The organism is Aeromonas sp. ASNIH8, assembly GCF_002919855.1.
GTDB classification, from domain to species: domain Bacteria; phylum Pseudomonadota; class Gammaproteobacteria; order Enterobacterales; family Aeromonadaceae; genus Aeromonas; species Aeromonas caviae.
Map to the genome: position 1 here is coordinate 1 of NZ_PQLN01000027.1, position 52,060 is coordinate 52,060.

General features: G+C 61.5%; 50 protein-coding genes, 1 tRNA gene and 1 pseudogene. 42 read left to right on the forward strand and 10 right to left on the reverse strand.

Annotation, left to right across the window (positions count from 1 at the left end; genetic code table 11):
* The 8 genes and pseudogenes from C3418_RS09200 to C3418_RS09235 form a co-directional block, all read left to right on the forward strand.
* Nucleotides 1-320, forward strand: a pseudogene (locus C3418_RS09200) (IS4 family transposase); the annotation flags it as partial.
* Nucleotides 321-465: 145 nt separating this feature from the next.
* Complete coding sequence (gene nudC, locus C3418_RS09205; RefSeq protein WP_103858318.1) at nt 466-1,245, forward strand: NAD(+) diphosphatase; 780 nt, start codon at nt 466-468, stop codon at nt 1,243-1,245.
* 139 nt (nt 1,246-1,384) lie between these two features.
* Nucleotides 1,385-2,452, forward strand: a complete 1,068-nt coding sequence (hemE, locus tag C3418_RS09210; RefSeq protein WP_103858319.1) for a uroporphyrinogen decarboxylase — start codon at nt 1,385-1,387, stop codon at nt 2,450-2,452.
* Nucleotides 2,453-2,603: 151 nt separating this feature from the next.
* Nucleotides 2,604-3,533 (forward strand): ROK family protein, encoded by a 930-nt coding sequence (locus C3418_RS09215; RefSeq protein WP_103858320.1) that lies wholly within the window; start codon nt 2,604-2,606, stop codon nt 3,531-3,533.
* A 50-nt stretch (nt 3,534-3,583) separates the two neighbouring features.
* Nucleotides 3,584-4,594 carry an erythrose-4-phosphate dehydrogenase gene (epd, locus tag C3418_RS09220; RefSeq protein ID WP_103858321.1) on the forward strand — a complete coding sequence of 337 codons (1,011 nt, stop codon included), beginning with the start codon at nt 3,584-3,586 and terminating at the stop codon, nt 4,592-4,594.
* A 66-nt stretch (nt 4,595-4,660) separates the two neighbouring features.
* Complete coding sequence (locus C3418_RS09225) at nt 4,661-5,824, forward strand: phosphoglycerate kinase (RefSeq protein ID WP_052815671.1); 1,164 nt, start codon at nt 4,661-4,663, stop codon at nt 5,822-5,824.
* Between the two features lie 115 nt (nt 5,825-5,939).
* Nucleotides 5,940-7,019, forward strand: a complete 1,080-nt coding sequence (gene fbaA, locus C3418_RS09230; RefSeq protein ID WP_010675658.1) for a class II fructose-bisphosphate aldolase — start codon at nt 5,940-5,942, stop codon at nt 7,017-7,019.
* 153 nt (nt 7,020-7,172) lie between these two features.
* Nucleotides 7,173-8,474, forward strand: coding sequence for an FAD-binding oxidoreductase (locus tag C3418_RS09235; protein ID WP_103858322.1), 1,302 nt, complete (start codon nt 7,173-7,175; stop codon nt 8,472-8,474).
* A gap of 20 nt (nt 8,475-8,494) precedes the next feature.
* On the opposite strand, the gene C3418_RS09240 is transcribed toward C3418_RS09235, so the two are convergent.
* The 3 genes from C3418_RS09240 to cutA form a co-directional block, all read right to left on the reverse strand.
* On the reverse strand, nt 8,495-8,920 hold the full coding sequence (locus C3418_RS09240; protein WP_103858323.1) for a hypothetical protein: 426 nt from the start codon (nt 8,918-8,920) through the stop codon (nt 8,495-8,497).
* Nucleotides 8,921-9,044: 124 nt separating this feature from the next.
* Nucleotides 9,045-10,823 carry a protein-disulfide reductase DsbD gene (locus tag C3418_RS09245; RefSeq protein ID WP_103858324.1) on the reverse strand — a complete coding sequence of 593 codons (1,779 nt, stop codon included), beginning with the start codon at nt 10,821-10,823 and terminating at the stop codon, nt 9,045-9,047.
* Nucleotides 10,820-11,137 carry a divalent-cation tolerance protein CutA gene (gene cutA, locus C3418_RS09250; RefSeq protein ID WP_010675653.1) on the reverse strand — a complete coding sequence of 106 codons (318 nt, stop codon included), beginning with the start codon at nt 11,135-11,137 and terminating at the stop codon, nt 10,820-10,822. The genes C3418_RS09245 and cutA overlap by 4 nt, the downstream gene beginning before the upstream one ends.
* A gap of 183 nt (nt 11,138-11,320) precedes the next feature.
* On the opposite strand from cutA, the gene C3418_RS09255 reads away from it, so the two are divergent.
* Nucleotides 11,321-11,662 (forward strand): hypothetical protein, encoded by a 342-nt coding sequence (locus C3418_RS09255; RefSeq protein WP_010675652.1) that lies wholly within the window; start codon nt 11,321-11,323, stop codon nt 11,660-11,662.
* A 70-nt stretch (nt 11,663-11,732) separates the two neighbouring features.
* On the opposite strand, the gene C3418_RS09260 is transcribed toward C3418_RS09255, so the two are convergent.
* On the reverse strand, nt 11,733-12,170 hold the full coding sequence (locus C3418_RS09260; RefSeq protein ID WP_039040541.1) for a PACE efflux transporter: 438 nt from the start codon (nt 12,168-12,170) through the stop codon (nt 11,733-11,735).
* A gap of 124 nt (nt 12,171-12,294) precedes the next feature.
* On the opposite strand from C3418_RS09260, the gene C3418_RS09265 reads away from it, so the two are divergent.
* Nucleotides 12,295-13,176, forward strand: a complete 882-nt coding sequence (locus C3418_RS09265) for a LysR family transcriptional regulator (protein WP_103858325.1) — start codon at nt 12,295-12,297, stop codon at nt 13,174-13,176.
* A gap of 6 nt (nt 13,177-13,182) precedes the next feature.
* Here the strand turns inward: C3418_RS09265 and ygfZ are convergent, their stop codons facing one another.
* Nucleotides 13,183-14,094, reverse strand: coding sequence for a tRNA-modifying protein YgfZ (ygfZ, locus tag C3418_RS09270; protein ID WP_181023081.1), 912 nt, complete (start codon nt 14,092-14,094; stop codon nt 13,183-13,185).
* A gap of 113 nt (nt 14,095-14,207) precedes the next feature.
* Between ygfZ and C3418_RS09275 the strand changes: the two genes are divergently transcribed.
* Both C3418_RS09275 and C3418_RS09280 read left to right on the forward strand, forming a co-directional pair.
* Nucleotides 14,208-14,477 carry a succinate dehydrogenase assembly factor 2 gene (locus tag C3418_RS09275; protein ID WP_041213909.1) on the forward strand — a complete coding sequence of 90 codons (270 nt, stop codon included), beginning with the start codon at nt 14,208-14,210 and terminating at the stop codon, nt 14,475-14,477.
* A gap of 58 nt (nt 14,478-14,535) precedes the next feature.
* Nucleotides 14,536-14,907, forward strand: a complete 372-nt coding sequence (locus C3418_RS09280; protein WP_043154867.1) for a protein YgfX — start codon at nt 14,536-14,538, stop codon at nt 14,905-14,907.
* Nucleotides 14,908-15,025: 118 nt separating this feature from the next.
* Here the strand turns inward: C3418_RS09280 and nadB are convergent, their stop codons facing one another.
* Nucleotides 15,026-16,633 (reverse strand): L-aspartate oxidase, encoded by a 1,608-nt coding sequence (gene nadB / locus C3418_RS09285; protein ID WP_048208412.1) that lies wholly within the window; start codon nt 16,631-16,633, stop codon nt 15,026-15,028.
* Nucleotides 16,634-16,814: 181 nt separating this feature from the next.
* Here nadB and rpoE point away from each other — a divergent pair, with 181 nt between their 5' ends.
* The 10 genes from rpoE to pdxJ all read left to right on the forward strand — a co-directional run bounded on the left by rpoE (nt 16,815) and on the right by pdxJ (nt 25,679).
* On the forward strand, nt 16,815-17,396 hold the full coding sequence (gene rpoE, locus C3418_RS09290; RefSeq protein WP_010675645.1) for an RNA polymerase sigma factor RpoE: 582 nt from the start codon (nt 16,815-16,817) through the stop codon (nt 17,394-17,396).
* A 22-nt stretch (nt 17,397-17,418) separates the two neighbouring features.
* Nucleotides 17,419-18,006, forward strand: coding sequence for a sigma-E factor negative regulatory protein (locus tag C3418_RS09295; protein ID WP_041211670.1), 588 nt, complete (start codon nt 17,419-17,421; stop codon nt 18,004-18,006).
* Between the two features lie 21 nt (nt 18,007-18,027).
* The gene (locus C3418_RS09300) at nt 18,028-19,008 is read left to right on the forward strand and encodes a MucB/RseB C-terminal domain-containing protein (protein WP_010675643.1); all 981 of its coding nucleotides are present in this window, start codon (nt 18,028-18,030) and stop codon (nt 19,006-19,008) included.
* A 90-nt stretch (nt 19,009-19,098) separates the two neighbouring features.
* Nucleotides 19,099-19,560: a SoxR reducing system RseC family protein gene (locus tag C3418_RS09305; RefSeq protein ID WP_039040538.1), complete on the forward strand. Its 462-nt coding sequence runs from the start codon at nt 19,099-19,101 to the stop codon at nt 19,558-19,560.
* Nucleotides 19,561-19,719: 159 nt separating this feature from the next.
* Nucleotides 19,720-21,513, forward strand: a complete 1,794-nt coding sequence (gene lepA / locus C3418_RS09310) for a translation elongation factor 4 (RefSeq protein ID WP_042016225.1) — start codon at nt 19,720-19,722, stop codon at nt 21,511-21,513.
* Nucleotides 21,514-21,516: 3 nt separating this feature from the next.
* Nucleotides 21,517-22,440, forward strand: coding sequence for a signal peptidase I (gene lepB, locus C3418_RS09315; protein WP_103858326.1), 924 nt, complete (start codon nt 21,517-21,519; stop codon nt 22,438-22,440).
* A complete protein-coding gene (gene rnc, locus C3418_RS09320) occupies nt 22,441-23,112 on the forward strand; it encodes a ribonuclease III (RefSeq protein ID WP_010675639.1) in 672 nt (223 codons plus the stop codon). It abuts the gene before it with no gap.
* Nucleotides 23,113-23,173: 61 nt separating this feature from the next.
* On the forward strand, nt 23,174-24,073 hold the full coding sequence (gene era, locus C3418_RS09325) for a GTPase Era (RefSeq protein WP_103858336.1): 900 nt from the start codon (nt 23,174-23,176) through the stop codon (nt 24,071-24,073).
* Complete coding sequence (recO, locus tag C3418_RS09330; protein ID WP_039040537.1) at nt 24,074-24,784, forward strand: DNA repair protein RecO; 711 nt, start codon at nt 24,074-24,076, stop codon at nt 24,782-24,784.
* A 157-nt stretch (nt 24,785-24,941) separates the two neighbouring features.
* A complete protein-coding gene (gene pdxJ / locus C3418_RS09335) occupies nt 24,942-25,679 on the forward strand; it encodes a pyridoxine 5'-phosphate synthase (RefSeq protein WP_103858327.1) in 738 nt (245 codons plus the stop codon).
* Nucleotides 25,680-25,820: 141 nt separating this feature from the next.
* On the opposite strand, the gene C3418_RS09340 is transcribed toward pdxJ, so the two are convergent.
* The 3 genes from C3418_RS09340 to barA form a co-directional block, all read right to left on the reverse strand.
* A complete protein-coding gene (locus C3418_RS09340) occupies nt 25,821-26,711 on the reverse strand; it encodes an N-acetylmuramoyl-L-alanine amidase (protein ID WP_103858328.1) in 891 nt (296 codons plus the stop codon).
* 32 nt (nt 26,712-26,743) lie between these two features.
* The gene (locus C3418_RS09345; RefSeq protein ID WP_010675634.1) at nt 26,744-27,229 is read right to left on the reverse strand and encodes a DUF1456 family protein; all 486 of its coding nucleotides are present in this window, start codon (nt 27,227-27,229) and stop codon (nt 26,744-26,746) included.
* Between the two features lie 64 nt (nt 27,230-27,293).
* A complete protein-coding gene (gene barA / locus C3418_RS09350; RefSeq protein WP_103858329.1) occupies nt 27,294-30,014 on the reverse strand; it encodes a two-component sensor histidine kinase BarA in 2,721 nt (906 codons plus the stop codon).
* Between the two features lie 269 nt (nt 30,015-30,283).
* On the opposite strand from barA, the gene rlmD reads away from it, so the two are divergent.
* From rlmD to rpoS, 14 genes are all read left to right on the forward strand, one after another.
* Complete coding sequence (gene rlmD, locus C3418_RS09355; protein ID WP_103858330.1) at nt 30,284-31,606, forward strand: 23S rRNA (uracil(1939)-C(5))-methyltransferase RlmD; 1,323 nt, start codon at nt 30,284-30,286, stop codon at nt 31,604-31,606.
* Nucleotides 31,607-31,955: 349 nt separating this feature from the next.
* Nucleotides 31,956-34,166, forward strand: a complete 2,211-nt coding sequence (gene relA, locus C3418_RS09360; protein WP_010675631.1) for a GTP diphosphokinase — start codon at nt 31,956-31,958, stop codon at nt 34,164-34,166.
* 170 nt (nt 34,167-34,336) lie between these two features.
* Nucleotides 34,337-35,134 (forward strand): nucleoside triphosphate pyrophosphohydrolase, encoded by a 798-nt coding sequence (mazG, locus tag C3418_RS09365; RefSeq protein ID WP_103858331.1) that lies wholly within the window; start codon nt 34,337-34,339, stop codon nt 35,132-35,134.
* Between the two features lie 141 nt (nt 35,135-35,275).
* Nucleotides 35,276-36,913 (forward strand): glutamine hydrolyzing CTP synthase, encoded by a 1,638-nt coding sequence (gene pyrG, locus C3418_RS09370; RefSeq protein WP_010675629.1) that lies wholly within the window; start codon nt 35,276-35,278, stop codon nt 36,911-36,913.
* Between the two features lie 89 nt (nt 36,914-37,002).
* On the forward strand, nt 37,003-38,304 hold the full coding sequence (gene eno / locus C3418_RS09375; RefSeq protein WP_103858332.1) for a phosphopyruvate hydratase: 1,302 nt from the start codon (nt 37,003-37,005) through the stop codon (nt 38,302-38,304).
* A 177-nt stretch (nt 38,305-38,481) separates the two neighbouring features.
* Complete coding sequence (gene ftsB / locus C3418_RS09380) at nt 38,482-38,799, forward strand: cell division protein FtsB (protein ID WP_010675628.1); 318 nt, start codon at nt 38,482-38,484, stop codon at nt 38,797-38,799.
* Entirely contained in the window at nt 38,792-39,523 is a 732-nt protein-coding gene (gene ispD / locus C3418_RS09385) for a 2-C-methyl-D-erythritol 4-phosphate cytidylyltransferase (RefSeq protein ID WP_103858333.1), read from the forward strand. The genes ftsB and ispD overlap by 8 nt, the downstream gene beginning before the upstream one ends.
* 58 nt (nt 39,524-39,581) lie before the next feature.
* A complete protein-coding gene (gene ispF / locus C3418_RS09390) occupies nt 39,582-40,058 on the forward strand; it encodes a 2-C-methyl-D-erythritol 2,4-cyclodiphosphate synthase (protein WP_010675626.1) in 477 nt (158 codons plus the stop codon).
* A complete protein-coding gene (gene truD / locus C3418_RS09395) occupies nt 40,058-41,116 on the forward strand; it encodes a tRNA pseudouridine(13) synthase TruD (RefSeq protein ID WP_103858337.1) in 1,059 nt (352 codons plus the stop codon). The genes ispF and truD overlap by 1 nt, the downstream gene beginning before the upstream one ends.
* Nucleotides 41,097-41,858 (forward strand): 5'/3'-nucleotidase SurE, encoded by a 762-nt coding sequence (surE, locus tag C3418_RS09400; RefSeq protein ID WP_041211067.1) that lies wholly within the window; start codon nt 41,097-41,099, stop codon nt 41,856-41,858. Before truD ends, surE begins: the two co-directional genes overlap by 20 nt.
* Before the next feature lie 4 nt (nt 41,859-41,862).
* On the forward strand, nt 41,863-42,480 hold the full coding sequence (locus tag C3418_RS09405; protein WP_010675623.1) for a protein-L-isoaspartate(D-aspartate) O-methyltransferase: 618 nt from the start codon (nt 41,863-41,865) through the stop codon (nt 42,478-42,480).
* Nucleotides 42,477-43,058 (forward strand): YqaA family protein, encoded by a 582-nt coding sequence (locus tag C3418_RS09410; protein WP_010675622.1) that lies wholly within the window; start codon nt 42,477-42,479, stop codon nt 43,056-43,058. The genes C3418_RS09405 and C3418_RS09410 overlap by 4 nt, the downstream gene beginning before the upstream one ends.
* A 9-nt stretch (nt 43,059-43,067) precedes the next feature.
* Entirely contained in the window at nt 43,068-44,138 is a 1,071-nt protein-coding gene (locus C3418_RS09415) for a LysM peptidoglycan-binding domain-containing protein (RefSeq protein WP_010675621.1), read from the forward strand.
* Between the two features lie 46 nt (nt 44,139-44,184).
* A complete protein-coding gene (gene rpoS / locus C3418_RS09420; protein WP_010675620.1) occupies nt 44,185-45,168 on the forward strand; it encodes an RNA polymerase sigma factor RpoS in 984 nt (327 codons plus the stop codon).
* A 73-nt stretch (nt 45,169-45,241) separates the two neighbouring features.
* Here rpoS and tsaD read toward each other — a convergent pair whose 3' ends face one another.
* Nucleotides 45,242-46,255, reverse strand: a complete 1,014-nt coding sequence (gene tsaD / locus C3418_RS09425; RefSeq protein WP_041213897.1) for a tRNA (adenosine(37)-N6)-threonylcarbamoyltransferase complex transferase subunit TsaD — start codon at nt 46,253-46,255, stop codon at nt 45,242-45,244.
* 179 nt (nt 46,256-46,434) lie between these two features.
* Between tsaD and rpsU the strand changes: the two genes are divergently transcribed.
* The 6 genes from rpsU (at nt 46,435) to C3418_RS09455 (ending at nt 51,949) form a co-directional block, all read left to right on the forward strand.
* Nucleotides 46,435-46,650 carry a 30S ribosomal protein S21 gene (gene rpsU / locus C3418_RS09430; protein ID WP_005309452.1) on the forward strand — a complete coding sequence of 72 codons (216 nt, stop codon included), beginning with the start codon at nt 46,435-46,437 and terminating at the stop codon, nt 46,648-46,650.
* A 15-nt stretch (nt 46,651-46,665) separates the two neighbouring features.
* The gene (locus tag C3418_RS09435) at nt 46,666-47,109 is read left to right on the forward strand and encodes a GatB/YqeY domain-containing protein (RefSeq protein ID WP_010675618.1); all 444 of its coding nucleotides are present in this window, start codon (nt 46,666-46,668) and stop codon (nt 47,107-47,109) included.
* 89 nt (nt 47,110-47,198) lie between these two features.
* Nucleotides 47,199-48,986, forward strand: coding sequence for a DNA primase (dnaG, locus tag C3418_RS09440; RefSeq protein ID WP_069784226.1), 1,788 nt, complete (start codon nt 47,199-47,201; stop codon nt 48,984-48,986).
* 183 nt (nt 48,987-49,169) lie between these two features.
* Nucleotides 49,170-51,065, forward strand: a complete 1,896-nt coding sequence (gene rpoD, locus C3418_RS09445) for an RNA polymerase sigma factor RpoD (RefSeq protein ID WP_263639565.1) — start codon at nt 49,170-49,172, stop codon at nt 51,063-51,065.
* A 194-nt stretch (nt 51,066-51,259) separates the two neighbouring features.
* Nucleotides 51,260-51,336 (forward strand) — tRNA-Ile (locus C3418_RS09450).
* A gap of 175 nt (nt 51,337-51,511) precedes the next feature.
* Entirely contained in the window at nt 51,512-51,949 is a 438-nt protein-coding gene (locus tag C3418_RS09455; protein WP_103858334.1) for an integrase arm-type DNA-binding domain-containing protein, read from the forward strand.
* Nucleotides 51,950-52,060 lie beyond the last annotated feature (111 nt).

Genomic DNA, 52,060 nt, shown 5'->3' on the forward strand with positions numbered 1-52,060 from the left:
TGGACTTGGTCTATCAGGAGCTGTGGGGATTGCTGCTTGGATACAATCTGGTCAGGCGGGAGGCCAGCCAGGCCGCCGTAGCCCATCAGCGAGCGCCCAATGAGGTGAGCTTTAAGTTTGCCTGTCAGTTCATCGCGAACCAGATGGCAGTGATGGCGGGCGCGTTATCGCCAGCCCATACGCCACGGAGGTTGGCGGAGTTGCGGGGCTGCATAGGCGTCATGTTCATAGAAAAACGCCCCAGGCCATCGAGACCCAGGGCGGTGAAGATATCAAAGACCCGTTTTCCGGTAAATCGCAATGCGGCTCCGCTTAAGTGAACAGCATTGCGCCAGAGGCGGCCTTTTTTCATGGTGTGTCTGGCGAGAAGAGGGCCATGTCGGGGGTCGCCATCGGCCCTTCCCGCTCGTAAGATGAGGCAAACGATCCTGTGCCGCGCGCATTCTCAACAAGAGCCTTCATCATATGTCATCAACTGAACAGGCCTTCTGGTTCGTGCTGGGGGACGATCACCTCGTCCTGCTGGATGAACAGGGGCGCATTCCACAAGGGCCCCGCGCCGTTTTGCCCACCCATCTGCACACCGCCTCCTTCGAGCGCTTCGACGAGTGGGACGGCCTGCCTTGCCATCTGCTGGATCTGGGGGCGGAGGCGGAGACCGGGGCCATGGCCCCGCTGCGCCAGCTTATGGTGGCGGGGGACGAAGAGGGCTTTCGCCTCGCAGGGCGGGCCTGGCAGCTCGCCACTTTTCGCCGTACCCATCGTTTCTGCGGTGAGTGCGGCGCCCCCATGACCCCGAGGGAAGGGGAGTGGGCCCAGGGGTGTCATCACGGCCATGTCGTCTATCCGCGCATCTCCCCCTGCATCATCGTCGCGGTGCGCAAGGGGCCGGCCATCTTGCTGGCAGCCCACCGCCGTCACTATCAGGCGGATGATCCCATGTATACCGTGCTGGCCGGCTTCGTGGAGGCAGGGGAGAATCTGGAGCAGTGCGTGGCGCGGGAGGTGTTCGAGGAGAGCGGCATCCGGGTGACCAATGTGCGTTACGTGGCGAGCCAGCCCTGGCCCTTCCCCCACAGCCTGATGATGGGCTTCACCGCCGACTACGAGAACGGCGAGATCCGGGTGCAGGATGACGAACTGGTGGCGGCAGGCTTCTTTGAGGCTGACCGGCTGCCGCGCTTGCCCCCTCATGGCACCATAGCGCGCCGGCTCATCGAACAGTGTCTCGCCGAGGCGCGTTGAGGGAAAACGGGGGCGCTTGTATGCGCCCCCTCACATCTTTGCACTCCTGCGGCGATGTGCGGCGTCAGGGTCGCCCTCAGCCTTGCACAAAGTGGTATCATGTCCGCCATTTTATGCGTGACATGACTCAGGAACTGGGATGAAAGAGCTGAAAAACGATCGATACCTGCGTGCCCTGCTGCGCCAGGAAGTGGACATGACCCCGGTATGGATGATGCGTCAGGCTGGCCGTTATCTGCCGGAATACAAGGTGACCCGCGCCGTTGCGGGGGATTTCATGTCCCTGTGTCGCAACGCCGAGCTGGCCTGTGAAGTCACCTTGCAGCCCCTGCGCCGCTATCCACTCGATGCCGCCATTCTCTTCTCCGACATCCTGACCGTGCCCGATGCCATGGGGCTGGGCCTCTACTTCGAACAGGGGGAAGGCCCGCGCTTCGAGCGCCCGATCACCTCCATGGCCGACGTGCAGGCCCTGCCCATCCCGGATCCGGAAGACGAACTCGGCTACGTGATGAATGCGGTGCGCACCATCCGCCGCGAGCTCAAGGGCGACGTGCCGCTCATCGGCTTCTCCGGCAGCCCCTGGACCCTGGCCACCTACATGGTGGAGGGGGGCAGCTCCAAGGCGTTCACCAAGATCAAGAAGATGATGTATGCAGAGCCGCAGACCCTGCATCTGCTGCTCGACAAGCTGGCGGACAGCGTGATTAGCTATCTCAACGCCCAGATCAGGGCGGGTGCCCAGGCGGTCATGGTATTCGACACCTGGGGCGGCGTGCTCACCCCGCGCGATTACCGCGACTTCTCCCTGCAGTACATGCACAAGATCGTCGATGGCCTGATCCGTGAACATGAGGGCCGCCGTGTGCCGGTCACCCTGTTCACCAAGAACGGCGGCCAGTGGCTGGAGCAGATCGCCGCCACCGGCTGCGATGCCCTGGGGCTGGACTGGACCACCGACATCGCGGACGCCAAGCGCCGGGTCGGCGACAAGGTGGCGCTGCAGGGCAACATGGACCCCTCCATGCTCTACGCCACCCCGGAGCGGATCCGCGAAGAGGTCGCCACCATTCTGGCCGGTTTCGGTCATGGCAACGGTCATGTCTTCAACCTGGGGCACGGTATCCATCAGGATGTGGACCCGGAACACGCCGGCGTGTTCGTCAACGCGGTGCATGAGCTCTCCGCCCGGTACCACGGTCGCTGAGGGCGGCAAACAGCGTGATGAACGGGGCCTGCGGGCCCCGTTTTGCTGTCCGTGACACAGGGGGCTGCATCCTGGTTGCGGCTCGGGTTACACTGCACCCCCATGTTGGCAGTCGTGGCCGGGATGGGGTCGTTGAGGGGCAGGAGGCTGGATGGAGAAGCAGGCGTGGGATTGGGGGATCGACCTTGGCGGGACCAAGTGCGAGTGCGTGGTGCTCGATGGCGACGAGGTGTTGCTGCGCCACCGCATTCCCACTGAACGGCACGGCGGCTACCAGCACATGCTGGGCCAGATCGCCAAACTGGTGGACGAGTGTGCCGCCAAACTCGGTCAGCGTCCTGCACTCATCGGCATGGGGACGCCGGGGGCCCGGGACCCCCAGACCGGGCTGCTGAAAAACAGCAACACCACCGAGTCCAACGGCAAGCCGCTCAAGGAAGATCTGGAGCGCAGGCTGGGCGTCCCCGTGCTCATCGCCAACGACGCCAACTGTTTCGTCCTGGCGGAAACCCATCTGGGGGCGGTGCGCCAGCATCATCCCGATGCAAAAGTGGTGTTCGGCATCATCATGGGCACCGGGGTCGGGGCCGGCATTGTCATCAACGGTCAGATCCTCAACGGTCACCACGGCATCGCCGGGGAGTGGGGGCACAACGTCCTGTTGCCGGAGGGGCCAGAGTGCTACTGCGGCAAGCGCGGCTGCGTCGAAACTCTCATCAGCGGCCCGGCGCTGGAGGCCTGGTACGAGGCCAGGACCAAACGCCGTCTCTCGCTCGCCCAGATTGCTGCGGCCAGTACCCATGATCATGTCGCCAGGCTCACCATGGACAGGTTGCACCTGCTGTTCGGCCAGGCCCTCGCCAACGTGATCAATATTCTCGATCCGGACGTCATCGTCATCGGTGGCGGCGTGGGCAATGTGCAGAGCCTCTATCGCGCCGGGCGCGAAACGGTATTGCCCTTCCTGTTCAACCCCCGTTTCGCCACCCCCATGATAGCGCCGGCCCTGGGGGACAGCGCCGGGGTATTCGGTGCCGCACTGCTGGCCCGCGGCGTCTTTCGCGAGGCACTGCTCTCGTGAGTCGCCCCTTCCTCCCATCCCTTTGTCGCAGCTAAGGACACAACGTTTCCATGATCAAGATTGCCATCAACGGCTATGGCCGCATCGGCCGCAACGTGCTGCGGGCCCTCTACGAGAGCGGCCGCGACAAGACCATCAAGATAGTGGCCATCAACGAGCTGGCGGCCCCCGAGGCCATGGTGCACCTGACCCGCTTCGACACCAGCCACGGCCGGTTCCGCTATCCGGTGCAACTGGCGGGCAACAGCATGCAGGTGGGGGAGGATCTCATCGCCCTGTTTGCCGAGCGGGATCCGTCGAACTTGCCGTGGCGGGCGCTGGGGGTGGACGTGGTGCTGGACTGCACTGGGGTGTTCGGCTCCCGGGCCGATGCCGAGCTGCATCTGGGGGCGGGAGCGGGCAAGGTGCTCTTCTCCCATCCGGCGGACGCGGATGTGGACGCCACCATCGTCTACGGGGTCAACCACCAGGTGCTGACCGGGCGGGAGCGGATTATCTCCAACGCCTCCTGCACCACCAACTGCGTGGTCCCCGTCATCGAAACATTGCATCGAGAATTTGAGATAAATTGTGGTACTATTACGACAATTCATTCGGCCATGCACGATCAGCAAGTCATCGATGCCTATCACGGCGACTTGCGCAGAACCCGGGCAGCCAGCCAGTCCATCATCCCGGTGGACACCAAGCTGGCAAAGGGGTTGGAACGTATCCTTCCCCACTTTGCCGGCAAGTTCGAGGCGATCGCGGTGCGGGTACCGACCATCAATGTAACCGCCATGGATCTGAGCATTACTGTTCGTAAAAAAGTGACAGTTAGTGACGTAAATCAAGCCCTGCAACGGGCATCCAGAGGTACATTACACGGTATTCTGGACTACACGGAAGAGCCACTGGTCTCCGTAGACTTTAATCATGATGCACACTCCTGCATCATTGATGGTACCCAGACCCGGGTCAGCGATGCCAACCTCGTCAAGATGTTGATGTGGTGCGATAACGAATGGGGCTTCGCCAACCGCATGCTGGATACCACCCGGGCCATGATGGCCGCAGGCTGAAAGTCTGCACCGGGCGCAAGGTTACTGTTTTTTTAACATTACCTGAAAATATATAGAGGACTGAATATGTCTGTTATCAAGATGACCGACCTGGATCTGGCGGGCAAACGCGTTCTGATCCGTGCTGACCTGAACGTGCCGGTAAAAGACGGCAAGGTCACTTCCGATGCACGTATCGTTGCGACTCTGCCGACCATCAAGCTGGCTCTGGAAAAGGGCGCCAAGCTGATGATCACCTCCCACCTGGGTCGTCCGACCGAGGGTGAATACAACGAAGAATTCTCCCTGGCTCCGGTTGTCAACTATCTGAAAGACGCACTGTCCTGCCCGGTTCGTCTGGCCAAAGACTACCTGGATGGCGTAGACGTCGCTGCCGGTGAGCTGGTTGTGCTGGAAAACTGCCGCTTCAACAAAGGCGAGAAGAAGAACACCGAAGAGCTGGCCAAAAAATACGCCGCCCTGTGTGACGTCTTTGTAATGGATGCGTTCGGTACTGCTCACCGCGCCGAAGGTTCTACCTACGGTGTGGCCCAGTTCGCGCCGGTTGCCTGTGCAGGCCCCCTGCTGGCCGGTGAACTGGAAGCCCTGGGCAAAGCCATGCTGAAGCCCGAGCGCCCCATGGTTGCCATCGTGGGCGGCTCCAAGGTCTCCACCAAGCTGACCGTACTCGAATCCCTCTCCAAGATCGCTGACCAGCTGGTGGTCGGTGGTGGCATCGCCAACACCTTCATCGCTGCTGCCGGTCACAACGTCGGCAAGTCCCTGTGCGAGCACGATCTGATCGACACCGCCAAGAAACTGGCTGCCGAAACCAACATTCCGGTGACCACCGACGTGGTTGTGGGTGCCGAGTTCTCCGAATCCACCCCGGCCACCATCAAGTCCGTGTCCGACGTGACTGACGGCGACATGATCTTCGACATCGGTCCGGATTCCGCCAAGGCCCTGGCCGACATCATCATGAACGCCAAGACCATCCTGTGGAACGGCCCGGTCGGCGTGTTCGAGTTCGACCAGTTCGCTGAAGGCACCAAGGTGATCGCCGAAGCCATCGCCGCTTCCCCGGCCTTCTCCATCGCTGGCGGTGGTGACACCCTGGCTGCCATCGACAAGTTCGGCATCGCCGACAAGGTCTCCTACATCTCCACCGGCGGCGGCGCCTTCCTGGAGTTCGTAGAAGGCAAGGTACTGCCGGCTGTCGCGATTCTCGAAGAGCGCGCCAAAGCCTAATTGACCCGGGACGGGGGGCAAAAGCCTCCCGTTTCGTTTATCATGTGGCCGCTGTGCCGGTTCATGATGAACCCCCCACTTTTTATTAACGGCATACGAGACAGGACGATTAAACATGTCTAAGAAAATTTTCGACTTCGTAAAACCCGGCGTGATCACTGGTGATGACGTTCAGAAAGTGTTCGCCATCGCCAAGGAAAACGGCTTCGCTCTGCCGGCCGTCAACTGCGTCGGTACCGACTCCGTGAACGCCGTGCTGGAAGCTGCTGCCAAGGTCAAAGCCCCGGTTATCGTACAGTTCTCCAACGGTGGTGCCGTGTTCACCGCCGGCAAGGGTCTGAAGCTGGAAGGCCAGCAAGCTGCCATCCTGGGTGCCATCTCCGGTGCCAAGCACGTGCACGCCGTTGCCGAAGCCTACGGTGTACCGGTGATCCTGCACACCGACCACGCCGCCAAGAAGCTGCTGCCGTGGATCGACGGTCTGCTGGATGCCGGTGAGAAGCACTTTGCCGAAACCGGCAAGCCGCTGTTCTCCTCCCACATGCTGGATCTGTCCGAAGAGTCTCTGGAAGAGAACATCGACATCTGCTGCGAGTACCTGACCCGCATGGCCAAGATGAACATGACTCTGGAGCTGGAACTGGGCTGCACCGGCGGTGAAGAAGACGGCGTGGACAACAGCCACCTGGACCAATCCTCCCTGTACACCCAGCCGGAAGACGTGGCCTACGCCTACGAGCGTCTGTCCAAGATCAGCCCGCGCTTCACCATCGCTGCCTCCTTCGGCAACGTACACGGTGTATACAAGCCGGGTAACGTCAAGCTGACTCCGAAGATCCTGGACAATTCCCAGAAGTACGTCTCCGAGAAGTTCGGTCTGCCTGCCAAGTCCCTGGACTTCGTGTTCCACGGTGGCTCCGGCTCTACCCTGGAAGAGATCCGCGAATCCATCTCCTACGGCGTGGTGAAGATGAACATCGACACCGACACCCAGTGGGCGACCTGGGAAGGCGTGCTGAACTTCTACAAGTCCAACGAAGCCTACCTGCAAGGCCAGCTGGGCAACCCGGAAGGTGCCGACAAGCCGAACAAGAAGTTCTACGATCCGCGCGTATGGCTGCGTGCCGGTCAGACTTCCATGATCGCGCGTCTGGAGAAGGCCTTCTCCGACCTGAACGCCATCGACGTACTGTAACTCGCAGCACCTTGATTGCATGAAAAGGCGCCCTTCGGGGCGCCTTTTGCATTTCTGTGATCCTGACGGGCTGGATTGGGGATGGGGGGCTGGGTATTATCGATGACACCCGTTTAATTTAGTAAACGAATGCAACCAGGCAGGATGCTGAGCATGCAGACAGGAAGACAGGGACATCAGGAACACACGGCCTCCTATTACGCGGCCACTCGCAACGACCATCGGCAGTGGCCCGAGCTCAGTGGTGAGCTGGATGCGGACGTCTGCGTCATCGGTGGCGGTTTCACCGGCCTCAACACCGCCATCAACCTGGCCGATGCCGGTTACAAGGTGGTGTTGCTGGAGGCCAACCGCATCGGCTGGGGAGCGTCGGGGCGCAACGGCGGCCAGCTGATCCGCGGCATCGGCCACGATACCAGCCAGTTCGCCCGCTGGATTGGCGAGGCGGGCGTGCGGGAGCTGGATCTGATGGGGATCGAAGCGGTGCAGCTGGTGCGCGAGCGGGTCGAGCGTTTCAATATCGAGTGCGATCTCACCTGGGGCTATTGCGATCTCGCCACCAAGGCGCGTCACCTGAAGGGGTTCGAGGAGGATGCCGAGCACCTGGCGAGCCTGGGTTATCGGCACGCACTGAAAATGGTGGCGCGGGAGGAGATGCACACCGTGGTCGGGTCGGATCGCTATATCGGCGGGATGATCGACATGGGCTCCGGTCACCTGCATCCTCTCAACCTTGCCCTCGGCGAAGCGCGTGCGGCAGCCAGTCTCGGGGTCTCCCTGTTCGAACACTCAAGGGTGATCCACATCGATTACGGCGAGCGGGTCGAGGTGACCACGGCCCACGGCCGTGTCAGCGCGGACTACCTGGTGATCGGCTGCAACGCTTACCTGGGCGACCTCCAGCCCGATCTCGGGGGCAAGGTGCTGCCGGCTGGCTCCTACATTCTCGCCACCCAGGTGCTGGAGAAGCGCCTGCGCCAACGCTTGCTGCCACAGAATATGGCGGTGTGTGATCAGAATGTGGCGCTCGACTACTATCGGCTGTCGGCGGACGGTCGCCTGCTGTTTGGCGGGGCCTGCAACTATTCGGGCCGTGACCCCCGCGATATCAAGGCCTTCATGCTGCCCAAGCTGCTGCGGGTTTTCCCCGAGCTCGCGGGTACCGCCATCGAGTTCCAGTGGGGGGGCATGATAGGCATAGGCGCCAACCGGCTGCCCCAGATAGGCCGCCTCGAGCAGCATCCCAACGTCTTCTATGCCCAGGCCTATTCGGGCCATGGCCTCAATGCCACCCACATGGCGGGCAAGCTGGTGGCGGAGGCGATCAAGGGGGAGAGCCGGGGCTTCGATCTCTTCAGCCGCGTCCCCCACATGACTTTCCCGGGTGGCCCGGCGTTGCGCTCTCCGCTGCTGGCGCTCGGGATGCTCTGGTATCGGCTGAAGGATCTGCTCTAGGGGGAGGGCGGGGTTCGGGCTTATCCCTGCTGCGTCGCGTCTGGCTCGGCCAGGCGCCAGCCCTGCTCCGTCTTCATCATCCAGACCTGGGTCTCCTGCGCCAGGGCCTGGCCAGCCTCGAAGTCGCCATATTTGCGCTCGAGCTCCATCAGCCCCATCTCCTGCTGGAAGGGGCCGACCCTATCATAGACGAGATCCTCGTCGTGCAGCACCTGCAACTGATCCAGTCCCTGCTTGAAGTGGAGCTGGTAGCTCACCTTGACCAGATAGACCCCCTCCATCCGCTCTTCCTTGCCGAGCACGGCGAAGTCGCGGATGTCGAGCAGGTCAGCATCTGTGCCCGCCTGCAACCTGGCGGTGACCTGGCTCTGGATGGTCTCTTCACCGGGACCTGCGTTGCAGCCATAAAGCCAGAGGGCCAGCAGGGGGATGAACCACTTTTTCATCAAAACTCCGGACGAACGAGACGGGAAAGGGCAAATTCTGCCACGGCGTCGGTCATATACAAGGGATTGCCGGAAAAATGGCGGTCAAACCGGGGGCCCACACGGTTGCACGGGCCACCCGGTATCAGCGCAGCTTGTCCAGCTGGCCGAGAAATTCGACAGGCCCCATGAAGCCGGTCACCCGCTGGCCGTTCACCTCGTTGCCATCGCGATCGAAGAAGAGGAGGGTCGGCAATCCCAGCACGTTGAGGCCGTTGAGCAGATCCACGTCGGCGTCGTCGTTGGCGGTGACGTCCGCCTGCAGCAGCACCATCTCGCTGAAGCGCGCCTGCACATCGGGGTCGCTGAAGGTCTTGTGCTCGAACTCCTTGCAGGCCACGCACCAGTCGGCGTAGAGGTCCAGCAGCACCGGCTTGCCGCGGGCGGCGGCGAGCTGCACCTTGAGATCGTCCAGGGTCTTGATTCGGATGAATCGGGGGGCCTGGGTCTGGGCGGCGGCATTGGCCCCCTCGGGTGGCAGCAGCAGATCCTTGCCCACCACCACCAGACCCATCATCGCCAGCAGCAGAACGAAGCCGCCAAGGCTCTTGCCCACCGAATGGGCGCGATGCTGGTTGTGGTGATAGAGATAACCGCACAGCACCAGCCCCCAGCCGAGCCAGAGCAGGGTGGCCACCTGATCGCTCAGGAGCCTTGAGAGCAGCAGGATGGGTACCGCCAGCAGCGCAAAACCGAAGAGTTGCTTGATCACATCCATCCAGGCGCCGGCCCTGGGCAGCAGCTTGCCGCCAGAGGTGCCGAGCAAGAGCAGCGGCAGCCCCATGCCCAAGGAGAGGGCATAGAGGGCCGCACCGCCGAGCCAGAGGTCGCCACTCTGGGCCACGTAGATAAGGGCCCCGGAGAGCGGCGCCGTGGTGCAGGGGGAGCAGACCAGTCCCGAGATCATGCCCATGATGGCAACGCCGGCCACGGATCCGCCCTGCTGGCGGTTGGAGAAGCCCGAGAGACGGGTTTGCAGGCTGCTCGGCAGTTGCAGGGTGTAGAGCCCGAACATGGAGAGGGCGAGCAGCACGAACATCACCGAGAGGCCGATGAGCACATAGGGGTGCTGCAGGGTCGCCTGGAATTGCAGGCCCGCCGAGGCGACGACGAGCCCGAGCAGGGTATAGGTGACCGCCATCCCCTGCACATAGACAAAGGAGAGCAGGAAGGCGCGACGGGTGGAGAGGCGATGTCCGGCCCCGGCGATGATCCCGGTCAGGATGGGATACATGGGGAAGACGCAGGGGGTGAAGGCGAGGCCGAGACCCAGGGCGAAGAAGGCGGCGACGCTGATCCAGAACCCCTGGCTGCCGAGGGCGGCCGCCAGCCTGTCCTGCTGGCTGCCCGGCACGTCGGTGCCCTGAAGGCTGGCCGGCGCTTCCGCCCGGGCGGGGGCGGCGAGGGGCTCGACGGCGATCCGCTTGTCGGTCGGTGGGTAGCAGAGTCCCTCGGTGCAGCCCTGGTAACTCAGAGTGAGGCTGGCCGCGTCCCCGACCCGGGTCAGCGCCACGGGGATCTGCACCTCCTGGTAATAGACCCGGCTCTTGCCGAAGAAGTCATCCTCGTGCTCGGTGCCGGGGGGCAGGACGGGCTCGTCGAAGGCGAGGTTCTCTCCCTTCACACGGATGCTGTGGCGATAGAGGTAGTAGCCGTCGGCGATGCGTATCCGGAGCAGCAGCCGATCACCCTGTTGTTCGCTCTCGAGGGCGAAGGCCTGATCCACCTTGAGGAATCTGGGCTGGGTCTCGATGCCGAGGCTGCCGAGCAGATCCTGGCTGCTGGCCCGGGCGGGGGCCGTCGTCAGGACGCAGAGCAGGCCCAGCAGCATCAGCAGGAAGGAGAGGGGGCGAGAGGCGGTCATGAGGTCTCCTGTGTCAACCAGTCGAGATAGGCAGGGTGGCCCTGGCTTGCCGGGAGCGCCAGGATCTCCGGTACCTCGTAGGGATGGTGGGCGAGAATGCACTGGCGCAGGGGCTCGAACAGAGCGGCCCGACTCTTGATGACGAGCTGGATCTCCCGGGTTCGTTCCGTCTTGCCCTGCCAGCGATAGACGGAGGTGACCCCGGGCAGCTGGTTGATGCAGGCGGCGAGGCGCTGGTCGAGCAGCTGCTCGCAGAGGCGGTCTGCACTGGTCTCGTCGGGGCAGGTGCAGAGCACCAGAATGGCGTCGGTCATAGGGATGGACGGTCTCGGCAACGGGGCGCACGGGCCCCCTGGATCAGCCGTTACTATACCGGGCCGGGGGGCAAATAGCACCCGGCCCCCCGCACCCGGAATAAGTCATGCGCCCGAGATGGACGCTGTGAAAAGGACAGGGCAGAATGAGCGGGCTTGTTCCAATTCTACGTAAGGAAATGTATGACCCAACAGAATGAGCAGCAGAGAAACCGCATGTTGAGCCTGTTGCGTGAAGGGGAGCGCCGCATGCTGGTGCAACTGGCCGGTCTGCTGCGTACCAGTGTCGACGAGATCAATGCGGAGCTGGAAAAAGAGGAGCTGTTGTCGGCGTTGGAGCAACCCATCACGGTGGAGTACCTCAACGGCGTGGTGCAGCATCATCTGTTCGAGCGCCTGCACAAGGGGGACATGGTGGCGGCCCAGCGCATGCTGAACCAGTACCAGAGCGACCTCGAAGCCATGATGCGCCAGGAAACCAGGCAGGACGATACCCCGCCGGAAGAGGTCAAGGCACAGGCCTGACCCCGCGAGGCCCTCTTCAGCACCATCATGCCATCGCATGATGGTGCCTCGCCCTTACCCCTCGAATCGCTTATCCCAGCGCCTTCTGCACCTGTCCCATGGGAATGGGGAACACCTTGTCGTAACTCCAGTTGTAGACGAAGGCATAGACCAGGTAGAAGAGCACGAAGCCCATATCCAGCACCAGCGCCTCCAGCAGGCCGATGTCGAGCCACCAGGACATCACCGGCAGGGCCACGATCAGCAGGCCCCCCTCGAACCCCAGGGTGTGCAGCACACGCTGCCACAGCGCCTTGTGGGTGTGGCCCTGATAGCGCAGCAGCAGCTTGTCCACCCCGATGTTGTAGACATAGTTCCAGACGGTGGCGACCACCGAGAAGAACAGGGCCAGGGGGCCCATGTGGTTGAGCCCGACGCCGGTCACCCAGCTGGCCAGCGGGGCGGCGATCAGCAGGCCAATCAATTCGAAGCCGATGGCGTGGCGCAGGCGGTCACGGGTCGTACGCATGGTCTGTCTCTCTCTTTGGTCAGGAAATGGCGGCAATGTATCGCCAAAACCGGATAGATTCACGTTGGTATCTATCGCTAAAATAGATAGATGTGACGACACAACAGCACGGCGGAGCAGGCTCATGACCCCTTCACTGGAACACTTCAAGGCATTGCTGGCGACGGCCGAAACCGGGTCGTTCTCGGCGGCGGCGCGCCGGCTGGGCAAGGCTCAGTCGGTGGTGAGCACCGCCATCGCCAACCTGGAGATCGATCTCGGCCTTGCGCTGTTCGATCGCAGCGGCCGCTATCCCGTGCTGACCGAGGCGGGGGCCCGCATCTGTCAGGAGGCGGGGGTGCTGCTGGCCCAGAGCGAGCGACTGCAGGCCATCGCCGGCGAGCTGGCCAACGGCGTCGAGTCGCGCCTCACCCTGGCCATCGACGATGACTCCCACCTGCCCTGGCTTGGCTCCCTGCTGGAGGAGTTCGCCAGCCGTTACCCGGCGGTGGAGCTGGAGCTGCTGTTCCCGCTGATGGAAGACGTGACCGAGCTGCTCAAGAGCGGCCGTGCCCAGCTCGGCATCAGCTATCAGAAGGCGCACCCCGAGCGGGAGCTGGTCTCCCGCTCCCTGGGGACGGTCACCATGCCCCTGGTGGTCTCTCCGGATCACCCCCTGGCCCACAAGACGCCGTTGAAGGAGAGCGACTTGCAAGGGGCTCGCCAGTTGATGGTGACCGGACGGCGGGAGGGGACGGAGCGCCATCGCTTCCGCCTCTCGGCGCAAGTGTGGTGGGTGGAGGGGGATCTCGGGATCCTGGAGCTGGTGAAACTGGGGCTGGGATGGGCGGCGGTGCCCGAGTTTCTGCTGCACCGGCCCCTGGCGCGGGGGGAGCTGGTGGTGCTCAAGCCGGACTTCATCGCCGAGGCGGAACTGGCGCTGGAGTTGCAATGGTATCGCGCCCGCCCGCTCGGGCAGGCGGGGCGCTGGTTGCAGGAGGCACTGCTGGCGCGGGTGCCTCGCTAGGGGGATTCAGTCGATCAACGCATAGGGCAGGGGCTGCAGACTGAGGCTGGAGCCCTCTTCCAGCTTGAGGCGGAAGCGGGCGTCGGCCTCGGTGTCCTTGGGCAGCACGGCGGTGAGCCACACCTGACCCTGCTGCTGCCAGGCGTTGAGCACCAGACCGCTGCGGCGCCAGTTGTCACCGAGCTGGATCTCCAGGGTGTCACCGCTGGCCACCTGCGTTGCGGCAGTGCCGCTCAGCACGAAGAGGGCGCGGTTGTTGGCGCCGCGATACTTGGCGCGCGCCACCGTCTCCTGGCCCATGTAGCAGCCCTTGTTGAAGCTGATGCCATCAAGGGCTTGCAGGTTCAGCATCTGGGGGATGTATTCCCCCTGATGGACCGCTTCCAGATGGGGGAGACCGGCTTTGATCTCCAGCCCCCACCAGAGTCCTTCGTCGCCCACCGGCAGGTTCAGGGCCAGCGGGGATGCGCTCGCCAGCAGCCAGCGGTCCGCCTCCACCCTGACTGCCATGCCGCCCTCCACCAGGCCGGTGCCGGTCAGCGCGAAGTGCTGTGCCATCCAGTCGTCCGTCCCCTGACCGGCCAGTCCGGTCAGGCTGCCCTGAAATTCGCCGATCTCGACCTTGGCAAAGATCGCAAACTTCTTGAGCTCCGGCAGCTGGCGGGCCAGCACCGACGGCTTGGTCAGCATCAGCAGGCTGTCTTCCAGGCAGAGCAGGCGAAAATCGCTCCACAGCTTGCCCTTGGGATCGCAGTGGCCGCCGAGGGTGCTCTGGCCCGGTTGCAGGGCGTTGACGTCGCAGGTGACCTGACCTTGCAGATACTTGGCGCGATCCGGGCCGCCGAGGCGGGTGATGGCCAGGTTGGTCAGGGAAAACAGGGTCGGCTCGGCAGGAAGAAGAGGGGTCGGCAGGCTCACGATGGGATTCCAGAGACAGAAAGTATGTGACCTGCATGGTAAAGACGTAAGGAATGTTTGTCAGCCGGAAAATCCTGCTGCTACCATTCCCCGGTCTTTGTAAGGAGAGTTCCATGTTGAACCCAAGTGAGAAGTCCCGCCTGAAGTGGGCCTGCCGTCGCGGCATGCTCGAGCTGGATGTGATCTTTATGCCCTTCTTTGAGCACGAGTTCGATGGCCTCGGCGAGGCCGAACAGCGCACCTTCATCCGCCTGCTGGAGTGCGAGGATCCCGAGCTGTTCCGCTGGTGCATGGGTCACGGCGTGCCCGAGGATCCCGATTTTGCCGCCATGATCCCCCTGATCCTCGAGCGCAATCAGGCCCGCCACGACAGCCTGCGCTGAGCCCGACTCGCGACCGCCACCCCTCATGGCCAGCCTCGCGTCTCCCCAGCGGGTAGTGATGCCCGTGATCGCCTCCCGCCAGCAGCGTCTGCTGCTGTGCATCCTGTTTCTGTTGCTGCTCTTGCCCGTCGCCAGCCTGATCCAGGGCTGGCAATGGGGGCTGTTCCTCCCTGTCTGGGGGCTGAGTCTGTGGCGCGCGTTGCGCCGCCATCCGGCGGCGAGCGGCGTGCTCGTCTGGGACGGGGAGTGGCTCGAGTGGCAAGGGGCGCGCCATCGGCTGGATCCCCGCAGCCGCATCCTGCCCGGGGTGCTCTGGTTGCGGCTGAAGACAGTGGAGGGCTCCGAGGGGCAGCTCTGGCTCTTCTCCGATGCCCTGGCCCCTGCACACTACCGCGCCCTGGCCCGCGCCATTCACCTCGCTGTCCGCTAGGGGCGTCTCTCTACCTGCTACATCTGCCGCTCATAGCAGATGACCCCGCCTGGGCGGGGTCATCTGGGGGAGGGCATACGCCCGAATCGAACGCAACGGCCTTATTCCAGATCCGGCGTCATTCCCGATCCGGGGTCAGCACGGTTGGCTTGGAGTCCGGCTGCATGTCCGGATAATCCAGGTTGTAGTGCAAACCGCGAGACTCCTTGCGCTCCAGGGCGCAGTTGACGATGAGCTCGGCCACCTGCAACAGGTTGCGCAGCTCCAGCAGGTTGTTGGAGACCCGGAAGTTGGCGTAGTACTCCTGCACCTCCTGCTTGAGCAGATCGATGCGACGCTTGGCCCGGGCCAGGCGCTTGTTGGTGCGCACTATGCCCACGTAGTCCCACATCATCAGCCGCAGCTCGTGCCAGTTGTGCTGGATCACCACCTGCTCGTCCGAGTCATCCACCTGGCTCTCGTCCCAGGCCGGCAGGCTGGGGGGCGCCACGCTGGTGGGCAGCTTGGCCAGGATGTCGGCTCCCGCCTGGTGGGCATAGACCACGCATTCGAGCAGGGAGTTGGAGGCCATGCGATTGGCGCCGTGCAACCCGGTATAGGTCACCTCGCCGATGGCATAGAGGCCGGGGATGTCGGTCTGGCCGTTGTTGTCGATCATCACGCCGCCACAGGTGTAGTGGGCCGCCGGGACGATGGGCATCGCCTCCTTGGTGATGTCGATACCGACCGCGAGGCAGCGCTCATAAATGGTCGGGAAGTGCTTGATGATGAAATCCGCCGGCTTGTGGCTGATGTCCAGATACATGCAATCCGCCCCGAGGCGCTTCATCTCGTGGTCGATGGCGCGGGCGACGATGTCCCGCGGGGCCAGCTCGGCCCGCTCGTCAAACTCCGGCATGAAGCGGCTGCCGTCGGGACGGCGCAGATAGGCCCCCTCGCCACGCAGCGCTTCGGTCAGCAGGAAGTTGGGGTCGTCCGGGTGGAACAGGCTGGTGGGGTGGAACTGGTTGAACTCCAGGTTCGCCACCCGGCAGCCGGCGCGCCACGCCATGGCGATGCCGTCGCCAGAGCTGACGTCCGGGTTGGAGGTGTACTGGTACACCTTGGAGGCCCCGCCGGTGGCCAGCGCCACGAAGCGGGCGCGGATCACCTCGACCTGCTCGGCGTTGCGATTCCAGACATAGGCTCCCAGTACCTTGTTGCCCGGCAGACCCAACTTGCGGGTGGTGATGAGATCGACCGCGTTGAAGCGCTCCATCAGCTGGATGTTGGGGTGGGCGCGCACCTGGTCGATCAGGGTGAGCTGCACCGCCTTGCCGGTGGCGTCGGCCGCGTGGAAGATGCGGCGATGGCTGTGGCCCCCTTCCCGGGTCAGATGATAGTGGGATTCCCCCTCGGCATCCTCTTCCTGATCGAAGGGGACCCCTTGCTGAATGAGCCACTGGATGGAGTCGCGGGCGTTGCGGGCGGTGAACTCCACCACCGCCGGGTCGCACAACCCGGCGCCGGCGTTGAGCGTGTCGCTCACGTGGGATTCGATGCTGTCGGTCTCGTCGAACACGGCAGCGATGCCTCCTTGCGCATAGAGAGTGGCCCCCTCACTGATGGGCCCCTTGCTCAGAACCAGGACTTTGGCCTGGTCTGCCAATCGCAACGCGAGGGACAGACCGGCGGCACCGCTGCCAATGATGAGTACGTCGCAAAGGTATTCAACACTTGCTTTCATAAGTATCATTGGCCTGGATTAAGAACTGGCCCCATGGTAGCCCAAGGGGGGTTGTGATGCAGCCCGCATCACATTTTTTTCAATGCAAGCGAACTTTCCCTGATTCCTCCTGTCTGAACTTGTGCGCTTAGAAGGGGCCGGAAAAGAAAAACGATAACCTGATGGGGGTTTTACGGCTCTGATGAGCGACCAGAATCTACTGGACGAACAGCTGGTTGAACGGGTCCAGCGTGGCGATAAAAATGCATTCAACCTGTTGGTACGCAAGTACCAGCACAAGGTGGTCAACCTGGTGGCCAGGTATGTCAACAATCCGGGCGATGTACCGGATGTGGCGCAGGAGGCATTCATCAAGGCCTACCGTGCGTTGCCGACATTCCGTGGCGAGAGCGCGTTTTACACCTGGTTGTACCGGATCGCCGTCAACACGGCTAAAAACTACCTGACGTCACAGGGGCGTAGACCGCCCAGCAGTGATGTCGAAGCGGACGAGGCTGAATATTATGGTGGTGGTGAAGCCCTGCAAGAGGTGGCCACCCCGGAAAACCTGGCGCTGACCGACGAGATCAAGCGCACCGTGTTTACCGCCATAGAAGCCTTGCCAGAAGATTTGAGAACGGCGATCACCCTTCGTGAAATGGAAGGGCTGAGCTACGAGGAGATTGCGGAGATCATGGATTGCCCGGTAGGTACGGTGAGATCCCGCATCTTCCGGGCGAGGGAAGCAATCGATAAAAAGCTGCAACCTCTGATCGAGCATTAACTGGGGAAAGACAGGCAAACTTATGGCAAATAAAGAGCAACTTTCAGCCCTGATGGATGGCGACCTCAGCGAAATCGAGGTACTGAACGAGCTGGGAACGGATCCCGCTCTGCAGGATACCTGGTCGCGTTACCATCTGATCGGTGATGCCATGCGGGGTGACCTGCCGGTCAATCTGCAACTGGATCTCAGCGACAGCATCATGCTGGCGCTGGAGGATGAACCCGCCATACTGGCGCCCAAGCCGGCACAGCCTGCTGCGCCCCAGGTGCAGCCCGCCGGCAAGGTGATCCCCTTCGTTCGCCGCTTTGGCCAGCAAGTGGGGCAGTATGCCATTGCCGCCTCCGTGGCTGCCGCCGTCATCTTCGGCGTGCAGCAGTACCAGGGCAAGGATGGTGTGCCGACCAGCCCGGTGCTCAATACCATACCCGTGGGTGGCAGTGCTGCGCCGGTGAGCGTGCACTATCCCCAGGATGGCAGCCGGACCGGTGTGCGTCAGCAAGGTCTGAGCGAGCAGCAGATGCAGGAGCAGCGCGAGCGCATCAATGCCTTCCTGCGCGACCATCAACTGCAACAGCGTCTGCTGCAAGACAAGCAGATTCAGGAATAACGCATTTTTAGGGATCAGATCGTGCGCCAGTCCAGCCGTATCCTGCTGGCCTCTCTCCTGTTGATTTGTGCCAAGGCCTCGGCCGACGATCTGTCGGCCGAGGCCTTGTTGCAGCAGATGCAGAGTGCCGTTTCGCAACAAAACTTCGAATTGTCCATGGTCAAGGCCCGCCAGGGGCGCCTCGAGCCTATCCGTTTCAGCCACGGGATCATCGATGGCAAGGAGGTGGCTCACCTGAGCTATCTCGACGGCAAGGCCGTGGAGTTCCTGCAACGCCAGAACGAATACACCTTCTTCGAAAACACCCATGAACCCTACACCCTTAAGGGGGCGCGTTTCCCCGGGGTCTGGTCGAGCCTGGTGAGGATGCCGCTGCCCCGGGTGATGGAGAGTTATGACCCCGTGCTGGCGGGCCGCAGCCGGGTGGCCGGCCTGGTGGCACAAGTGGTACGGCTGGTGCCCAAGGAGGCGGACAAGTACGGCTTCGTGCTCTGGATTGACGAACAGAGCCATCTGCTGCTGCGGGTGGACATGGTGGATCGGGAAGGAAATCTGGTGGAGCAGGTGCTGGGGGTGGATCTGGACAGGCAATCTGCGCCGGCCCCCTGGCTGGTCACCCTGGCACGCAGCAAGCTGCCGGATGCGCTGGCGCTGGAAGATGCCTATCCCGCTCCCCAGCAGACCCTTAACTGGCACCTGACCTGGTTGCCCGATGGCTTCAAGGTGCTCTCTCAGGATCGGCATCAGCTGGTCAGCACCAGTCTGCCGGTGGATTACATGATGCTCTCCGACGGGCTGGTGGATCTCTCCGTCTATGTTTCCCGGGTCGATCCCAAGCAGGCGGTGCGCCAGCAGTTGATTCGCCAGGGGGCCACCTCGCTGGTGAGCTTCGTCAACGAGGTCGGGGTAGAGATCACCGTGGTGGGCGAGGTGCCCGCCGAAACCGCCAAGCGCATCGCCGAGGCCGTGCAGCCGCTGGCCCGCAACGAGGCGGTGCAGTGAGTCTTTGCCGTGAGACTTGCCCTGAGGGTGCCGTCGTGCTGAGATCTGGAGCATCCACCGCCCCCTGTGAGGAGTCATCAGGTGAGTAACATGAGTGAAGAGCTGGCCACAGTAGTGGCCATCGACGGCAATCACGCCTGGGTGGAGTGCGAGCGGCGATCCGCCTGCAGCGGTTGCCACCAACAATCCAGCTGCGGGACCGGCACCGTCGCCAAGGCCTTTCCCATGAAGGCGCAGCGGCTGCGGGTCGCCCTCACCGGCGATGTAGCGGTGGGCCAGCAGATCCGCCTGGGCATCCCTCAGGCCAGCATCCTGCGCGGTGCGGCCCTGGTGTACGTGCTGCCGCTCTTCTGTCTGCTGCTGGGTGCCCTGCTCGGCCAGCTCTGGCTGGTGCCGCTCTTGTCGGCGGGAGAGGGGGTGACCATCCTCTGCTGTCTGCTGGGCGGCGCCATCGGATTTTTACTGGTTCGTTACTTTTCTGACCGGCTCGAGCAGGGGGAATACGGTCCCCGCATGCTCGGGGTGGTGCTCAATACCCGTCATCTCTCTTGAGGGGCCGGGTCTGGCGGAGGGCATCCAGGTGCCCAACGCCCGCCAGACAAGGCGCTATTTGTGGGGCCCGCCGACTAAAGATTGGCCGTCGACCGGGTTATCCAGTAAAATCCTGCCCTCATATCCGACCCTAACTTAATTTTGAGTGATTCTTGCTCGATGAAACACATTCGTAACTTTTCGATTATTGCGCACATCGACCACGGTAAGTCGACCCTGTCGGACCGTCTGATCCAGACTTGCGGCGGCCTGTCCGATCGCGAGATGCAGGCCCAGGTGCTGGACTCCATGGATCTGGAGCGCGAGCGCGGCATTACCATCAAGGCACAGAGTGTGACCCTGAACTACCAGGCACAAGACGGTAACACCTATCAGCTGAACTTTATCGACACCCCGGGCCACGTGGATTTCTCCTACGAGGTTTCTCGCTCCCTGGCTGCCTGTGAAGGGGCACTGCTGGTGGTGGATGCCGGTCAGGGGGTTGAGGCACAGACTCTGGCCAACTGCTACACCGCCATGGAAATGGAGCTGGAAGTGGTGCCGGTGCTGAACAAGATCGACCTGCCGGCCGCAGAGCCCGAGCGGGTTGCCGAGGAGATCGAGGACATCGTCGGCATCGACGCGGTGGACGCGGTGCGCTGCTCCGCCAAGACCGGCCTCGGTGTCGATCTGGTGCTGGAAGAGATCGTCGCCAAGATCCCGTCCCCGGAAGGGGATCCGGAGGCGCCGCTGCAGGCGCTGATCATCGACTCCTGGTTCGACTCCTACCTCGGGGTCGTGTCGCTCGTGCGGATCAAGAACGGTTCCCTGAAAAAGAACGACAAGATCAAGGTGATGAGCACCGGTCAGGTATGGGGTGTGGATCGCATCGGTATCTTCACGCCGAAGCAGGTGGACACCGACGGCCTGGGTTGTGGCGAGGTAGGTTGGGTCGTCTGCGGCATCAAGGACATCCACGGTGCGCCGGTGGGGGATACCCTGACCCTGGCCAAGCACGGTGCCGAGAAGGCGCTGGCCGGCTTCAAGAAGGTGAAGCCCCAGGTCTATGCGGGCCTGTTCCCCATCTCCAGCGATGACTACGAGTCCTTCCGCGATGCGCTGGAGAAGCTCTCCCTCAACGACGCCTCCCTGTTCTACGAACCGGAGAGCTCCACGGCGCTGGGCTTCGGCTTCCGCTGCGGCTTCCTCGGGATGCTGCACATGGAGATCATCCAGGAGCGTCTGGAGCGTGAATACGATCTGGATCTCATCACCACCGCACCGACCGTGGTCTACGAGATCGAGCTGAACGATGGCTCCACCATCCACATCGACAGCCCGGCCCAGATGCCCGCCATCAACAACATCAAGGAGATGCGCGAGCCCATCGCTGAGTGTCACATCCTGCTGCCGCAGGAGTACATGGGCAACGTCATCACCCTCTGCATCGAGAAGCGCGGCGTACAGACCAACATGGTCTACCACGGCAAGCAGGTGGCGCTGACCTACGAGATCCCGATGGCGGAAGTGGTGCTCGACTTCTTCGACCGTCTGAAGTCCACCAGTCGCGGCTACGCCTCCCTGGACTACGGCTTCAAGCGTTTCGAAACCTCCGACATGGTCCGTCTGGACATCATGATCAACGGCGAGCGGGTCGACGCCCTGGCCATCATCACCCACAAGGAGAACGCCCAGTATCGCGGTCGCCAGGTGGTGGAGAAGATGCGCGAGCTGATCCCGCGCCAGATGTTCGACATCGCCATCCAGGCCGCCATCGGCAACCAGATCATCGCCCGCAGCACCGTCAAGGCATTGCGTAAAGACGTCACCGCCAAGTGCTACGGTGGTGACGTGAGCCGGAAGAAGAAGCTGTTGAACAAGCAGAAAGAAGGCAAGAAGCGGATGAAGTCTCTGGGCCGTGTGGACGTGCCGCAAGAGGCCTTCCTCGCCATTCTCCACGTCGGAAAGGATTAATCGATGGCAAGCACCTTTTCCCTGATCCTCGTCGTCGTCACCCTGCTGACCGGCATTATCTGGACGCTCGACAAGCTGGTCTGGGCCAAGCAGCGGGCGGCCAAGATTGCCGCCGCCCGTGCCAATGCCGGTCCGGATGTGGACGAGAAGACACTGGCCAAGGTGGCCCCCATGCCGGTCTGGATCGAACAGACCGGCGGGGTTTTCCCGGTGATCGCGCTGGTGCTGATCCTGCGCTCCTTCATCTTCGAGCCGTTCCAGATCCCGTCCGGCTCCATGATGCCGACCCTGCTGGTGGGCGACTTCATCCTGGTGGAGAAGTTTGCCTACGGCCTCAAGGACCCGGTGACCAACACCAAGTTCCTCGAGACCGGTGAGCCGAAGCGCGGTGATGTGGTGGTCTTCAAGTATCCGCTGGATACCCGGGTGGACTACATCAAGCGGGTGGTCGGCATGCCCGGCGATCGGGTCATCTATCGCAACAAGGAGCTGATGATCCGGCCCAAGTGCGATGAGCAGGAAGGGAAAACGTGCCCCGGCTTCCAGAAGCTGGACGTCAAGTTCGAGCAGCGCGGCGAGTTCAGCCAGATGGGGATCCCGCTGGATCGCTACACCGAACAGCTGGGCGATGTCTCCCACGAGACCTTGCGCAACCCGCTGATGCCGGACCTGGTGGACCGCTACTATCGCCAGCCCGGCACCTACCCCGACGAGTGGGTAGTGCCGGAAGGCCAGTACTTCGTGATGGGTGACAACCGCGACAACAGCACCGACAGCCGTTTCTGGGGGTTCGTGCCCGAGCAGAACCTGGTGGGCAAGGCGGTCGCCATCTGGATCAGTTTCGAATTCGAGCGCGAGGAAGGGTCCAGCTTGCCGAGCTGGGTGCCGACCGGTGTGCGCTTCAACCGCATTGGCGGAATCAAGTAAATGAATATCAAGATGAACAGACTGCAGTCCCGTCTCGGGCATGTCTTTCAGGATCCTGAGCTGCTGACCCGGGCACTGACCCATCGCAGCGCAGGGTCCCGTCACAACGAGCGCCTGGAATTTCTGGGGGACTCCATCCTGAGTCTGGTGATTGCCGATGACCTCTTCCACCGCTTCCCGCAGGCGGCGGAAGGGGATCTCAGCCGGATGCGCGCCACCCTGGTGCGCGAGAAGACGCTGGCCGAGCTGGGCCGGGAATTCGACCTCGGGGATCACCTGATCCTGGGGCCGGGGGAGCTGAAAAGCGGCGGTTTTCGCCGCGAGTCCATCCTGGCCGACACCGTCGAGGCGGTGATCGGCGCCATCTATCTGGACACGGATCTGGAGCGGGTGCGCAGCCTCCTGCTCGGCTGGTATGCCAGCCGCCTTGGCGAGATCAAGCCCGGGATCGAACAGAAGGATCCCAAGACCCGTCTGCAAGAGATCCTGCAGGGCAGCCGCAAATCCCTGCCGACCTACACGGTGACCAACGTCAAGGGCGAGGCCCACAACCAGGAGTTCACCGTCCAGTGCGAAGTGGATGGGCTGGATGGCCCCCTGGTCGGGATCGGCTCCAGCCGCCGCAAGGCCGAACAGGCCGCGGCGCAGCAAGCACTGGAACGGCTGTCATGAGCACCATGACGGATCCGGCACTGTGCGCTCTTTTCACTCCATCAGCATTGGGAACGCGGTCATGACAGATACCACCTATTGCGGCTTTGTCGCCATCGTGGGCCGCCCCAACGTGGGCAAGTCCACCCTGCTCAACAAGTTGCTCGGCCAGAAGGTCAGCATCACCTCGAAGAAGCCCCAGACTACCCGTCACCGGATCCTGGGGATCGACACCGAGGAGAACCATCAGACCATCTATGTGGATACCCCGGGTCTGCACATCGAGGAGAAGCGGGCCATCAACCGCCTGATGAACCGCGCCGCCACCAGTTCCCTGGGGGACGTGGCCATGGTGGTGTTCGTGGTGGACGGCACCCACTGGACCAAGGATGACGAGATGGTGCTGGGCAAGCTGCGCCACCTCAAGTGCCCCGTGGTGCTGGCGGTCAACAAGATCGACAACGTCAAGGAAAAAGAGGATCTGCTGCCGCACCTCGAGTGGCTGGGTCAGCAGATGAACTTTGCCCACATCCTGCCCATCAGCGCCGAGAAGGGCACCAACGTGGAGAAGATCCGCGAGTGGGCCAAGGATCTGCTGCCGGAGAACGTCCACTTCTTCCCGGAAGATTACGTGACCGACCGCTCTTCCCGCTTCATGGCCTCCGAGATCATCCGAGAGAAGCTGATGCGCTTCACCGGCGAGGAGCTGCCCTATTCGGTGACGGTGGAGATCGAGCGCTTCAAGGTGGAGGATACCGGTCTCTACCACATCCACGGGCTCATCCTGGTGGAGCGCGAAGGCCAGAAAAAGATGGTCATCGGCAACAAGGGCGAGAAGATCAAGACCATCGGCACAGAGGCGCGCATCGACATGGAACGGCTGTTCCAGAACAAGGTGCATCTCGAGCTGTGGGTCAAGGTCAAGTCCGGCTGGGCCGACGACGAGCGGGCCCTGCGCAGCCTCGGGTATGGCGACGACTGATTGCTGACCCCGGCTTTCGTCATCCACAGTCGGCCCTATCGGGAGACCAGCCAGCTGGTCGAGGTCTTCACCCAGGATAGCGGTCGATTCACCCTGGTGGCTCGCGGTTCCCGCGGGCCACGCTCCTCTCTGAAGGGGCTGCTTCAGCCCTTCACCCTGCTCACCATTGCCTGGCGCGGCAAGGGGGATCTCAAGAACCTCACCCAGGTGGAGTGCCCGGATCACTCGTTGCGCCTCGGCGGGGATCGTCTCTTCTACGGCCTCTATCTCAACGAGCTGGTCTACTACCTGCTGGAAGCGCACACCCCCTTCCCCGAGGTGTTCGACGCCTATGCCCGTGCCATCATGGCCCTGGCGGACGGCGAGACCCCGGAGCTGCCCCTGCGCCGCTTCGAGTTCCTGCTGCTGCAGGCCCTGGGCTACGCGGTGGACTTCGAATATGCCGCGGACGACGACTCCCCCATCGACCCCACCCTGCTTTACGGCTTCGAGCGGGAGCTCGGCTTTGTCGCTTGCGAGCGGGCGCCGGATCCCCGTACCCTGTTCCTCGGTGCCCACCTGCTGGCCTTCGCCGAGGGGCGTTTCGACACGCCTCCCTTGCTGCAGGCGGCCAAGCGTTTCAGCCGGCTGGCGCTGCAGCCCTATCTCGGCAAGCGTCAACTGAAGAGCAGGGAGCTCTTTTTGAAGCGAAAAGGCAGTGTTTCAAGCTGATTTTTATTATCTGGTGATGTTTTGTGTTTATGACATCGCTTTTGATGAACAATAATGCTGTCGCCGTGGCCATAACCGGGCTGCGGCGGCACATGGACAGAGGGGCGGGCTCCACCCGCTCCGGCATTCACAGATGACCTGTATCAAGGAGTAAGCAATGAGCGAGATCTACCTGGGTGTGAACATCGACCATATCGCCACCCTGCGCAACGCCCGCGGCACCCAGTATCCGGATCCGGTACAGGCCGCCTTCGTGGCCGAGCAGGCCGGTGCCGATGGCATCACGGTCCACCTGCGGGAAGATCGCCGCCACATCACCGACCGGGACGTGGAGATCCTGCGCCAGACCATCCAGACCAGGATGAACCTGGAGATGGCGGTGACCGAGGAGATGATCGGCATCGCCTGCCGCATCAAGCCCCACTTCGTCTGCCTGGTGCCGGAGAAGCGCACCGAGGTGACCACCGAGGGTGGTCTGGACGTGGCGGGCCAGCTGGACAAGGTGACCGATGCGGTGACCCGCCTGGCCGCCGTGGGCGCCCAGGTGTCGCTCTTCATCGATGCGGATCCGCTGCAGATCGATGCGGCCGCCGCGAGCGGTGCTCCCTTCATCGAGATCCACACCGGCCGCTACGCCGATGCCACCACGGATGCCGAGCGCAACGCCGAGTTCAAGCGCATCGCCGCCGGTGCTTCCTACGCCGCTGGCAAGGGCTTGAAGGTCAATGCGGGCCACGGTCTGCACTACCACAACGTCAAGGCTATCGCCGCCATCCCCGAGCTCTATGAGCTCAACATCGGTCACGCCATCATCGGCCGCGCCGCCTTCGACGGTCTGGCCAAGGCGGTCAGCGACATGCGTACGCTGATGCAGGAAGCCCGTCAGGGGATCTGATGCCGCTTCGCAGGTATGAAAACGACAAGGGACGCTTCGGCGTCCCTTGTCGTTTTCAGGAATGGAAGTCGGGGTGAACCCCGTGCTCATCTGGCATGGGGCTGGGCATCCGTGTGCAGAGGGGGAAAGGGAAGGGGCGTCTCAGCCTGGTTCCGGGAAGTAGCGCTCCAGCAGGGCGGTGAGGATGGCCTGGCACTCGGCATCCGGCTCGCCGGTGACCAGGGCGGGGCGAAAGTGAAGCTGGAAGGCGCGCAGGACGGCGCGGCTCTGCTCATCCCAGGCGCCGTGCTGGGGGAGGCCGTAGCCGTAACGGGCAAGCTGCTGCTGCCATTGCAGCGCATCCCAGGGGATGAGCTGCGTCTGGCGCAGCTCGGCCACCCGGGCCTCGTCGGGCCAGGCGCCGACACCGTAGCGCAGGGCGAGCTCGCGCCAGGGGAACCGGGGGCCGGGATCCTGCTTGCGCTCGGGGGCGACGTCGCTGTGGGCCAGCACCTGGGTGGGGGGGATCTGGTAGCGTTCGAACAGATCCCGGGCGAGTGCGCCGAGGGCGGCGATCTGGGCCGGGGAATAGGGTTGCCAGTGTCTCAGATGGGCGGGCAGGGCCGCGTCTTTCTCGTCATACCCGAGATTCACTATCTCGATGCCGAGCGAACTGGCGTTGAGCCCGGCGTAGTGATGCCAGCGACTGCGTCCGGCGTGCCAAGCCCGCTGGCTGTCGGGCACCAGCTGGTAGACCGGGAACGGTTGCTCGTCGGTGTCGCGGGGGATCAGGTAGTGGGCGCTCACCTTGTGCTCCGGCTCGGTCAGCAGGCGCAGGGAGCGGGCATCCTCTTCATCCGTGTAGTGCAGGATGAGAAAGGCGATGCGCTCATTCTGGCTGGCGCTTTGATGCTCCTGATTGAGACGATAGGGCGCAGGCTGGCAGGCGCCGAGCAGCAGGATGAGGGGCAGTGACCAGAACCAGCGCGCCGCGAACCGGCACGCGCCGCCGCTCGCCGACGGGCGTGGAGCCAGCAGGCGGCGCCAGCCCATGGTCTAGCCTCGCACCTGGCCGGAGGCGGTCATCAGGGCCCGGGCCTGTATTTGGCGGTGAGGCCAATCAGGAAGTTGCGCAGGATCTGATCCCCGCAATCCTGATAGTGCTTGTGATCCCTGGCGCGGAACAGGGCGCTCAGCTCGGACTTGGAGAGGTTGAAGTTCGCGAGCTTGAGGGTGCCCAGCATCTCCTCTTCCTTGTAGTTGAGGCCGATGCGCAGCTTGCGCAGGATCAGGTTGTTGTTGATCCGGTTCGGGATCACCTGGGGCGGGGCATCTTCCCGCACACCGCGGCGCAGGGCGATGAAGCCGTCGAGGAACTGGCTCAGTGCCGAGTCCGGGCAGGCGGCGAAGCCCGCTTCCTGTGCCTCGCCCTCTTCGGCCTCTTTCATCAGCCAGCCGTGCAACTGGGCATGGGTGATGGCCAGATTGCCCTTGGCAAAGATCTCGACCATCTGGTCGTTGCTGATGCTGAGGGCATAGCGCAGGCGGCGCAGAATATCGTTGTTGGTCATGTTGACTCCTGTGGAAACGGCGCAGATGTTACCACCTGCCGCCTGTCCAGTCAGAAAAAGCGCCTCAGTCGGTCAGGGCCAGGTAGCGGGGGGCCTCTTGCCTCACCTGCTCCAGGGCATCCTGCAGCTCCAGCAATTCGGGTTCCAGATCGCTCACGGCGACCCCGTCGCGCAGCTGCTGTTCGAGCTGGGAGAGCAGGCGTTGCAGACCCGGCACCCCGGAATAGGCGCAGCCACCGTTGAGGCGGTGGAGCTGGGCCAGCACGTCTGCATCGTCGGCACTCCCTTCCAGCGCCGCCGCCAGGATGGGCTCCACCTCGTCGAAGCTGGCCAGCAACATGGTCAGCATCTCCCGGGCGAGGGCTGGCTTGCCGGCGGCCTGACGCACGGCGAGGGGCCAGTCTATCTGCTGATCCCCGTGATTCTGGTGCCGTCGGTGGGCGAAGTCGGTGATGAGCTGCGCCAGCATCCCCTCGTCGATAGGTTTGGCCAGGTAGTCGTCCATGCCCTGGCGAATGAGGCGCTCCCGCTCACCGGGAATGGCATGGGCGGTGACCGCGACGATGGGGGTCTCGGTGTTGAGGGAGTGGTGGCGGATCGCCTGGGTGGCGCTGATGCCGTCCATGACGGGCATCTGGATATCCATGAAGATGATGTCGAACGGCTGGCTCTGGGCCAGGTTGACCGCCTCCTTGCCGTTCTTGCACACCACCACCTCGGTCACCATCTCTTTGAGCATGGCGGCGATGAGCTTGAGGTTAGCGGCGTTGTCATCCACCGCCAGCACCTTGACCGCCTGCACGCTGCGCGGCATCGGCGCGGGCAGGGGGGCACGGCGTACCGCCTCGGGGGAGAGCAGAGCGTGCAGCAATTTGCGATGGTTGATGGGCTTGGAGAGGCAGTGGACGGCGCCGTGGGACAGCATGGCGTCGTAGAGGGCCGGCTCGTGGCTGCTGAGCAGCACTATGGTGTTCTGCTGGCCGTCCAGTCCGTCGAGACGGGCAATCACCTGCTGCGGGCTGTGCAGGGTGCTGCTGCCGATGAGCACCATGTCCTGGCTGCTCATCGGGGGCCACTCCTCGTCCACCGTCAGGGAATGCACATCCAGGTGCCACTCTCCCAGCAGGGCGAGCAGGGAGGCGTGAGTAAAGGGATCCGGCTCCAGCAGCCAGACCCGCTTGCCCTGGATGCGATCCAGCGGAAGCCGCTCGCTCTGGGGCAGGGGCGAGACATCCAGATCCAGGTGGAACGAGAAGACCGACCCCTTGCCGAGTTCGGATTCGAAGCGGATCTGGCCCCCCATCTGCTGCACCAGCTTCTGGGTGATGACGAGCCCGAGCCCGGTGCCCCCATAGCGGCGGGAGATGGAGGAGTCTGCCTGGTTGAAGGCCTGGAACAACTGGCGCTGCTGCTCTTCCGAGATGCCGATGCCGGTATCGCGAATCAGCACCCGCAGGCGCACCTTGTTGCCGCTGGATTCCCCGGTCTGCTCGACACGCACGTCCACGTTGCCGCGCTCGGTGAACTTGATGGCGTTGCCGGTGAGGTTGGTGAGCACCTGCTGCAGGCGCATGGGGTCGCCGGTGAGGTCGTCCGGCACGGCGGCATCCACCTGGAGGGAGAGTTCGAGCTGCTTGTCGTGGGCGCTCGGCCCCAGCAGGTGCATGGTCTCGTTGAGGGTGTCCCGCAGGCTGAAGGGGATGTGCTCGAGCTGCAGCTTGCCCGCCTCCAACTTGGAGAAGTCGAGGATGTCGTTGATGATCCCAAGGAGGTTGCGCGCCGACTTCTCGATGGTCTGCATGTAGTCGGTCTGGCTCGGGGTCAGGCTGGTCTTGAGCAGTTGGCGGGTGAAGCCGATGACCCCGTTGAGCGGGGTGCGTAGCTCGTGGGACATGTTGGCGAGGAATTCGGACTTGACCCTGGCGGCCTCCTGAGCGCGCTTCTTCGCCATGTCGAGCTCGACGTTCTGGATCTCGATCTGCTCGAGGGTCTCCCGCAGATCCGACGTCGCCTGATCGATATTCTGCTGCATCTCCTCGTGATATTCGGAGAGCGCCTTGGCCATGGCGTTGATGCCGTTCTTAAGCATGTCCAGCTCGCCGGTGAGCTGGCCGCTGACCCGGGTATCGAGTCGCCCCTCCCTGATCCGGTGCACCGCCTGCACCATGTCGGTGATGGGCTGGGTCACGCTCTTGACCAGACGGAAGCCGAACAGGGCGCTGATGGCCAGCCCGATGAGCACGATGATGACCGCGAAGAAGGCGTCGCGGTACTGCAGGACGATGGCCCTGTCCGTGGCGAGTTGCATGGAGATGTAGCCGATGACCGGCGGCTCCAGATCGCTTGGCAGCGGGAAGCCGTCCAGGCTGGTCTCTGCCTGGATGGGGGTGCGCAGTATGATGTCATCGCCGTTGACGGAGACGCTGGTCAGGGCCGGGATGACGCTGCCGTCCGGCAGACGAAGCTGGCTGAAGTCCCTGTGGTAGTTGGACGTCACGAACAGCTGGTTCTCCTGGGTGAAGACGGCGATGGACTTGATGAAGGGCGAGTTCTTGCGATGGGTGAGCCCGATCAGCCGCTTGAGGGATTCGCGGCTGTGCTGTGTCATGCCGTATTCGCTGGCGATGGCCAGGGGCTCGATGATGTTGATGCCCTGATCGATGAGGTTGTTTTCCAGCTGCTGATAGCGGTGGAAAGTGAAATAGCCGGCGATGAGGCCGCCGATGATGAGGGTCGGCAAGATGGTGAAGGCCAGCACCCGGGCCCTGAGACCGTACTTGGTCATGCCGCCGACCCGCCTTTCGCAAGAGAAGCCATGACCCGGGGCGCATGCAGGCACCGGGGTCGGGCAGGCAATACAGTCATTGTCGCTGTACGGGGTCTCAGGCCGTATCCGGTCATATCAATGGGCCACTTTTGGTCAGAATGGACGATGGGGCGGATGCCGCGGCTGGGGCCCTCAGGCCGTATTTGGTCATACGATTATTCTTGTGGGACAATGGTCTGCCGCAGATTCCACAATCATGACATAGCCACCTATAGGCACCAAGTTTTATGGCCCAGTTTTTCAAGCCCCAAAAGAAATCCACCCAGCCCCAACGTATTGAATTTACGGTAGACAGTCTGGATCACCACTGTGTCGGTATCGGCCGTCATCAGGGCAAGGCCATCTTCGTCGAAGGGGCGCTGCCCGGCGAGGCCATCAAGGCCCGTATCATCGACGACAAGAAGCACTATGCCCACGCCTCCCTGCAACAGGTGGTGACGCCGGCGGCCAACCGGGTAGCCCCCTTCTGCGACCACTATCGCGAGTGTGGCGGTTGCAGTGCCCAGCACCTGGGAGAGGGAGATCAACTGGCGGCCAAGGAGGCGGGACTGGTCAGCCTGTTCGAGCGCCTTGGCAACATCCAGGCGCCAGCGTTGGCACCTGCGCTGACGGGGGAGTCCCGCGCCTACCGCCGGGTCTGCCGTCTGGCCATCAAGTTTGACAAGAACGGTCGCTGCACCCGGGTGGGCTTTCGCCGTCGCCAGTCTAACGATCTGGTAGAGATTGCCGGCTGTCCTGTGCTGGCCGAGCCCCTCTCCGCCCTTATCGCCCCTCTGCGCGAATGCCTCAACCGGCTGAAGAGCCAGCGCGAACTGGGCCATGCGGAACTCATTCAGGGGGAGCAGGGCATTCTGATGCTGCTGCGCCACACCGGTCGCCCCACCGAGGCGGATCGGGCGCACTTGACCGAGTTTGCCACCGCCCAGGGGATAGACCTCTATCTGCAGGCGGCGGACGAGCAGATCGAACCTCTGCGTCAACAGTCTCAGCCAAGTTACACGCTGGATGGCCTGTCTCTTGCATTCGCTCCCGGCGACTTCATCCAGGTCAACGGGCCCGTCAACCAGCGCATGGTGGAGCAGGCATTGAGCTGGCTCGACGCAGGCAAGGATGACAAGGTGCTGGACCTCTTCTGCGGCATCGGCAACTTCACCCTGCCGCTGGCCCGTCAGGCCTGCGAAGTGGTGGGGGTGGAAGGGGAGCTCGCCATGGTGACGCGTGCACAGGAGAATGCCCGCCGCAACGGCATCGACAACGCCCGCTTCTACAAGGCGGACTTGAGCGGCGACATCGTAGGCATGTCCTGGGCCCGGGAAGGGTTCGATCTGGTACTGCTGGATCCGGCCAGACCCGGGGCGCTGGAGGTGATGAGCCACGTGGTGGCACTTTCCCCCAAACGGGTGGTCTATGTTTCCTGTAACCCGGTCACCCTGGCCCGTGACAGTCAGGTGCTGGTGCAGGGAGGCTACAAGCTGACCCGTCTGGGGATGCTGGACATGTTCCCCCACACCGGTCATCTGGAGTCCATGGCGCTGTTCGAACGGGGCTGAGTCGAGGCGACCGCATTATTCTGGATGAATCAAGATGCGGTCGTGATGATTTTTCGATGTGCATGATGCTGCCAGAGTGAGGTAAAACAGGTGTTTTTCGCTGCCTTCAACGGGCAGGGCAGAATGCGGTTATCTTGGTTTTCCAGCGGCGGCAGCGCTGTTTGAGCGGGAGTGATTAGGGTAATCTAGGTCGTCGATAGTGGATCGGATGCGGGGAAGAGCCCTGTCACCTTGCGCGGTGACATGCCTTGAAAACTCTTTCATGCATCCCCATTTGAGGCAGTCATCAGTTGATGAGGGGATGAGGAGAGCATCGGCTTTCGACCCCACACTTTTAAGGATTGATACCATGGTTGCGGTGCGCGATATTCATTTGAAAGACAATTTCACTCTGGATGAGTGGGTCAGTTCCCTTACCCTGAGTGAAAGTGACAAGAATCAGCTGCGAACCGTCTACCAGTATTGCCTGACCCTGGGTGACGAAGCGCTCACCAACCGCCTGCTGGTGCGCGGGGTCGAGATGGTGGGCATCCTGCTGATGCTCAGCATGGATCTCGCCACCCTCAAGGCCGCCATTCTCTATCCCTTCGTCGAAGCCGGTCTCATCAGCCAGGAAAAGGTGAACGAGGACTTCGGCCCCAAGATCGCCAAGCTGGTGGAAGGGGTGCTGGAGATGGAGGCCATCCGCTCCCTGCAAACCCTTCACCGCAGCGAAACCTCGCCGGAGCAGGTGGACAACGTGCGCCGCATGCTGCTCGCCATGGTCGAGGACGTGCGCGCCGTGGTCATCAAGCTGGCGGAGCGCATCGCCTGCCTGCGTGAGGCGAAGAAGGCGGATGAGGAGACCCGGGTGCTGATGGCCCAGGAGATCACCAACATCTATGCCCCCCTTGCGAACCGCCTCGGTATCGGTCAGCTCAAGTGGGAGCTCGAGGATCTCGCCTTCCGCTACCTGCACCCGGACACCTACAAGCAGATCGCCAAACAGCTGGACGAGAAACGGCTCGACCGCGAGCGCTACATCCGTGAATTCGTGCAGTCTCTGCGCGATGCCCTGGCCGAGGCCGGCGTCGAGGCCGAGGTCTATGGCCGACCGAAACACATCTACAGCATCTGGCGCAAGATGCAGAAGAAGCACCTCGAATTCAACGAGCTGTTCGATGTGCGCGCGGTGCGGGTGATCACCAAGCGGCTGCAGGATTGCTACGCGGCGCTCGGTATCGTTCACACCCATTTCCACCATATTCCCCGCGAATTTGACGACTATGTCGCCAACCCCAAGCCCAATGGCTACCAGTCCATCCACACCGTGGTGGTGGGGGAGGAGGGCAAGACAGTGGAGATCCAGATCCGTACCGAGCAGATGCATCAGGATGCGGAGCTCGGTGTGGCTGCGCACTGGCGCTACAAGGAAGGTGCACAGGCCGCTGCCAAGACCAGCACCTTCGAAGACAAGATCGAATGGCTGCGCAAACTCCTCGCCTGGCAGGAGGATCTCTCGGAGAGCGGCTCCTTGCTGGACGATCTGCGCAGTCAGGTGTTCGAGGACAGGGTTTATGTCTTCACTCCCAAGGGCGATGTCATCGACCTGCCGGCAGGGGCGACGCCGCTCGACTTCGCCTATCACGTGCATAGCATGATCGGTCACCGCTGCATCGGCACCAAGATCGACGGTCGTATCGTGCCCTTCACCTATACGCTGCAAACCGGTGATCAGGTGGAGGTGATCACCCAGAAGGAGCCGAACCCGAGCCGCGACTGGATGAACCCGAACGCCGGCTTCCTGCGCTCCAGCCGGGCGCGGGCCAAGGTGGCCACCTGGTTCAGAAAGCTGGACCGGGACAAGAACATCGCCGCCGGCAAGGAGCTGCTGGAGAAAGAGCTGGACAGACACAACCTCACCCTCTCCAAGGTGGACAAGGTAGTGCTGGAGCGCTTCCATGCGGAGGAGCTGGAAGATTTGCTGGCCGGTATCGGCAGCGGCGACATCCGCATCAACCAGCTGCTCAATTATCTGGACACCCGCTACAACAAGCCGACGGCGGAAGAAGAAGATCGCCGTCTGCTGGAGAAGCTGGAGCAGAAGGCCAATGTGCCCTTCCGCCCCAAACCCAAGGATCACATCGTGGTGGAAGGGGTGGGCAACCTGATGACTCACATCGCCCGCTGCTGCCAGCCCATCCCGGGGGACGCCATCCAGGGCTTCATCACCATGGGACGGGGGGTTTCCATCCACCGGGAGGATTGCGAGCAGCTCAAGGAGCTGTCGCGTCGCAACCCGGAGCGCTTGATCGATGCGGTCTGGGGGGAGAACTACTCCGGCGGTTACGGTCTCACCATCCGCATTCTCTCCAACGACAGATCCGGCCTGCTGCGCGACATCACCACCGTGCTCGCCAACGAGAAGATCAACGTGATGGGAGTGCGTTCGCGCTCCAACGTGCGCGAGCAGACTGCCGAAATAGACATGGAGCTGGAGATTTACAACATCAACGCCTTCAACCGGGCGTTGGCCAAGCTCAGTCAGCTCAACGACGTGATCAGCGCCAAGCGGCTGTAATGCTCAACCGACCGGCCCCAGTGGCCGGTCTGCATTTTCTCCCTCCTTGTAGAGCATTGAAGACGGATATCACGCGCCCCATCTCCGGCCGCCATGGCTCCACAGCATGTGGAGCAGTGGCGTGAGCGGATATTCATGAACCCATTTACTGAATCGAAAGTGAGTTGCCCATGTCCCAACGCTACGACCTTCCCCAACTGCTCGACATCATGGCTAGATTGCGTGACCCGAACGGGGGCTGTCCCTGGGATCTCAAGCAGAGCTTCCAGACCATAGTGCCGCACACCCTGGAGGAGGCCTACGAGGTGGCGGATGCCATCGAGAGCGAAGATTGGCAAGGGCTGAAGGGGGAGCTCGGTGATCTGCTGTTCCAGGTCGTGTTCTATGCCCAGCTCGGCAAGGAGCAGGGATTGTTCGACTTTGCCGACATCGTCGATACCGTGAGCGAGAAGCTCATTCGCCGCCACCCCCATGTCTTCTCCGATGCCGACCTGGGTGACGAGCAGGCGGTCAAAGCGAACTGGGAGGCGGAAAAGGCCAAAGAGCGGGCCGCGCTCGACAAGGAAAGCGTGCTGGACGATATCCCCCTCTCCCTGCCTGCCCTGACCCGGGCAGCCAAGATCCAGAAGCGCTGCGCCACCGTCGGTTTCGACTGGAAGACGCTGGGGCCTGTGGTGGACAAGATCCACGAGGAGATCGACGAGGTGATGGAAGAGGCGCTGATGGTCGACGTGGACGAGGCTCGGGTGAGCGACGAGCTCGGCGATCTCTTGTTCGCCACCGTCAACCTGGTGCGCCATCTGGGCAAGGATCCCGAGCAGGTGCTGCGGGCTGCCAACACCAAGTTTGAGCGTCGTTTTCGTCAGGTTGAACACTTTATTGCCGCAGAAGGTCTGAAAATGACGGATTGCTCCCTGGAGAAGCTGGACGAGGCCTGGAACAAGGCCAAGGAAACCGAGCAAAGTTGATTTGGCGCAAGACGGGGCGGCGGGGAGCCTGATAGATTTTTGTTCATTGTTTGGGAGTGGGGGTTTTGGTATACTGTTTCCCCGTCCTGCTTCATCCCCGAAGCACCCCTTAAAATTCCCTAAACTTCTTTCAGGTTCAGCATGACGACCAAATATATTTTTGTGACTGGTGGCGTTGTTTCATCCCTCGGCAAAGGCATTGCCGCAGCTTCTCTGGCAGCCATTCTGGAAGCCCGTGGTCTGGATGTGACCATCATGAAACTGGACCCGTACATCAACGTGGATCCGGGCACCATGAGCCCGACCCAGCATGGTGAAGTGTTTGTAACCGAGGACGGGGCCGAAACCGATCTGGATTTGGGCCACTACGAGCGTTTCATCCGCACCAAGATGACCCGCCGCAACAACTTCACCACCGGCCGCATCTATGCAGACGTGCTGCGCAAGGAGCGTCGTGGTGACTATCTGGGCGCCACCATCCAGGTGATCCCGCACATCACCAACGCCATCAAGGAACGGGTGATTGCCGGTGCCGAAGGCCATCAGGTTGCCATCGTCGAAGTGGGCGGTACCGTGGGCGACATCGAGTCCCTGCCGTTCCTTGAAGCCATTCGTCAGCTGGCGGCCATTGTGGGTCGCAACAATGCCATGTTCATGCACCTGACCCTGGTTCCTTACCTGGCCGCCGCCGGCGAGGTGAAGACCAAGCCGACCCAGCACTCCGTGAAGGAGCTGCTCTCCATCGGTATCCAGCCGGATGTGCTGATCTGCCGCTCCGACCGCGCCATTCCGGCCAACGAGCGTGCCAAGATCGCCCTGTTCTGCAACGTGCCCGAGCGCGCCGTCATCTCCATGAAGGATGTCGACTCCATCTACAAGATCCCGGCGCTGCTGAAATCCCAGGGGCTGGACGGCTACATCACCGAGCGCTTCGGCATCGAGTGCAAAGAAGCCGACCTGGCCGAGTGGGAACAGGTCATCTATGAAGAGGCCAACCCGACCGCAGAAGTGACCATCGGCATGGTCGGCAAGTATGTCTCCCTGCCGGACGCCTACAAGTCCGTCAACGAAGCGCTCAAGCACGGTGGCCTGAAGACCCGTCTCTCCGTCAACATCAAGTACATTGACTCCCAGGACATCGAGACCCGTGGCGCCGAGCTGCTGGAAGGTCTGGATGCGATCCTGGTACCGGGTGGCTTCGGCGAACGCGGCGTGGAAGGCAAGATTCTGGCCGCCAAATATGCCCGCGAGAACAAGATCCCGTACCTCGGTATCTGCCTGGGCATGCAGGTTGCCTTGATCGAATACGCCCGCAACGTGGCGGGCATGGAAGGGGCTCACTCCTCCGAGTTCAAGAAAGACAGCCCGTTCCCCGTGGTCGGTCTCATCACCGAGTGGGTGGATGATGAAGGCAACGTCGAGACCCGGACCGAGAAGTCCGATCTGGGCGGCACCATGCGTCTGGGCTCCCAGCTCTGCCACCTGGTGGAAGATTCCAAGGTGCGTCAGATGTACGGCAGCCCGACCATTTACGAGCGCCACCGTCACCGTTATGAAGTGAACAACAAGCTGCTGCCGCAGATTGAAGCGGCAGGTCTGAAGGTGACCGGTCTCTCCGCCGACAAGAAGCTGGTGGAAATCATCGAGATCCCGGATCACCCCTGGTTCGTGGCCGCGCAGTTCCACCCGGAGTTCACCTCGACTCCCCGTGATGGCCACGCCCTGTTCGCCGGTTTTGTGAAGGCGGCGGGCGAGTATCAGAAGCGTAATTTGAAGTAATTGAAAATAAATGCGGTTGGGGCTCTGTGCCACAGCCGCTTTTTTTGGCATATTTTTGTTGTTTTTTTACGAAACCTGAGGAAATACACATGTCCAAGATCGTTAAAGTGATCGGTCGTGAAATCATCGACTCCCGTGGTAACCCGACCGTTGAGGCCGAAGTTCACCTGGAAGGTGGTTTTGTTGGTATGGCAGCCGCTCCGTCTGGCGCGTCCACCGGTTCCCGCGAAGCGCTGGAACTGCGTGACGGCGACAAGAGCCGTTTCCTGGGTAAAGGCGTGCTGAAAGCCATCGACGCTGTCAACGGCCCGATCGCTCAGGCTCTGCTGGGTAAAGATGCCAAGGACCAGGCCACTGTCGACCAGATCATGATCGACCTCGACGGTACCGAGAACAAATCCAAGTTCGGCGCCAACGCCATCCTGGCTGTTTCCCTGGCCAACGCCAAAGCTGCCGCTGCTGCCAAAGGCATGCCGCTGTACGCCCACATCGCCGAGCTGAATGGCACCCCGGGTGTCTACTCCATGCCGCTGCCCATGATGAACATCATCAACGGTGGTGAGCACGCCGACAACAACGTCGACATCCAGGAGTTCATGATCCAGCCGGTTGGCGCCAAGACCCTGAAAGAAGCCGTTCGCATGGGCGCAGAAGTGTTCCACAACCTGGCCAAAGTGCTGAAGTCCAAGGGCTACAACACTGCCGTCGGTGACGAAGGTGGTTTCGCTCCGAACCTGAAATCCAACGCCGAAGCGCTGGAAGTGATCGCTGAAGCCGTTGCCGCTGCCGGTTACAAACTGGGCACCGACATCACCCTGGCCATGGACTGCGCTGCGTCCGAGTTCTACGACGCAGAGAAGAAAGAGTACAACCTGAAGGGCGAAGGTCGTATCTTCACCTCCAACGGTTTCTCCGACTTCCTGGCTGACCTGACCACCAAGTTCCCGATCGTCTCCATCGAAGATGGCCTGGACGAGTCCGACTGGGAAGGCTTCGCCTACCAGACCGCCGAACTGGGCAAGAAAATCCAGATCGTGGGTGACGACCTGTTCGTAACCAACACCAAGATCCTGAAGCGCGGTATCGACAACGGCATCGCCAACTCCATCCTGATCAAGTTCAACCAGATCGGTTCCCTGACCGAAACTCTGGCTGCCATCAAGATGGCCAAAGACGCTGGCTACACTGCCGTCATCTCCCACCGCTCCGGTGAGACCGAAGACGCGACCATCGCCGACCTGGCTGTGGGTACCGCTGCTGGCCAGATCAAGACCGGTTCCATGAGCCGTTCTGACCGTGTTGCCAAGTACAACCAGCTGATCCGTATCGAAGAAGCCCTGGGTGCCAAGGCTCCGTTCCGTGGTCTGAAAGAAGTGAAGAACCAGGCTTAATTTTCGCCTGCGCTCATGCTTCACAAAGCCCCGCCATCTGGCGGGGCTTTTTCGTTCTGCGCTTATGGGCGTGTGCGAACTGCATTTTTTATTCCGACCAACCCATCCGGCACACAGGCTTTCTTTTGTCTTGCCTGCGAATATGGGAAACTAGGCCGCTTGAAGGAGACTCAGTGCATGCGGCTACTCACTCTTATCCTGCTCCTCCTGTTGGGAGGGCTGCAATATGACCTCTGGCTGGGGAAAAACGGCCTCTCCGACTATCGGGAACTCTCCACCGCCATCGAGCGGCAGCAACAGGACAACCTGGTACTCAAGGATCGCAACAGTCTGATTTACCGGGAAATCGACGATCTTACCTCTGGCCTTGAGGCCATCGAGGAGTTGTCGCGCAACGATCTTGGCTATATCAAGCAGGGCGAGACCTTCTACCGAATCATTCCCAAAGAAAAGGATCAGGTGACGGAGCCTGATGGTGCCCCCTACGATGACTGATAGCCTGAGCGGCCTGACCGCTATCGTCCCGGCTGCCGGTATTGGTAGTCGCATGGGGGCCAGTTGCCCTAAGCAGTACCTTTCCCTGGCAGGGAAATGCATTCTGGAGCACACCCTGGAGCGTCTGCTCTCCCATCCCGCCATCGCCCGTGTGATCGTGGCGCTGGCGCCCCACGACCGCTGGTTTGAGACCTTGACCGTGGCAACCGATCCGCGGGTGCTGCGAGTGCAAGGGGGAAGCGAGCGTGCCTACTCCGTGCTCAATGCGTTGCACGTTGCAGAAGGGGAGTGGGCACTGGTGCATGACGCGGCCCGGCCCTGTCTGACCCACGAGGATCTCGATGCGCTCATTGCTGCCGCCATGGCCTCTGGCGGTGCCATCCTCGGCAGCCGGGTGCGCGATACCATGAAGCGCACCGATGCGGCCGGCAATATCCTCGCCACCGTGGATCGCGAGCAGCTCTGGCATGCCCTGACGCCCCAGATGTTTTTGGTTCGCCCCCTCAAGCGGGCGCTGGAGGAGGGGCTGGCGCTCGGCGCCGCCATCACCGATGAAGCCTCCGCCATGGAACGCGCCGGTCTCCCCGTGCGCATGGTGGAAGGGCGGGCCGATAACATCAAGGTGACCCGGCCGGAAGATCTCTCCCTGGCCGGGCTCTATTTACAGCAACAACGTGCGTGCCGGTCGGCACGACCCGATTCATCCCCAGAGGAGCAGGCATGATCCGCACCGGACATGGTTTTGATGAGACAGATTTCCGTGTATTGAGGAGGGCGCAGGCATGATGCGGATCGGACATGGTTTTGATGTTCACAAGTTTGGCGGGGTCGGTCCCTGCATGCTGGGCGGGGTGGCAGTGCCCTATGAACAGGGCCTGCTGGCCCACTCCGATGGTGACGTGGTGCTGCATGCGGTGAGCGATGCCCTACTGGGGGCCATCGGCGCTGGCGACATCGGCCGCCACTTCCCCGATACCGCCGCCGAATTCAAGGGCATCGACAGCCGCATCCTGCTGCGGGATGTCTTTGCCCGCGTGCAGCTCGCAGGTTATGCCATCGGCAACCTGGATGTGACCATCATCGCCCAGGCCCCCAAGATGGCCCCCCATATCGACGCCATGTGCGCCGTGCTGGCCGCGGATCTGCAATGTGATTTGAACCGGGTGAACGTCAAGGCGACCACCACCGAACAACTCGGATTCACGGGGCGCAAGGAAGGGATCGCCACCGAAGCCGTCGTCTTGCTGGTGAAACAATGATGCTTGAACAACTTGCCTATCTGCACGGGACGCCCACTGCTCGCGGCATCCTCAAGGCCGAGGCCGCCGACTTCGTGGTCAATGAAGATCTCGGGTTTGCACCTTGCGGCGAGGGGGAACACATCTTCGTCCGGGTACGCAAAACCGGCGAGAATACCGCCTGGGTGGCTGGCCTGCTGGCCGATGCGGCCGGGGTTGCCCGCAATGCGGTGACCTGGGCTGGTCTGAAAGATCGCCATGCGGTGACCGAACAGTGGTTCGGCATCCATCTGCCGGGCAAGGGCGAGCCGGATCTCTCGGTCATCGAGAACGACAACATCCGGATCCTTGAGGTGAAGCGCCACAACAAGAAGCTGCGGGTCGGCTATCTCAAGGGCAACCACTTCACCCTGCGTCTCACCGGGCTGGAGCAGGCCGACGGGTTGGAATCCCGTCTGCAGGCGATAGCAACCCAGGGGGTGCCCAACTACTACGGCGAGCAGCGTTTCGGCCGAGGTGGCAACAACCTGGAGGCCGCCAAGGCGATGTTCGCCGGCAAACGGATCAAGGATCGCAACAAGCGATCCCTCTATCTGTCCGCCGCCCGCAGCATGCTGTTCAATGCCATCGTCAGCGCCCGCATCGAGCAGGGACTGGCCCATCAGCTGCTGGCAGGCGACTGCGTGATGCTCAAGGGCAGCCACTCCATCTTCAGCGAAGAGAGCGTGACTCCCGAGCTGGAGGCTCGCCTTGCCTCCGGAGACGTGCAGCTGACCGCTCCCCAGTGGGGCCGTGGCCGTCTGGCGAGCCAGGGCGCTGCTGCCGAGTTAGAGCAAGAAGTGCTGGCTCCTTATGGTGACTGGTGCGAAGGACTGGAGAAAGCCGGGCTGGATCAGGACAGGCGCCCGCTGCTGCTCAAGCCGGAGCAGATGAGCTGGCAACGGGAGGACGAGGTGCTGACCCTGTCGTTCTTCCTGCCTGCCGGCGCCTTTGCCACCAGCGTGGTACGAGAGTTAATGCAGGCCGAAGAGGCCGATCACGGTTTCAGGAACTCAACCGATGCGAATTCTGGTCAGTAATGACGATGGGGTACACGCCGAGGGCATTCGCGCCCTCAGCGAGGCGTTGCGTGCCTGTGGCGAGGTCGTGGTGGTGGCTCCGGATCGCAACCGCAGCGGTGCCAGCCACTCCCTGACGCTGGAAGTACCGCTGCGGGTCACCCGCCTCGATGCGTCCAGTTTTCACGGCATCAAGAGTTATGCGGTCAAGGGGACGCCGACCGACTGCGTTCATCTGGCGGTCAACGAACTGCTGCGCCCTGAGCCCGACATGGTGGTGGCCGGTATCAATCACGGGGCCAACCTGGGGGATGACGTCATCTACTCGGGGACGGTGGCTGCCGCGACGGAAGGGCGTCATCTGGGTTTCCCCTCCATCGCCGTATCGCTGGTGGGAAAGACTCATTTCGCCAGTGCGGCCCACTACGCCGCCCAGCTGGTGCGGGGGCTGATGGTGCATCCGTTGCCTGCGGATCAGATCCTCAACGTGAATGTGCCGGACCTGCCGCTCGAGCAGATCAAGGGGATCAGGGTGACCCGCCTTGGCAATCGCCACCGGGCGGAGTCGGTGATCCGCACCGAGGATCCCCGTGGTCAGCCGGTCTACTGGATTGGTCCCCCCGGCAACCAGCAGGATGCGGGAGAGGGAACGGACTTTGCCGCCATCGAGCAGGGTTATGTCTCCATCACTCCCCTGACCATCGACATGACGGCCTACGGCAGTCTGTCGACCCTGGGCGCGTGGCTGGATCTGCAGGGATGACGTTGTGATAGTACAGCGCCTGTTGAATCAACTGATTGCCCAGGATGTCCGCGATTTCCGCGTATTGGCGGCGATCGCGAAGGTGCCGCGCCAGCTGTTTGTGGACGAGGCCATGGCCCACAAGGCCTGGGACAATACGGCCCTGCCCATCGGCCATGGGCAGACCATCTCCCAGCCTTACATCGTGGCGCGCATGACCGAGCTGCTGATCCAGAACGATCCGGCCCATGTGCTGGAGATCGGGACGGGATCGGGCTACCAGACGGCGGTACTGGCCCACCTGGTGGAGCATGTCTACACCATGGAGCGGATCAAGTCGCTGCAGTTTCAGGCCCGGCGCAGATTGCGCCAGCTTGATCTGCACAATGTGTCGGCCAAGCACGGCAATGGGTGGCTAGGTTGGCCCAACAAGGGCCCTTTCGACGCCATTCTGGTGACGGCGGCGGCCAGTGAGGTCCCCAAGGCCCTGACCGATCAGCTGGCTGATGGTGGTCGTCTGGTGTTGCCGGTGGGTGATGGCCAGCAGACCCTGCAGCTCATCGAGCGATCGGGCTCCCAGCTCACCAGCCGGATCCTGGAGCCGGTACGTTTCGTTCCCCTGATTGACGGAGATGTCGAGTGAAGTTGTTTTCCCGCCTTTATGTTCTGGTGATGCAGTGGGCACGCCACAAGTATGCCCCCTGGTATCTGGCCATCACCGCCTTTATTGAATCCATCTTCTGGCCCATTCCGGTGGATGTGATGCTGGCGCCCATGGCGCTCGGCAAACCTCATCGCGCCTGGCACTATGCCGCGCTGGCCACTCTCTTTTCGGTGCTGGGCGCCCTGTTTGGTTATCTGCTCGGCTATGCCCTGTGGGAGCCAGTGGTGCAGCCGCTGGTGACCTCGGTTGGCTATGAGGACAAGATTGCCCTGGCCGAGCAGTGGTTCGCGCAGTGGGGCATCTGGGTTATTTTTATTGCCAGCTTCACGCCGATCCCCTACAAGGTGTTTACCGTCACGGCTGGCTTGCTCCACATGGCACTGTTGCCTTTCATCCTGACCTCGCTGATCGGTCGTGGCATGCGCTTCTTCCTGGTTGCAGGTCTGATGCGTTGGGGCGGCGAGAAGATGGAGCGCAAGCTGATGCACTATGTGGATGTGCTGGGCTGGCTCTGTATTGGTTTGGCCGTTGCGGCCTATTTCTGGTTTAGTCGTTAAGGATCCACTATGTGTTCGCGTGTTTGGCAAGGTAGCGGTGTCGTCGTGTTGTCATGGCTGCTGCTTGCCTGTTCCTCCAGCAAGACTGCGGCTCCGGTGCACAGCCTGGGCAATGATCAGGTCGCTTCGACCATCCCCGTGCGTCAAGGTATGACCAAGCCCGGCATTGCAGGCAACGGGTACACCGTGGTCAAAGGAGACACTCTCTACTCCATTGCATTTCGTTCTGGCATGGATGTGGCTTCGCTTATCAGCATCAATGGCATCACTCCCCCCTATAACATTTATCCCGGCCAGCAGCTCAGGCTCGATGGCGCTTCCGCCCCCATGGCGGTGGCAACCGTCGGCAGCCCTGTCAGTCGTGGCAGCGTGACGGGGTCTGGCAGTTACGAGGTGCGCCGTGGCGATACCTTGAGCAGCATCGGTCGCCAGTTCGGTCTCTCCAACCAGGCCTTGGCCCAGCGCAACAACCTTCAGGCTCCTTATGCATTGCACGTGGGTCAGGTGCTCAATGTGGGGGGCGCGGGTTCCTCGGGTGGTCAGATGGTGGCAGCAACCACACCGGTTGTGACCAGCACGGGGCCCAAACCCCTGGCCACGGCTCCGGCAGGTACGACCACACCATTTATTGCTCAGAAAACGATTGCTCCTGCCTCGTCAACAGCATACGCTCAGGCGAAAGAACAAAAAACCGTCAGTTCCTCGTCAACACTCTCCTGGCATTGGCCGACCAAAGGGCGGATCGTTGAAGGCTTCTCCGTTGCGGAACAAGGCAACAAGGGCATCGACATTTCCGGCCAGAAGGGCCAACCCATTTACGCTGCGAGCAGCGGCAAAGTGGTCTATGCGGGCAGTGCACTGCGAGGTTATGGCAAGCTGATAATTCTCAAGCACAACGATGACTATCTCTCCGCCTACGCTCACAACGATGAGTTGAGGGTCAAGGAGGGAGACACCGTGAAGGGCGGAGCGGTTATCGCCAATATGGGTAGCACGGATGCGCCGGATGTGCGCTTGCACTTTGAAATCCGGTACAAAGGCAAGTCGATCAACCCGATGGGCTATTTGCCAAAGCGTTAACTCAGAGAGCTGAGTCTTACTCTGGTGTAGGTCAGGGAGAGATATCATGAGCCAAGAACAACTGGTAATGCAGGATGCAGAGTTAGAGTTCGACGAGGAGCTGGAGGTTCAGGAGGAAGAAGAGGTTCAGGAAGTGGCGGCCGAAGCCGAAGAGACCATTTCCGATGAACTGATGGCGCCCGAGCTGAACAAGGTAATGGACGCCACCCAGCTCTATCTGGGGGAGATAGGCTTCTCCCCCTTGCTCACGGCTGAAGAGGAAGTCTACTACGCCCGCCGTGCCCTGCGTGGCGACAAAGCGGCGCGCAAGCGCATGATCGAATCCAACCTGCGCCTGGTGGTCAAGATTGCCCGGCGCTACAACAACCGCGGCCTGGTGCTGCTGGATCTCATCGAAGAGGGCAACCTCGGCCTTATCCGCGCCGTCGAGAAGTTCGACCCCGAGCGAGGCTTCCGTTTCTCCACCTATGCTACCTGGTGGATCCGCCAGACCATAGAGCGGGCCATCATGAACCAGACCCGTACCATTCGTCTGCCCATCCATGTGGTCAAGGAGCTGAACGTCTATCTGCGCACTGCACGCGAGCTTTCCCATCGTCTCGACCATGAGCCGACCGCCGAGGATATCGCCTCTGCACTGGATCGCTCTGTGGACGATGTGAATCGCATGCTCAAGCTCAACGAGAAGATCACCTCGGTGGATACTCCCATTGGTGGCGATCGCGACAAGGCGTTGCTGGATGTGCTTTCCGACGAGCGCGGAATGGGGCCCGAGCTGGAGTCCCAGGAAGATGACATGCGCAGCAGCATAGTGCACTGGCTGGAGGAGCTGAATCCCAAGCAGCGCGAAGTGCTGGCCCGCCGTTTCGGTCTGCTCGGCTATGAACCGGCCACCCTGGAAGACGTGGGCGCCGAGATTGGTTTGACCCGCGAGCGGGTGCGCCAGATCCAGGTGGAAGGGTTGCGCCGTCTGCGGGAAATTCTGCTGGGGCAGGGGCTGTCCATTGAGGCGCTGTTCCGCACCAACTAAACGGGTATGAATACCGTCATCAAGATGAAAAAGGGGCCGCAGGCCCCTTTCTTTTTGTCGTGGATCGTCAGGATCACACCGGATCCAGAGTGTCCAGCGGCCAGCGCGGCACGGCCTTGACGACGAGGGGTTCGAAGACTCCCGCCTTCAGGCGTTGCATGCCGGCATAGGCGATCATGGCGCCGTTGTCGGTGCAGTATTCGGTGCGCGGGTAGAAGACTTCACCTTTGAGGCTCTCCATCAGCTCGGCCAGCTGGGCGCGCAGATGACGGTTGGCACTGACGCCGCCTGCCACGACCAGACGATTGAGACCGGTCTCTTTCAGGGCACGGCGGCACTTGATGGCCAGGGTGTCGACCACAGCATCCTCAAACGCCCGGGCGATGTCGGCACGGGTCTGCTCGTCGTCGCCATTGGCTGCTATGGTATTGGCGGCAAAGGTCTTGAGGCCGGAGAAGCTCATGTCGAGCCCGGGACGGTCGGTCATGGGACGCGGGAAGGTAAAGCGTCCAGTGGTGCCCTTTTCTGCCAGCCGGGAGAGCAGCGGACCACCGGGGTAGTCCAGACCCATCAGCTTGGCGGTCTTGTCGAACGCCTCACCGGCGGCATCGTCGATCGATTCGCCCAGCAGCTGATAGCTGCCGATACCGTCGACCCGGACCAGCATGGAGTGGCCGCCGGAAACCAAGAGCGCCACGAAGGGGAACTCGGGGGCCTTCTCTTCCAGCATGGGGGCCAGCAGGTGGCCTTCCATGTGATGTACGGCGATGGCCGGCTTGTCCCAGGCCATCGCCAACGAGCGGCCTATGGTAGCCCCGACCAGGATGGCACCAACGAGACCTGGCCCCGCGGTATAGGCGATGCCATCGATGTCATCTTTGCCAAGTCCGGCCTCTTTCAAGGCGGCCTGGATCAAGGGGATCGTCTTGCGTACATGGTCCCGGCTGGCGAGCTCGGGAACGACGCCGCCGTAGTCCGCATGCAGCTTGACCTGGCTGTACAACTGGTGGGAAAGGATCCCTTTTTGATCATCGAAGATCGCGATCCCGGTTTCGTCACAGGATGTCTCTATGCCCAATACACGCATTGCTAAAAAATTTCACTGCTAAAATGAGACGGCTATGGTAACCTTCGCGGGTTTTTTAAACCAGAGCGATCTCTGCGGGTTTACTTTCATTCCCTGTCCAGAGTATAATTTCGCACCATTTTAAGACATGCTGATCGATTGAAGGTCAGCTAACAATTTATCACTGAGGTGAAAGGCACATGCCAGTAATCAAAGTCCGTGAAAATGAGCCGTTTGACGTTGCTCTGCGTCGCTTCAAGCGTTCTTGCGAAAAGGCCGGTATCCTGTCCGAAGTTCGTAGCCGTGAGTTCTACGAGAAGCCGACTACCATTCGCAAGCGCGCCAAAGCGTCCGCTGTCAAGCGTCACGCCAAGAAGCTGTCCCGCGAAAACGCACGTCGTATCCGCCTGTACTAATCAAGGGATCATGCCGTGTCTCTGAAGGATCAACTCAAGGATCAGCAAAAGCTCGCCATGCTTGCCAAAGACAAGCCTCGGTTGGGTGCTATCCGCTTGTTGATGGCAGAAATCAAGCAGCGTGAAGTCGATACCCGTGTCGAGCTCAATGATGAAGAGATCCTCGCCGTCGTGACCAAAATGGTCAAACAGCGTCGCGATTCCATCAGCCAGTTTGAAGCTGCCGGTCGCCAGGATCTCGCCGACAAAGAGTCCGCCGAGATCGTTGTGCTGCAGGAGTTCCTGCCACAACAGCTGACCGCAGACGAAATTGCCGCCCTGATCGAGCAAGCCATCACTGAAAGTGGTGCTGCCGTCATGGCTGACATGGGTAAAGTCATGGCTGTCTTGAAGCCAAAAATTCAGGGGCGTGCCGATGTCGGCGCCGTCAGTGCTCAGGTGAAAACCCGCTTGGCGTAACAGGCAACTCTCTTGTTTGGTCGAAGAAGCCGTGCTTCCCATTGGAATGCGCGGCTTTTTTATTTCCTATGCAATGAAACAGGACGGTTATGGCTGGCAGGATCCCGCAATCCTTTATCGATGATCTGCTCGTACGCACGGACATAGTCGAGTTGATCGACTCCCGTGTGCGGTTGAAGAAAGCCGGTAAGAACTACCAGGCTTGCTGCCCTTTTCATAACGAAAAAAGCCCCTCCTTTACCGTCAGCCAGGAGAAGCAGTTCTATCACTGTTTCGGTTGTGGTGCCCACGGCAATGCCATCGGCTTTGTCATGGAGTACGACGGCCTGGAATTCCCCGATGCCATCGAAGAGCTGGCAAGCCTGCACGGTATGCAGGTCCCCCGTGAGCAAACGGCGGGTGGATCAAGCCATAGCCAACCAGCCGTCAGTAAGGATCTGTTCGAGCTGATGAACCAGATTGCGCGCTTCTACGAGAGCAATCTCAAGAACGCGCCTCAGGCGGTGGAGTATCTGAAAGGCCGGGGCCTGACTGGCGAGGTGGTCAAGCGCTTCAACATCGGTTATGCCCCTGGGGACTGGGATCAGGTGCGTCGCCGCTTTGGCGCCAGTCGGGATCACGAACAACTGCTGATTTCGGGCGGTATGCTGATCCCCCGTGACAGCGGCCCGGGCAGCTACGATCGTTTCCGCGATCGCATCATGTTTCCGATCCGGGACAAACGCGGCCGGGTCATCGGCTTCGGTGGCCGAGTGCTGGGGGATGGCACGCCCAAGTACTTGAACTCCCCCGAAACCCCCATCTTCCACAAGGGGCGAGAGCTGTTCGGCCTTTATGAGGTCAAGCAGGCACACAAGGATCCGCGCCGGATCCTGGTGGTGGAAGGCTACATGGATGTGGTGGCGCTCGGCCAGTACGACATCGACTATGCGGTGGCGGCACTGGGGACTGCGACCACCAGCGATCACATCCACACCCTGTTCCGTACCACGGCAGAGGTGGTCTGTTGCTACGACGGCGACAACGCCGGTCGGGAAGCGGCCTGGCGGGCGCTGGATAACGCGCTCTCCCACCTGCAGGACGGCCGTGAACTCAAGTTCGTCTTTTTGCCGGATGGCGAGGATCCCGACTCGCTGGTACGCCAGATCGGCAAGGAGGGGTTCGAAGCGCTGCTCGACAAGGCCCAGTCGTTTGCGGATTTCATGTTCGAACGCCTCGGGCGCGATGCGGCTCTTTCCGGTGAGGCAGGCAAGTTTGAAGTGGCCAACAAGGCCGCCGAGCTGATTCGTCGGGTACCGGAAGGTTTCACTCGCGAGGGGTTGATTACCCGACTTTCCAGCATGATGCGCTGGGGAGAAAACAAGCAGCGGATTGCCGAGCTGTTTGCCCGCAACAGCCAGCCCAAGGTGGAAGTCAACAAACCCAAGGCGACCAAACTGACACCGATCCGCAGGGCTCTGGCCCTGATGGTGCAGTATCCGGCGATCACCGCCGAGCTGCCGGCCATGCCCGAGTTGGCCGGGCTGCGCCTGCAGGGGATCCCTTTCCTGCTGCAACTGCACCAGCAGATCCTGATCCAGCCGGGAGTGACAACGGGTATCCTGCTGGAGCATTGGCGCGGCACAAAAGAGGGAGAAATACTTGCCCAACTGGCGATGCATGACCTGTTTGAAGAGGTAAAGCTCGACCAGGAGCCCGATATTCTGGGAGAATTGCAGGATACCTTTGTCGGTTTCATCAACCTTTTCCTGAAGCAACGGATCGAAGAATTGCAGGCCAAGGTGGCGCAGGAAGGGCTAAGCTCTGAGGAAACTCAGGAGCTGATGATGCTGATCAGAGAGGTGCAGATTGAGAAAAGAAATGAGAGTGGGGCTTGATATTTGAGTGAGCAGTCCCAATATGAATAGCGTTGCCCGAATCGACGGGATTGAAAGCAAACACTTTATAACCACCTGGCCCCGACAACACTGCGGGCAGGGGTTTCTCATGACCGACGCCGCAACCAGACATAGCATGTCTGGCGGTTTTCTATTAGAATTGGCTATTTGCGCAGCAGCGCACTGTACGCGCAACCTAGCAACACCAACCGGATGAGTTCTATGGAGCAAACCCCGCAGTCTCAGCTTAAACTCCTCGTTGCCAAAGGTAAAGAACAGGGCTACCTGACCTATGCCGAGGTGAACGATCACCTCCCGCAAGACATTGTCGATTCAGACCAGATCGAAGACATCATCCAGATGATCAACGATATGGGCATTCAAGTGGTTGAAAACGCTCCGGATGCCGATGACCTTATCATGGCTGAAGGTGGTACCGCCGATGAGGACGCTGCCGAAGCAGCGGCCCAGGCTCTGGCATCTGTTGAATCTGAGATTGGTCGCACGACCGATCCCGTCCGCATGTACATGCGGGAAATGGGTACCGTCGAACTGCTGACCCGCGAAGGCGAGATCGACATCGCCAAGCGGATCGAAGACGGTATCAACCAGGTACAAAGCTCCGTCGCCGAGTACCCTGAAGCCATCACCTATCTGCTCGAACAGTACGACAAGTACGAAGCCGAGCAGCTTCGCCTGTCCGACATCATCTCCGGCTTCATCGATCCGAACGAAGTGGATGACGTGGCACCGACCGCCACTCATATCGGCTCCGAGCTCAGCGAGGACGACCTCGCCGACGAAGACGAAGATGAGGACGAAGACGAAGACGAAGACGGTGACAACTCCGACGATGATGGCGACGGTGGCCCGGATCCGGAAGTCGCTCGCGAGAAATTCGGCGAACTGCGTGCCCAGTACGAGGTGACTCGTCTCTCCATTCAGCAGAATGGCCGTGCCCACGACGACACCCAGAATGCCATCGCCCAGCTGGCCGATGTCTTCCGTCAATTCCGCCTGATGCCCAAGCAGTTCGATCGCCTGGTCAACAACATGCGGGAGATGATGGAGCGTGTCCGCGTGCAGGAACGCATCATCATGAAGCTCTGCGTTGAGCAGGCCAAGATGCCGAAGAAGACCTTCGTCGCGGCCTTCACCAACAACGAGTGCGAAACTGCCTGGTTCGAATACCAGAAGCAGGCCGGCAAGGCGTGGTCTCCCCGCCTGCTCGAGATGGACGAAGAAGTACTGCGTTCCATCGGCAAGCTGCAGCAGATCGAAGAAGAGACCGGTCTGTCCATCGCCCAGATCAAGGACATCAACCGCCGCATGAGCATTGGTGAGGCCAAAGCCCGCCGTGCCAAGAAAGAGATGGTCGAGGCCAACCTGCGTCTGGTTATCTCCATCGCCAAGAAGTACACCAACCGCGGTCTGCAGTTCCTGGATCTGATCCAGGAGGGCAACATCGGTCTGATGAAGGCGGTCGACAAGTTCGAATATCGTCGCGGCTACAAGTTCTCGACCTATGCCACCTGGTGGATCCGTCAGGCCATTACCCGCTCCATCGCGGATCAGGCCCGTACCATCCGTATCCCGGTGCACATGATCGAGACCATCAACAAGCTCAACCGTATCTCCCGCCAGATGCTGCAGGAGATGGGTCGTGAACCGAACCCGGAAGAGCTGGCCATGCGCATGGGCATGCCGGAAGACAAGATCCGCAAGGTACTGAAAATCGCCAAGGAGCCCATCTCCATGGAGACGCCCATCGGTGATGATGAAGACTCCCACTTGGGCGACTTCATCGAAGATACCACCCTGGCTCTGCCAGCGGATGCGGCCACCAGCGAGAGCCTGCGCAACGCGACCCGCGAAGTGCTGGCCGGGCTGACCGCACGGGAAGCCAAGGTACTGCGCATGCGCTTCGGTATCGACATGAACACCGACCACACCCTCGAGGAAGTGGGCAAGCAGTTCGACGTCACACGTGAGCGTATCCGTCAGATCGAAGCCAAGGCCCTGCGCAAACTGCGCCATCCGAGCCGCTCGGAAGTGCTGCGCAGCTTCCTGGACGAGTAGTCCCGGGTTCTGTCAGCCTGACATTGCAACAAAAAGCCCCGCCATGCGGGGCTTTGTTTTATCCGTGCTGGCATGGGCGTGAAGAGGGGTCATGGAACCGCTTGAATATGGATGAAATCTCGCCAAGTGGTTGATCTGACTATGGACGGGGTATCCGCCATCCCCTATAATCCACGCCGCTAACCAGCATCAATGGCCCCTTAGCTCAGTTGGTCAGAGCAGTCGACTCATAATCGATTGGTCGTGGGTTCAAGTCCCCCAGGGGCCACCAAATAAAAGTCCGATAAGGACGAAGAAGTCCAGAGAACCCGCGCGGCGTAAGGCCTTGCGGGTTTTTTGTTGTCCGTGATAGTCCGAGAAAGTCGCCTTCATCCGGTCCCACTGGTACCATGTTTGGTACCACGGGTCTGTGGTACCGGATTTTTGTGGTACCAAAGGGGGAAGCGATGGGCACTGATAGACTGAGCGATTCGAAGGTGAGAGCGGCCAAGCCAAAGGACAAGGATTACACCTTGGCTGATGGTGAAGGTTTGGAGCTGAGGGTGTCGACCTCTGGCACCCGGCGATGGGTGTTCAAATACTACAGGCCGAGCGACAGGAAGCGCACGAACATGGCGTTCGGCTCATACCCAGGCACCTCCCTCGCCGCTGCCAGAGAGCGCAGACGACAGGCCCGCGCCCTGCTCGCTGAGGGCATAGACCCCAAAGCCCACCAGCTCGAGCAAGCCGCCATCGCTCGCCTCAAGCATGAGGCCAGTACCAATACCTTCGAGCGGATGGCCGGTGAGTGGATGGAGTTGAAGCGCCACAAGGTCAAGCCTGAAACGGCTATGCGGGATTGGCGCTCGCTTGAGCTGTATGTGCTTCCCAGGGTGAGAGCGTGAACATTTTGTTAAATTTCACCCAGTTTTTTGAGACCCGCATTGAGTACCGTTTCCAGATATTCACTGCTCATTCCTGCGATTTTTTGCTTCCGTCTTACGCTCGCCTTGCGT

What these genes read in the sequence shown, in the direction of transcription:
- hemE (WP_103858319.1), top strand. Translation starts at nt 1,385, where the DNA reads ATGAAAGAGCTGAAAAACGATCGATACCTGCGTGCCCTGCTGCGCCAG.
- C3418_RS09295 (WP_041211670.1), top strand. Translation starts at nt 17,419, where the DNA reads ATGGCAAATAAAGAGCAACTTTCAGCCCTGATGGATGGCGACCTCAGC.
- C3418_RS09455 (WP_103858334.1), top strand. Translation starts at nt 51,512, where the DNA reads ATGGGCACTGATAGACTGAGCGATTCGAAGGTGAGAGCGGCCAAGCCA.
- pdxJ (WP_103858327.1), top strand. Translation starts at nt 24,942, where the DNA reads ATGAGCGAGATCTACCTGGGTGTGAACATCGACCATATCGCCACCCTG.
- relA (WP_010675631.1), top strand. Translation starts at nt 31,956, where the DNA reads ATGGTTGCGGTGCGCGATATTCATTTGAAAGACAATTTCACTCTGGAT.
- truD (WP_103858337.1), top strand. Translation starts at nt 40,058, where the DNA reads ATGCTTGAACAACTTGCCTATCTGCACGGGACGCCCACTGCTCGCGGC.
- era (WP_103858336.1), top strand. Translation starts at nt 23,174, where the DNA reads ATGACAGATACCACCTATTGCGGCTTTGTCGCCATCGTGGGCCGCCCC.
- C3418_RS09415 (WP_010675621.1), top strand. Translation starts at nt 43,068, where the DNA reads ATGTGTTCGCGTGTTTGGCAAGGTAGCGGTGTCGTCGTGTTGTCATGG.
- tsaD (WP_041213897.1), bottom strand. Translation starts at nt 46,255, where the DNA reads ATGCGTGTATTGGGCATAGAGACATCCTGTGACGAAACCGGGATCGCG.
- rnc (WP_010675639.1), top strand. Translation starts at nt 22,441, where the DNA reads ATGAATATCAAGATGAACAGACTGCAGTCCCGTCTCGGGCATGTCTTT.
- C3418_RS09215 (WP_103858320.1), top strand. Translation starts at nt 2,604, where the DNA reads ATGGAGAAGCAGGCGTGGGATTGGGGGATCGACCTTGGCGGGACCAAG.
- rpoS (WP_010675620.1), top strand. Translation starts at nt 44,185, where the DNA reads ATGAGCCAAGAACAACTGGTAATGCAGGATGCAGAGTTAGAGTTCGAC.
- C3418_RS09245 (WP_103858324.1), bottom strand. Translation starts at nt 10,823, where the DNA reads ATGACCGCCTCTCGCCCCCTCTCCTTCCTGCTGATGCTGCTGGGCCTG.
- C3418_RS09345 (WP_010675634.1), bottom strand. Translation starts at nt 27,229, where the DNA reads ATGACCAACAACGATATTCTGCGCCGCCTGCGCTATGCCCTCAGCATC.
- rpoE (WP_010675645.1), top strand. Translation starts at nt 16,815, where the DNA reads ATGAGCGACCAGAATCTACTGGACGAACAGCTGGTTGAACGGGTCCAG.
- nadB (WP_048208412.1), bottom strand. Translation starts at nt 16,633, where the DNA reads ATGAAAGCAAGTGTTGAATACCTTTGCGACGTACTCATCATTGGCAGC.
- C3418_RS09280 (WP_043154867.1), top strand. Translation starts at nt 14,536, where the DNA reads ATGCCCGTGATCGCCTCCCGCCAGCAGCGTCTGCTGCTGTGCATCCTG.
- C3418_RS09235 (WP_103858322.1), top strand. Translation starts at nt 7,173, where the DNA reads ATGCAGACAGGAAGACAGGGACATCAGGAACACACGGCCTCCTATTAC.
- nudC (WP_103858318.1), top strand. Translation starts at nt 466, where the DNA reads ATGTCATCAACTGAACAGGCCTTCTGGTTCGTGCTGGGGGACGATCAC.
- lepA (WP_042016225.1), top strand. Translation starts at nt 19,720, where the DNA reads ATGAAACACATTCGTAACTTTTCGATTATTGCGCACATCGACCACGGT.
- C3418_RS09225 (WP_052815671.1), top strand. Translation starts at nt 4,661, where the DNA reads ATGTCTGTTATCAAGATGACCGACCTGGATCTGGCGGGCAAACGCGTT.
- surE (WP_041211067.1), top strand. Translation starts at nt 41,097, where the DNA reads ATGCGAATTCTGGTCAGTAATGACGATGGGGTACACGCCGAGGGCATT.
- dnaG (WP_069784226.1), top strand. Translation starts at nt 47,199, where the DNA reads ATGGCTGGCAGGATCCCGCAATCCTTTATCGATGATCTGCTCGTACGC.
- ispF (WP_010675626.1), top strand. Translation starts at nt 39,582, where the DNA reads ATGATGCGGATCGGACATGGTTTTGATGTTCACAAGTTTGGCGGGGTC.
- eno (WP_103858332.1), top strand. Translation starts at nt 37,003, where the DNA reads ATGTCCAAGATCGTTAAAGTGATCGGTCGTGAAATCATCGACTCCCGT.
- cutA (WP_010675653.1), bottom strand. Translation starts at nt 11,137, where the DNA reads ATGACCGACGCCATTCTGGTGCTCTGCACCTGCCCCGACGAGACCAGT.
- C3418_RS09240 (WP_103858323.1), bottom strand. Translation starts at nt 8,920, where the DNA reads ATGAAAAAGTGGTTCATCCCCCTGCTGGCCCTCTGGCTTTATGGCTGC.
- C3418_RS09340 (WP_103858328.1), bottom strand. Translation starts at nt 26,711, where the DNA reads ATGGGCTGGCGCCGCCTGCTGGCTCCACGCCCGTCGGCGAGCGGCGGC.
- ispD (WP_103858333.1), top strand. Translation starts at nt 38,792, where the DNA reads ATGACTGATAGCCTGAGCGGCCTGACCGCTATCGTCCCGGCTGCCGGT.
- C3418_RS09275 (WP_041213909.1), top strand. Translation starts at nt 14,208, where the DNA reads ATGTTGAACCCAAGTGAGAAGTCCCGCCTGAAGTGGGCCTGCCGTCGC.
- pyrG (WP_010675629.1), top strand. Translation starts at nt 35,276, where the DNA reads ATGACGACCAAATATATTTTTGTGACTGGTGGCGTTGTTTCATCCCTC.
- barA (WP_103858329.1), bottom strand. Translation starts at nt 30,014, where the DNA reads ATGACCAAGTACGGTCTCAGGGCCCGGGTGCTGGCCTTCACCATCTTG.
- C3418_RS09265 (WP_103858325.1), top strand. Translation starts at nt 12,295, where the DNA reads ATGACCCCTTCACTGGAACACTTCAAGGCATTGCTGGCGACGGCCGAA.
- ftsB (WP_010675628.1), top strand. Translation starts at nt 38,482, where the DNA reads ATGCGGCTACTCACTCTTATCCTGCTCCTCCTGTTGGGAGGGCTGCAA.
- rpsU (WP_005309452.1), top strand. Translation starts at nt 46,435, where the DNA reads ATGCCAGTAATCAAAGTCCGTGAAAATGAGCCGTTTGACGTTGCTCTG.
- mazG (WP_103858331.1), top strand. Translation starts at nt 34,337, where the DNA reads ATGTCCCAACGCTACGACCTTCCCCAACTGCTCGACATCATGGCTAGA.
- rlmD (WP_103858330.1), top strand. Translation starts at nt 30,284, where the DNA reads ATGGCCCAGTTTTTCAAGCCCCAAAAGAAATCCACCCAGCCCCAACGT.
- lepB (WP_103858326.1), top strand. Translation starts at nt 21,517, where the DNA reads ATGGCAAGCACCTTTTCCCTGATCCTCGTCGTCGTCACCCTGCTGACC.
- epd (WP_103858321.1), top strand. Translation starts at nt 3,584, where the DNA reads ATGATCAAGATTGCCATCAACGGCTATGGCCGCATCGGCCGCAACGTG.
- C3418_RS09260 (WP_039040541.1), bottom strand. Translation starts at nt 12,170, where the DNA reads ATGCGTACGACCCGTGACCGCCTGCGCCACGCCATCGGCTTCGAATTG.
- C3418_RS09255 (WP_010675652.1), top strand. Translation starts at nt 11,321, where the DNA reads ATGACCCAACAGAATGAGCAGCAGAGAAACCGCATGTTGAGCCTGTTG.
- C3418_RS09305 (WP_039040538.1), top strand. Translation starts at nt 19,099, where the DNA reads ATGAGTGAAGAGCTGGCCACAGTAGTGGCCATCGACGGCAATCACGCC.
- fbaA (WP_010675658.1), top strand. Translation starts at nt 5,940, where the DNA reads ATGTCTAAGAAAATTTTCGACTTCGTAAAACCCGGCGTGATCACTGGT.